A 55,470-nucleotide genomic window follows, 5' to 3' on the forward strand; every position below is an offset into this window, starting at 1 on the left:
ACTCGTCGCCGCTCAGCGCACGCGCCGGCTTCTCCTCGACGGGTTCCGGCGCCGGCTCGCGGGCCACCGCGCCCTCTTCTTCAGAAGTCTCCAGCTCCAGCGATTTTTCAGGCGGCGCAGGGGTCGCAGTCCAGCGCGCGCCGCAACTGGCGCACTTCACCAACCGGCCATCCGTGGGGATCTTGGAATCATCCACGAAATAGCTGGTGGCGCAGTCTGGACAGGTCAGTATCATGACAGCCGAATCGGACGCTCCAGCAACCTCCATCGAGGTCGCCGATTTCGGCCCCCATGTCCAGAAACCCGAACGCCACAGGCGCCGCCACCGACGCCGATCACGCCGTTGTCCGCTTCGATGATGTGTCGATGCGCTATGGTCGCGCCCCCGAGACCTTGAAGGACCTGACGTTCTCTCTGGAGCCGGGGTCGTTTCACTTCGTGACCGGCGCCTCGGGAGCGGGCAAGACCTCGCTGTTGAAGCTTCTGTTCCTGGCGGCGAAGCCGTCCAAGGGACTCATGCACCTGTTCGGCCAGGACGTCTCGTCCATCGCGCGCGAAGCTCAGCCTTTCCTGCGCCGCCGCATCGGGGTCGTGTACCAGGAGTTCAAGCTGCTCGATCACCTGTCGGTGTTCGACAACACCGCCCTGCCGCTGCGCATCGAAGGACGCAAGCCCGACACCTATCGCGACGACGTCGCCGAACTGCTGGCCTGGGTCGGCCTCAAGGACCGCATGCACGCCATGCCCGCCACCCTGGCCGGCGGCGAGCGCCAGCGCCTGGCCATCGCCCGCGCCGTGGTCAACCGCCCCGAGATCCTGCTGGCTGACGAGCCGACCGGAAATGTCGACCCCGAGATGGCGCTGCGCATCCTCAAGCTGTTCGTCGAGCTGAACCGCCTGGGCGCCACCGTGCTCTTCGCCACCCACGACCAGGACCTGGTCGCCCGCTCGGGCATGCCGGTCCTGCATCTGGAGCGCGGCCGCCTCGTCGCGCAGGGAGCCCGCCGATGAGCGACTTCGACGTCGCCCGCTGGCGGCCCGCCCCGTTCCTGCCGGAGTCCGACGCTCGCGACGGCTCGCTGACCTTCGTGGTCGCGGTGCTCTGCTTCCTGGCCTGCCTGACCTTGCTGGCCGTGCTCGCCGCCGACCGCGCCGCTCGCGACTGGACCGACCAGCTCGAAGGCCAGGCGACGATCATCGTGCGGCCCAAGGCCAACGAGACGCCGGACGGCGCGGCCGCCCGCGCCGCCGAGACCCTGGCCGGGGTCGACGGCGTCGCCGAGGCCCGCGCTATCGAGCGCGAAAAGGCCGAGGCGCTGATCGCCCCCTGGCTCGGCGACGCCGACCTTTCCGACCTGCCGGTGCCGCGGCTGGTCGCCGTGCAGCTCACCCGCGAGCGTCCGGCCAGTGCCGCAGCCCTCGACCAGGCGCTGAAGGCCCAGGGCCTCGACGCCGTCGTCGACGACCATTCGGTCTGGATGGCCGACATCCAGCGTTCGGCCCGCACCGCCCGCTGGGTCGGGCTGGCGGTGTTCGGCTTGATCGCCGTCGCCGCCGCCGCCGTCGTCGCCTTCGCGACCCGCGCCGGGCTCGCCGCCCGCCGCGAAGTGGTCGAGGTGCTGCATCTCTCCGGCGCCGAGGACAGCTTCATCGCCCGCCTGTTCCAGGCCCGTTTCGCCCGCATGGCCGCGCTGGCGGGCTTGTTCGGAGCTGGCGGGGCGGCGATCATGGGGGCGCTTTTGCGTTTGGCGGGGGGAGGCCAAGGTTTGACGCCCGTGCTGCCGATCGCCTGGATCGATCTTCTGTCCGTCCTGCCCGCCCCGCTGGTGGCCGGCGGCGTCGCCGCGCTCGCGGCCCGCTTCACCGCCCAGGCCATGGTCCGGGAGCTGGCGTGAAAGGCCTGACCGCCCTCCTCGTCGTGGCCGCCATCTGGGCGGCCGGCCTGCTGGCCTTCGCCGAGCGGGTCGAGCGCTCGACCCCAGCGCCGCAGCCGCGCCCGGCCGACGGCGTCGTCGCCCTGACCGGTGCCGGCTCCAACGAGCGCATCGGCGCGGCCATGGAACTGCTGGCCGACGGCAAGGCCCGCCGCATGCTGGTCTCCGGGGTCAGCCGCGAGGCCTCGCGGGAGGACATCCGCGTGGTCAGCCGCGCCGCGCGCCGGCTCTACGACTGCTGCGTCGACCTCGGCTTCGACGCCGCCAACACCCTTGGCAACGCCCGCGAGACCCAGGAGTGGGCCCGGGCCATGCGCTTCGACAGCCTCATCGTGGTCACCGCCGACTACCACATGCCACGCGCCATGCTCGAACTGCGCGGCGCGATGCCCGACAAGCGCCTCACCCCCTATCCGGTTGCGACTTCGGTGATGAACGCCGGGCGCTGGTGGCGCACCAGCGGCGCGGCGCGGCTGATGGTGACCGAGTACTGTAAGTATCTGGCGATCCTGGGCCGCGAAGCGGTGCTGGGACTGGGCCCTCGCAACGAACCGGCCCCGCCGAAGAAAGGCTGACCTGCTTGACCACCCTCCGCTCCCTGGCGTTCGCCGTCCTGTTCTATCTGTGGTCAGTCCTCGTCGCGGTCGGCTGCGCGATCATCGTCCTGCCCGCCCCGCGCAGCTGGTGCACCGAGATGATGCGCGGCTGGGCCAAGGGCATCATCTTCCTGCTGCGCGTGGTCTGCGACATCAAGGTCGAGGTCCGCGGCCGCGAACACATGCCGACCGGCGCGGCCCTGCTGGCCCCCAAGCACCAGTGCATGTTCGACGTCTTCGCCCAGTTCGCCTTCATGCCGGACGCCTGCTTCGTCATGAAGAAGGAGCTGATGTGGATCCCGTTCTTCAGCTGGTACGCGCTGAAGGCCAAGATGATCGTCGTCGACCGCGAGGGCCACTCGGCCGCCCTGCGCAAGCTGGTCAAGGACGCCCAGGAACGCTTCGCCGAACACCGCCAGGTGATCATCGCCCCGGAAGGCACCCGCACCGCCCCCGGCGCGGCCCCCGACTACAAGCCCGGCATCGCCGCGCTCTACCGCGAGATCGACGTGCCGGTGCACCCGATCGCCACCAACGCCGGCGTCCACTGGCCCAAGCACGGCTTCACCCGCAAGCCGGGCACGATCGTCTTCGAGTACCTGGAGCCGATCCAGCCGGGCCTGAAGCGCGCCGAGTTCATGCGCACCCTGCAGGACCGCACCGAAACCGCCTCGAACGCGCTGCTGACGCTGTGAGATGACTTTCCCTCCCCTCGTGGGGAGGGAGCTCACCGCGTCGCCAGCTCGCGCGCCTCGACCATGCCCAGCAGCTTCTCCATCGCCGCGTCGTGCACCCCCATCTCACAGAGATGGGCGACCAGGTCCCGCAGGTAATCGACATTCCGCCCCGACAGCCCATGGGCCCCGGCGATCAGTTCCGCCTGCCGCTCGAGCGACAGCGCCCCGGCCCACTGCGGATGGTGCACGTCGGACAGGAACACCAGCGTCTCGACCCGATGGCCGTTCGCCAGCCGGATGTTGGCCTTGGCCTCGACATAGGTCTCGGTCGGCTGCTCGCGCTCGCGCAGGTACTCGTAGGTCGCCGGCCAGTGCTCCTCGGCGACCCGATAGGCGGCGCCGCGCACCGCGCCGCCCGGCGCCAGGCCCAGCACCAGGCCCGGCCGCTGATAGGTGCCGCGATGGTGCACCGAATAGATGCAGAAGGCGCGCCGCCGCCCGTGTAGGGTGGCGCTCTGGCGCTCGACGAACTCGAACCCCGGACGCCACATCAGCGACCCGTAACCGAAGACCCAACGCTCAACCGACATGGCCCGCCGCGACAATCCCGCTCCGCCTTCCTCCCCTGTGCCCGATCCGGCGCACCACCGCAAACCCCGACGCGCGGCGCTCTACATCCCGTTCATCATCGCCGGGGTCGCGGCCATCGGCTGGAGCGGCCTGTGGGTCTATGCCCGCGGCGAGGCGGACAAGCGGCTCGAGGCCGGCGCCGAGCAGCTGCGCAAGGCCGGCTACGACGTCGCCTGGAGCAACAAGCGGATCTACGGCTACCCGTTCCGGCTCAACATCCAGCTCGACGACGCCAAGATCCGCGAGCCATCCGGTTGGGCGCTGGCCGCGCCGAAGCTCGAAGCCCAGGCGTTCATGCACGGTCTGTCGACCTGGGTGCTGGCCACGCCCCAGGGCCTGACCTTCACCCGCCCGGTCGGCGGGCCGGTCGACGTCAAGGGCGATGTGATCCACGCCAGCCTCGCCGGCCTCGACCAGCCGCTGCCGCGCTTCTCGTTCGAAGGAACCAAGCTGACCTTCGCGCCGACGCCCGGCGCCCAGCCGTTCGCGCTGTCAGCCGCCGACAAGGTCGAGTTCCACTTCCGCCCCGGCCCCGACGACCAGGCCGCGGTGTTCTTCAAGGTCGACGCCGGCACGGCGCGGCTGTCGGGCCTGTTCGCCCGCATCGCCGGCGACAAGCCGATCTCGATCTCCTGGGACTCGCTGCTCTCCAAGATCAGCGCTTTCCAGGGCGCCAACTGGCCCGAGGCGGTCCGCGCCTGGACCACGGCCGGCGGCCGCATGACCGTGCGCCAAGCCGGGCTCACGGCCGGCGAGGCGGTCGTCGGCGCCCAGTCCGGCGTGCTCAGCGTCGGCTATGACGGCCGCCTGAACGGCTCGCTCGACGTCACCCTACGCGAGGCGCCGAAAGCGTTGGGCGCCATGGCCGAGACCGGCGTCATTCGACCGGAGGCCGCCATGGCCGCCTCCGCGGTCGCCGCCGCCCGCCAGGGCAACGACGACGTCGCCCGCGCCAACGTCACCTTCCAGGCCGGCCAGACCACCCTCGGCCCGGTCGCCATCGGCCCCGCCCCGAAGGTCTACTAGGGCCGCTCCCCAGCGGGAAGCATCCGGCCCAAAAGCTCCCTCGCCCCCTTGGGGGAGTGGGTTGGGGTGAGGGGGCTGCTGACTCAGCTATGCGCCGCTCCGCGTCGCCGCCCCTCACCTAACCTCTCCCCGCAAGCGGGGAGAGGAATGAAGTGACACCAGACCGCCAAAGCTCGGCGATCAGGCCGCCAACTCCGCCGCGCACATCGCCCGGAACTGCGCCAGGCTCTCGGCCTGCTCGGGATGCAGCGCGCCCAGCACCTCGATCGTGAAGGTGACCGGCGCCGAGCCGGCCGCCGTCACCAGCGTCCCGTCGCGCACCGCCGCCGGGGTGTCGACATAGAGGTCCCAGGCCCGGTAGCTCGGCGTGTAGTGGCGCATGAAGTCGAGCGCGTTGGAGGTGTGGCGCCGGCTGTCCAGCAGGCCGGCGCGGGCGGCCGCCACCGTCCCGGCGCAGATCGCCCCCACCACCTTGCCCGCCTCGTCGGCGGCCCGCAGCACTGGGGCGATGTCGGGCGCGTCGTCGCCCGTCCAGCCGTCCGACCCGACCACGACCAGCGCGTCATAAGCGTCCGGCGTCAGGTCCTCGATGGCCGTGCCCGGGTCGATGGTCATGCCGCCCATCGAGGTGACCGGCCGGCCGCCCGGCGTGTGGAACGACGTCGCCCCGTCGAAGTAGGTGCGGGCCGCGGCGCTGAGCTGCGCGTGCTCCCAGTCGGCGAAATTGTCGATGACGATGAAGGCGATGTGCTTGCCCATGGCGATACTCCAGACCCGCGATGACGGAACGCATCATCGCCGCTTCCGGCGCCAAAACCTGTCAGCAGGCTGTCAGCCCATCGGCTGATCGATCGCGGTCGGCGGCTTGGAGAACCAGCGCGGTCCTTGCTCGGTCATGTAGAGGCAGTCTTCCAGCCGCACCCCGAACCGGCCCGGCAGATAGAGCCCGGGCTCGTTCGACAGGCACATGCCCGGCGCCAGCCTGGTCGCCTCGCCGCGGACGAAGTTGATCGGCTCGTGGCCCTCCATGCCGATCCCGTGTCCGGTCCGGTGCGACAGGCCCGGCAGCCCGTAGTCCGGCCCATAGCCCAGGCTCTCGTAATAGCGGCGCACAGCGTCGTCGACGGCGCCGGCGGCCACGCCGACCTGGGCGGTCTCGAAGGCGATCTGCTGGCCGCGCGCCACCTCGTTCCAGACCTTGCGCTGGGCCGCGGTCGGCTCGCCGAACACGAAGGTCCGCGAGATGTCCGACTGATAGCCCTCGACCGTGCAGCCGCAGTCCATCAGCACGACCTCGCCCTCGCGCACGACCTGCGGCTTCTCCGATCCGTGCGGCAGGGCCGCGTCCGCGCCGACCAGCACCATCTCGAATTCCGGCGATCCGCCCAGCGCGCGGGTGGCCTTGTTCATGATCGCCCCGACGTCGGCGTGGGTCATGCCGCGCTCGACCTTGCCGTGGGTGTAGCGATAGGCCGCCAGCGTCACGTCGGCGGCCAACTGCATCAGCGCCAGTTCGGCCGGCGACTTGATCATCCGGCAGCCGCGCACGACGTCGGCGCCGGAAACGAATTTCGCTTCGGGCAATCGTCGGGCGAGGCCGTCGTGGACGAAGAAGCGGACCGTCTCCTCGACCCCGATCTTGCCGGCCGCCAGCTTGCGGGCCTTCAGCCAGTCGGCGACGACCAGGGCCGGGTCCTCGTCCTCCTGCCAGACCCGCACCTGCGCCGGGACCGCCAGGGTCTCGCGCACCGACGGCTCCTCGAAGTGCGGGGTGACGATCAGCGCCTCGCCCTCGACCGGGATGATCGCCGCGGTCACCCGCTCGCTGCGCCACCAGCGCACGCCGGTGAAGTAGGTCAGCGACGCACCGGCCTCGACGACCAGCGCCGACAACCCCCGGGCCTTCATCAGCCGCTGGGCCTTGGCCATCCGCGCCAACCGCTCCTGCTCGGAAATCGGAACCGCCGCGCCGGTGATCTTGCGCAGGCCCTCGACCTGCGCGACGGCCGCGCCGCCGAGGCTCAGCGCCGCCCCGGCGCCTGCCGCTCCGGCCAAGAAGGTCCGTCGATCCATGGCGTATCCCCCCTTTGGGCGAAGCGCTCGCCCCGCCGCGCGCCTATCTGAGCCCGGCCGTCGACTCGCTCAAATCGATAACAACGATATTCCAGAAGCCCCCGGGCGCCGCTAGCCTGCCGCCAAAAGGAGAGGCGTCCCCCATGACCACGCGCATCAGCATTCTCGCCCTCGTGTTCGCCGCCGGCCTGACGACCCTGTCGGCTCCGGCCCAGGCCGCGCCCCCCGCCAACATCGCCGCGGCCCTGGCCGATCCGTCGCGCCCGGCCGCCGACGTCGCGCGCGACGCGGCCCGCAAGCCGGCTGAACTGCTGGCCCTGGCGGACATCAAGACCGGCGACAAGGTCGCCGACTTCGTGATCGGCGGCGGCTACGTCACCCGCATCCTGTCGGCTGCGGTCGGCCCGACCGGCCACGTCTACGCCTACCAGCCGGCCGAGTTCATCAAGTTCCAGGCCTCGTACGGCGAGAACCTCAAGAAGGTCGCCGACGCCTACAAGAACGTCACCCCGCTCGACGCCAGCTTCCAGCAGCTCGACCTGCCCGACGGCCTCGACGCCATCGTCACCGTCCAGAACTATCACGACCTCTATCTGAAGCCCTTCCCGGCCGGCACCGCCGCCAAGGTCGACGCCGAACTGTTCAAATCGCTGAAGCCCGGCGGCGTGCTGCTGGTGGTCGACCACGCCGCCCTGGCCGGCTCGGGCATCAGCGCCGCCGACAGCCTGCACCGCATCGATCCGGCCGCGGTGAAGAGCGACCTGAAGGCCGCCGGCTTCGTGCTGGAAAGCGAAAGCCCGCTGTTCCACGACGCCGCCGATCCGCACACCACCAACGTCTTCGACCCCTCCATCCGCGGCAAGACCGACCAGTTCACCCTGGTGTTCCGCAAACCGCGGTAGCCGCTGTCGCCGCCCAACGCGGCAACAGGTTTCCCGTGCAACTTTTTTGCGGCGAAGGGGCCTATTGCGCCATCGTCTGCGATGACCTATGCGCCGAAACTTCGTTTTCGGGGGAAAGTATGGCCAAGGCCGATCCCAAGTCCGCTCCGCCCACCCTCGAGGCTGTGCGCGCGCGCATCGACGCGATCGACGCCCAGCTGCTGGCCCTGGTCGACGAGCGCGCGGGCCTGGCCGTCCAGGTCGCCGCCGCCAAGGCCGCCGCCGGCGACTCGGGCAAGTTCGCCCTACGCCCCGGCCGCGAGGCCCAGCTGCTGCGCACCTTGCTCGACAAGCCGCGCAACGCCGCCCGTCCCAGCCTGGTCGTCCGTATCTGGCGCGAACTGATCGGCGACAGCCTCTCGCGTCAGGGCCCGTTCCACATCTCGGTCTTCGGTGGTCGCGATCCTGGCCGCGCGGTCGAGGGCGCGCGCCTGCGCTTCGGCGCGGCTCCCTCGCTGCGCCAGGTGGCCAAGCCCGAAGACGCCATCGCCGGCGCCAAGACCCTCGGCGGCGTCGCCGTGCTCGCCCTGTCATCCGACACCCCGTGGTGGGGCCGGCTGCTGGCCGAGCCCAAGCTCAAGGTGTTCGCCGCCCTGCCGTGCCTGTCGGCCTGGGGCCCGAACGTCGCCCTGGCCGTCGCCGAGGTCGAGGTCGAGCCCACCGGCGCGGACCTGACCTACTGGGTCACCGACGCCGGCGGCACGGCCCAGGCCATCGAAAACGCGCTCGGCCGCGACGGCGTCGCCGGCGACCTGATCGCCGAGGCCGGCGGCCTGAAGCTGTTCGCGCTGATGGGCTTCTACCAGGCCGGCGACGAGCGCCTGGCCCGCGCGCCCGGCCGGCTGACCGGAGTCATCGGGGCTGCGCCGGCGCCGATCGACGTGTAAGACGGCGCTCCCCTCCCATCGCCGCCGAGCCCCCGCCGCCGACCCCATGTCCGACACCGTTCTCGACCGCGCCTCCGCCCCGCGCCCGACGCCCAAGCCGGGCATTCTCGACATCGCCCCCTACGTGCCGGGCAAGTCGAAGGTCGACGGGGTCGAGCATCCGCTGAAGCTGTCGGCCAACGAGAACATTCTCGGCTCCAGCCCGGCGGCGCGCGAGGCGTTCTCGACCGCCTTCGACCAGCTGCAGATGTACCCGGACGGACGCTCGACCATCCTGCGCGAGGCGCTGGCGGCGACCTACGGCCTCGAACCCGAGCGCCTGCTGTTCGGCTGCGGCTCGGACGAGATCTTCCAGCTGCTCAACCAGACCTTCCTCGAGCCGGGCGACAACATCGTCCAGGGCGAGTTCGGCTTCGGCGCCTACGCCATCGGCGCGCGCGCCTGCCAGGCGGAGATCCGCATGGCCCCCGAGCCCGGTTACCGCATCAACGTCGACGAATTGCTGAGGCTGGTCGACGAGCGCACCCGTATCGTCTTCGTCGCCAACCCGGCCAACCCGACCGGCACCTGGAACTCCGGCGAAGAGATCCGCCGCCTGCACGCCGGCCTGCCGCCCAGCGTCGTCGTCTGCCTCGACGGCGCCTATGCCGAGTTCTGCGACGACCCGGCCTACGAGGACGGCATGTCGATGGTCCGCGAGTTCGACAACGTCGTCGTCACCCGCACCTTCTCCAAGCTGCACGGCCTGGCCGCGCTGCGCGTCGGGTGGGCCTACATGCCGCCGGAGATGGCCGCCGCCGTCGACCGCATCCGCCTGCCGTTCAACGTCAACATCCCGGCCCAGCTGGCCGCCGTCGCCGCGCTCGGCGACGAGGACTTCCAGCGCCGCTCGCTCGCGCTGGTGAACCAGTGGCGGCCGTGGCTGGCCCAACAGCTCGGCGGCCTTGGCCTCGAACCGCTGCCCTCGGCCGCCAACTTCGTGCTGGTCGGCTTTCCCACTACGCCGGGCAAGACCGCCAAGGAGGCCGACGCCTTCCTCAGCGCCCGCGGCCTGATCGTCCGCTATGTCGCCGGCTACGGCCTGCCCAACCACCTGCGCATCACCATCGGCCTGGAAGAGCACAACCGCGCCGTCGTCGAGGCCCTGGCCGAGTTCATGAAGGGAGCCGCGCAGTGAGCGTGATCTATCCGCGCATGGCGGTGATCGGCTGCGGCCTGATCGGCTCGTCGGTGATCCGAGCCGCCCGCGAGGCCGGCGCCGTCGGCCACGTCTTCGTCGCCGACGCCAGCGAGGCCCACCGCGCCCGCATCCTCGAACTCGGCTACGCCGACGAGGTCACCGGCGACATCGCGCAGGCGGTGAAGGACGCCGACCTTGTGGTTCTGGCCGTTCCCGTGCTGGCGATGGGCCAGGCCGCCGCCGCCGCCGCCTCGGCGTTGAAGCCCGGCGCCACGGTCACCGACGTCGGCTCGGTCAAGGGCAGCGTCGCCGACGCGATGGCCAAGGCCCTGCCCGAAAACGTCTTCGTCATTCCCGGCCACCCGATCGCCGGCACCGAGCACTCCGGCCCCGACGCCGGCCTGGCCGAGCTGTTCCAGAACCGCTGGGTGATCCTGACGCCGCAGCCGCGCGACGACGAGGCCTATGTCGCCGCGACCGGCCGCCTGGCCGAGTTCTGGCGCGCGCTCGGCGCCAATGTCGAGCAGATGGACGCCGGCCACCACGACCTGGTGCTGGCCGTCACCAGCCACCTGCCCCACCTGATCGCCTACAACATCGTCGGCACCGCCGCCGACATGGAGGAGGTCACCCAGGCCGAGGTGATGAAGTACTCGGCCGGCGGCTTCCGCGACTTCACCCGCATCGCCGCCTCCGACCCGACCATGTGGCGCGACGTCTTCGTCGCCAACAAGGACGCGGTGCTGGAGATCCTCGGCCGCTTCACCGAAGACCTGCAGGCGCTCTCGCGCGCCATCCGCTGGGGCGAGGCCGACAAGCTCTACGACCTCTTCAGCCGGACCCGCGAGATCCGCCGCGGCATCATCGCCGCCGGCCAGGAAAGCGCCGAACCCAACTTCGGCCGCGACCGCGGCAAGCACTGACGCAAGCTGTCATCCCGGTTTGCGCAGCAAGACCGGGACCCATGAACACCAGATGGCTGAGACACTGACTCAGCCGAGCCTCATTCCGCCGACTCGGCGCGAATGGGTCCCGGACAGGCGCTCCGCGCCTTCCGGGATGACATCATTGCTAAGCCACGTGCTGTTCGCCGCCCTTGGTCACCTGCTCGGCCAGCTTGCCGGGCAGTTCGGCCATGTGATCGAACTCGGCGGTGAACTCGCCCAACCCCTGGGTCAAGCCGCGTAGCTCCTGGATCAGATCCTGACGCTCAGCCCGCGGCAGGCACACCTCGATCTCGTCCCAGCCGCTCCAGCCCTCGCGCGGGGAGAAGCCCAGGATCTGGCCGCGCCGGGCGCTCACCGCCTGGGTGATTTTCGAGGTCGAGGCCTGCGGCGCGTGGATGATCAGCTTCTCGACCGGCTCCAACAGATAGGGCGCGGCGGCCCGCAGACCCTCGCTCATCGCCAGCCGCCCGGCCGCCCGGAAACTCATCTCCGAGGAGTCGACGCTGTGGTACGAGCCGTCGACCAGCACCACCTCGACATCGGTCACCGGGAACCCGAAGGCGCCGCGCTCCATGGCGTCGCGCACCCCCTGTTCGACCGAGGGGATCCACTGCTTGGGCACCACCCCGCCGGTGATCTTCTGCGAGAACGAGAACCCCTCGCCCCGCGCCCGCGGCTTGATCTCCAGCACCACGTCGCCGAACTGCCCGTGGCCGCCGGTCTGCTTCTTGTGCCGCCCGCGCTGGGTGACCGGTTTGCGCAAGCTCTCCTGGTACGAGACCTTCGGCCGCCCGGTCGCCGCCTCGACCCCGAACCGCCGCTTCAGCCGCTCCAGCAGCACCTGCAGGTGCGCCTCGCCGCGACCGGAGACGATCGTCTCCTGGGTGACCGGGTCCTGCGCGATGACGATCGCCGGATCCTCCTCGGCCAGCTTGTTCAGCGCCGCCGACAGCCGCACGTCGTCCTTGCGGTCCTTGGCCGAGATCGACATCGAATACAGCGTCGCAGGCGGGAACGCCGGCTCGGCCAGGCTGCGCGCCTTGCCGTCCATCGAGGCGACCATGCCCGGCATCGCCGCTTCCAGCTTGCCGATCGCCACCACCTCGCCTTCGCCCGCCCTGTCGGCCTTCTTGCCGTTCGGCGAGGAGAAGGTGGTCAGCCCGCCGGCCCGGGCCTTGTCGCCGCCGCTCAAGGTCAGCTCCTGCCCGTCGGCCAGCTCGCCCTGCATCACCCGGCCATAGGCGATCTTACCCGCCTGCCCGGCGTACGAGGTCTTGAAGATGTAGCTGCAGGGCCCGTCCAACCCCATGCGCGCGGCCGCCGCCACGACGTCCGGCGTCTCGTGCCGCAGCGCCTTCAGCAGCCGCCGGATCCCGAACCCGTTCAGCGCCGAGCCGAAGAACACCGGGGTGATCAGGCCCTGGGCCAGATCGGCCACCAGGTCGGCGAACACCGCGTCCTGGCTGGGGCTGAGGTCCGAGAGCAACTGCTCCATCAGCTCGTCGTCGAAGTCGGCCAACTGCTCCAGCATGTGGAACCGCGCGTCGGCCTCCAGCGCCAAGACGTCGTCGCTCAGGTCGACCTGTTGGCTCGGCTGGCCCGGCCGGTAGACGAACGCCCGCTCCAGCGCCAGGTCCACGAACCCTGTGACATGCTCTTTGTCGACCAGCGGGATCTGCCGGGCGACCAGCCGGTTGCCCGAGGCCGGCGCCAAGGCGGCCATCAACTCGTCCAGCCCGCCGCGCGCCTGGTCGATCTTGTTGACGAACACCGCGTGCGGCGTGCGCCGCGCCTCCAGCTCCTTGAAGATCGGCTGCAGCAGATGCGCCCGCGTCGGGTTCGGATCGGCGACGATGATCGCCAGATCCACCGCCGGCAGCACATAATCCTCGGTCCCGGCGAATTCGGGCGAGCCGGGACAGTCGATCACCGCATAGCGGTCGCCCATGAATTCAAAGCCCGCGACGTTGAACTCGATGGACTGGCCGCGCGATCGCGCTTCGGGGCTGGCGTCGCCGACGCTGGCCGCGCCCACCTCGCCCTGGCGCGGAATGGCGCCGGCCGCGAACAGCATGGCTTCCATGAGGGTTGTCTTACCGGCTCCCGCCGCGCCGACGAGGGCGATGGCGCGTGCGGCGCCGGAACCTGGTCTGCCCATCCTATGGGCCCTCCCAACTGGAGGCGCCCGCCTCTTGGGAGCGGGCGCTTGTGACCCCGACCGCCTATATGCTTCCACCCGCTAGGCGATCTGCACAAGCGCCGAGTTCGATGAGGAGCAGGGATGAACGGTTACGCTTGGCTAGGTCTGGCCATCGTCGCGGAGGTGATCGCCACCACCGCCCTCAAGGCCTCCGACAGCTTCTCGAAGCTTGGCCCGTCGCTGATCACGGCGGTCGGCTACGGGGTCGCCTTCTACTGCCTGTCGCACTCGATGAAGACGGTGCCGGTCGGGGTCGGCTACGCGATCTGGTCGGGCGTCGGCATCGTGCTGATCACCATCATCGCCTGGGTGCTGTTCAAGCAGCGGCTCGACCCGCCGGCCCTGGCCGGCATGGGCCTGATCGTGGCCGGCGTGCTGGTGATCAACGTCTTCTCCAAGAGCTCGGCCCACTGATCGGCTTCAGTGGGCGCCGGCCGCCTCGACCTCCAGCGCCAGCCGCTCGATCCCCTCGCGGGTGCCGTGGATGCGATCCTCCAGGTCGTCGTGGCCATCGAAATAGGCCAGCTGCTCGGTCATCCGCATGAAGGTCGCCGCGCCCTCGGCGCTGAACTCCACCGTCACCAGCGAGGCCGACAGCCGCTTGCCGCCGACCTCGACGTCGTAGGCGAAGACGATCCGCGCATCGGGTACGATGTCGAAGAACACCTTCTCCACCCGCTGGCTCACCCCGCCAGGCAGCTCGGCGCGATAGCTCTCCCGCCCGCCGACCCGGAAATCCATGGTCAGCGCGGTCTCGCCCTCCTCGACGTGGCAGTCGGACCAGCGCTTCTTGGCCTCCAGATCAGCCCAGGCCCCGAACACCGCCGCCGGCGGCGCGGCGAACCGGCGCTCGATCACGAAGCTGGTGTGGCTCGCCGACGTCATCGATCGTCTCCGCTCTTGGTCTGGGCCAGATAGGCGTCCAGCCGATCGAACTGCGCATTCCACGCCCGCTTGCGCTGGCTCACCCAGGCCTCCAGCCCGGCGAAGGCGTCGGGCGCCAGCCGGTAGGTCCGCACCCGCCCGGCCTTCTGCGAGGAGACCATGCCGCTGGCCTCCAAGATCGCCAGGTGCTTCATCACCGACGGCAGCGCCAGGGTGGTCGGCGCCGCCAGCTGGCTGGCCGAGGCCGGGCCGCTGGCTAGCCGGTCGATCATCGCCCGCCGGCCCGGATCGGCCAGGGCCGTGAACACCCGGTCCAGCCCCTCGCTCATGCCTCCTCCAGGAAGCGCGCCGGCATCAGCTCGCGATAGGGGAAGTAGTCGAAGAACGGCCGCGCCTCAGTCAGCGTCCGCGCCACCGACGGCCGCGCCAGCAGCCGCTCGAAATAGCCGCCCAGCTCGCCCCGTTCCGCGCCCCACGGCTCGACGATCCCGGCGTAGAACAGCGCCGGGGTCGCCGCGCAGTCAGCCAGGCTGAAGGCCTCGCCCGCCGCCCAAGTGCGCCCGGCCATGTGACCGTCGATCAGGCCATAGGCCATCTGCAGCATGTCGCGGGCGTTCTCGACCCCGCGCGGATCCTTCTCACCGTCGGCCCGCATCCGGTCGGCGACGATCTTCTGCATCGGCGTCATCACGTACTGGTCGAACAGGCGGTCCCACAGCCGCGCCTCCAGCCGCGCCTCGGCGTCCGCTGGCAGCATCGGCGGGCCGGGATAGTGCGTATCCAGATATTCGAGCTGGATGCTGGTCTCCGGCACCACCCGCTCCCCATCGACCAGCAGCGGGATCTTCGCGGTCGGCCACATCGCCGCGAACTCGTCCGCCGTCTGCGAAAGATCGAGCACCCGCGCCTCGAACGGCGTCCCGCGCTCATAGAGCCCGATCAGCACCTTATGGCAGTAGGACGACAGCGGGTGGAAGTGCAGCACCAGGCTCATCAGCTCGGCTCCAATTAGTTTCCGCAGGAGCTAACTATCCGACACCGCACGTGGCAAGGAAAACTTTTCCCAGAAGCTAAGTATCTCGCCGCCTCGCCGGAGGAGGAAAGCCCCACACCCCGAGCGTCATCCCGGTCTGCGAAGCAAGACCGGGCCCCATGAGCACCGGATGGATCATATCTCGGCTCGGCCGCGCCCCATCCAGCCCCTCGGGCGCGAATGGGTCCCGGACAAGCGCTGTCGCGCTTTCCGGGATGACACCTTGTGTGCGCCGCCTACTCCGCCGAGATCGGCGCCGCCGGCCCCAGGAACTCCGTCACCGCCTCGATGACCTCGACCAGGCACAGCCGGTCGACGCGCACGCCTTCGGGCAGGCCGGAGAACAGCCGCGTCGGGGCGGCGGCGTCCAGCATCACGAACACGCCCTTGTCGTCGGCCCGGCGGATCAGCCGGCCGAAGGCCTGCGAGATGCGGGCGCGGGCGACGTTGTCGTCATAGACCTTGCCGCCGAACCGGGCGCGTCGGGCCTTGTGCAGGATGTCAGGCCGCGGCCAGGGCACCCGGTCGAAGGCCAGCAGCCGCAGCGAACGGCCTGGCACGTCGACCCCGTCGCGGACCGCGTCGGTGCCCAGCAGGCAGGCGTCCTCTTCCGCGCGGAAGATATCGACCAGGGCGCCGACCTCCAGCGGGTCGACATGCTGGGCGTAGAGCGCCAGCCCCTTGTCGGCCAACGGCGCGGCGATCCGCTCGTGCACCGCGCGCAGCCGGCGAATGGCGGTGAACAGGCCCAAGCCCCCGCCGCCGGCCGCCAGGAACAACTCGCGCATGGCGGCCGCCACCTGGCGCGGATCGTCGCGGCCGATGTCGGTGACCACATAGGCCCGGGCGTTGGCCGCATAGTCGAACGGCGAGGCCAGCTTCAGGGTCTTGGGTCGGTCGGGCAGCCGCGCCGCCCCGGTGCGCATCTCGGCCAAGGCGAACGGATCGTCCAGGGTCGGGTCGGTCAGGGTGGCGCTGGTCACCAGCACACCATGCGCCGGGGCGATGACGGCGTTGGTCAGCGGCTCGGTCGGGTCGACCCAGTGCCGGCGGCAGGCGGCGTCCACCACCCGGCCATAGAGGAAGGTCGCGTCGAACCAGTCGACGAAGTCCGGATCGTCCTCGGCGTCCTCGTCGATGGCGCGCAGCATCGAGCGCCAGGCCGGCAGCAGCATCCGGCAGCGGCGGTCGAGACCGCGCAGCGCCCCCTCGATCCGGCCGCGGTCGCTGGTGACGATCTGGCTGGCCTCTTCGTCGAGCAGGTCCTCCAGGTGCCGCGCCAGGGCCAGCAGCGGGGCCTCGATCTTGGCCAGCGCCGCGGCGGCCTCGCGGGCGGTGGCCCGCACCCGGTCCAGGGCCGGGCGCGCCGCGCACTCCATGCCGACGTCGGACGGCGCGGCCCGCGCCCGCAGCTGTTCGATCACCGCCACCAGGAACAGCTCGATCGGCCCGATCGGATTGACCTCGCCGTTCGGCGGCGCGATGCGGCCGGACCAGCCCTCGCCCGGCAGGGCGGCGGCGGCCTGGATGGCCGCGATCAGCGCTTCGCGGGCGTCCTCGCGGTCGCCCAGCATGTCCATCAACCGCGCTTCCAGCCCGCGCCCGCGACGGCCGCGGCCTTCCGGACCGCGGATCCAGCGGCGCAGCTCGGCGGTCTCCTGCCCCGACAGCGCCGCGGCGAAGGCCGCGTCGGCGGCGTCGAACAGGTGGTGGCCCTCGTCGAAGACGATGCGCTTGAGTTGGGTGGTCTCGCCGTCGGCCTTGGAGCCGCGCGCCGCGCGGGCCCCGTCGAACGCCGCCTGGGTCAGCACCAGGGCGTGGTTGGCGATCACCAGGTCGGCCTTGCGTGAACCGCGGATCGCCTTCTCGACGAAGCAGGCGCGATAGTGCTGGCAGCCGGTGTGCACGCACTCGCCGCGCCGGTCGACCAGGTTGGCGGCGCTCGCCTGCCCCGCGGCCGGGACGGCGAACAGGGTCGGCAGCCAGGCCGGGAAGTCGCCGCCGGTCATGTCGCCGTCGCGGGTGGCCCGCGCCCAGCGCGCGGTCAGCGCCATGCCGATCAGATCGGCCCCGCCGAGCTGGGCGGTGTTGGCCAGGTCCTGGAAGTTCAGCAGGCAGAGATAGTTCTCGCGCCCCTTGCGCACGACCGCCTTCTTGGCGCGCACCTTGGGGTCGGGAAAGATCGAATGGCTCTCGCGTTCGATCTGCCGCTGCAGGGCCCGGGTATAGGTCGAGACCCAGACCGACGGGCCGTTGGCCTCGGCCCACAGCGAGGCCGGCGCCAGATAGCCGAGGGTCTTGCCGACCCCGGTCCCGGCCTCGGCCAGCATCATCCGCGGCTCGCCTTCGCGCTCGCGCGGGGCGAAGGCGAAGGCCGCCTCCTGGGCGTACTCGGCCTGGGCCGGGCGGGTCTCGTCCAGCCCCGAGCGTTGCAGCAGCTCGGCCAGCCGCTGGCCGGCCTCCTCCGGAACGACGGGCCGCGAGCTCGCCTCGCCGGGCGGTGCCTGATCCTCCCACTCGGCGATGCGGGTCCAGACGTCCATGCCCGAGGTGCGGAACTGGTTGCCGACCGGGGCCGAGCGCAGGGCCGCGACCACCGAGGGCCCCCACGCCCAGCCGGCGCGCATCATGGTCTCGGCCAGGGCCAGCGCCTCTTCCCGGCTAGGCTGCGGCGTCGCCGCGATCTCGTTCAGCAGCAGCGTGCAGGCCGCGCGCAGCGCCTCGGCCTGCGCCTGCGCGCCCTTCGGTTCGGGCTGGCCCAGCGCCAGGGCCAGACCCACCGACGACGGCGCGCAGAAGGTCGCCGGCCGGGCGAAGGCGTAGAGCTCGAGGGCGTCGAACAGCCCGGGCATCCGCGGCGGCGCATTGAGCCCCAGCCGCCGCGCGGTCATCGAGGCGTGGGCGACGAGCACAGGGCCGCGTTGCAGCAGATCACGGGCGTCCGGCGCGCGGATCGCCTGGCCGCCGGTCGCGTCGGCGACGCCGCCCCGCGGCCCCGGCAACACCACCAGGGCGGGCGCAAGATCCAGACTCGGTGCCGGGGCGTTCACACCGCCTTGCTAGCGGCTTTCGGCAGGAAACGGAAAGGGAACGTTGAAAACCTGCCGATAGGCCGCATTTACTCGCCGATCGCCTCGCCGGAGCCGCCGAATTCGGCCGGAAAGTCTTTCAGTTTCGGCAGGCCGTCCTTCATCCGCAGCACGGTCTCGGCATAGTTGACGTGGACGCCGGGCTCGAATTGAAGCGTCGGGATCGTCGCGGCGAACACGTCGACCAGCTTCAGCGGCGGATGATTGGCCATCAGATGGCCGCCGCATTTGCTGCAATACTTGCGCTCGCTCATCTCGGTCTTGGCGAAGGTCGCCACATATTCCTCGCCGGCCGTCACCTTGACCGCCGACGGCTCCCAGAGACTGAAGGCGTTGACCGGCCCGCCCGACCACGATCGGCAGGATCTACAATGGCAATAGCCCATGGCTGCCGGTTGGCCCGTGACCTCGATCTTAACTGAACCGCAAAAGCACTCACCCGGATACGTCTGAGACATGCTCGGCTCCTGTCAGCTTATGCGCGACGGGCGCAAGTCTACGCCCCCCGCGTGCGCCGACCACCGACTCAGGGGGCCCGCTGCGCAACCCAAACTTGACTCGAACAAATAAAGAACAAAGCTCTAGTCAATTCGTGGAGGTAGGAAATGGGTTTCGCGCTAGACATGGCTTCGGTCGACGGGCTCAACAAAGACGAAGCTCTGCGACGCCTGGGATACGTGGACACTGGCCGGAAAACCGACCGCATCGGGAGTGATGTGGCGTGGGCCGCCTCCAAGGGCCGAGTTGTTCTCGTCACGCGATACGGTTGGCTCGGGCCTGCCCGCCTCGCGGAGCTCTCCGGCGGAGCCTCGCTCGTCGCCGGGCGGTTCGAGACCCGCGTCGGCGAAAGCCACGCTTGGGGCTATCGCAACGGCGTCCGTATCTGGTCAGTCCTGCGCACCGAGGAAAGACTCTACGATGACCAGTATGGCCTGACGGTCGACGGCGCGCCGCCGCCGGAGTTCGCTGTGATCCGCGACCGCCTGTTGGCCGAACGCCGGGCCGAAATCCACGAAGGCGATGAGCCTGACGAAGACTTGTTCGATCTGCCCGAGGCCTTGGTCGACGCCCTCGGCGGCTGGACTCCAGAAGGCGAAGGCAGTGAGGATTTGCAGTTCTTCGTCGCGGCTGCGGACGGGACCGCCGAACCGCGCTACTCTGGCTTCATCAGTCGCTTACTCAAGGTCTTCGGCCGTTCCCGGTAGGCGACGCTTGCGCGAAACGTAACGCGAACATCATATGGGGCGATGGCTGACGCAGCAGCGCTCCCTACCGACCTCCTGCCCGATAAGTTCGCCGCCTGGTTCGAAGCCCGCGGCTGGAGCCCGCGCGCGCATCAGCTGGACATGGTGGCCAAGGCTCGCGAAGGCCGCGACGCCCTGCTCATCGCGCCGACCGGCGGCGGCAAGACCCTGGCCGGCTTCCTGCCCAGCCTGATCGAGCTCGCCGAACGCCCGCCGGCCAACGCGCCGCGCGGCATTCACACGCTTTACATCTCACCCCTGAAGGCGCTGGCCGTCGACGTTGAGCGCAACCTGATGGCCCCGATCCTCCAGATGAGCCTTCCGATCGTCGCCGAGAGCCGCACCGGCGACACCGGGATCTCGCGCCGCCAGCGCCAGCGGGTGAAGCCGCCGGACATCCTGCTGACCACGCCCGAACAGCTGGCGCTGTTCTGCGCCTGGGAAGGCGCGCGGCTCTATTTCGAGAGCCTGTCCTGCGTGATCCTCGACGAGATCCACACCCTGCACGGCTCCAAGCGCGGCGACCTGCTGGCGCTGGACCTGGCGCGGCTGCAGCAGTTCGCGCCGAACCTGCGGCGCGTGGGCCTCTCGGCGACGGTCGATGATCCCGACGTCATCCGCCGCTGGATGGGGTTTGGCCGCGCCGCCGACACCCACGAGCAGGTCGCCCTGGTCCGCGGCCCGGCCGGCGCGCCGCCGATCGTCGACATGCTGCTGTCGGAGGGCAAGGTCCCCTGGGCCGGCCACACCGCCAAGCACGCCATGGACGAGGTCTACGAGACCATCAAGCAGGCCCGGACCGCCCTCGTCTTCGTCAACACCCGCTTCCAGGCCGAGTTCGCCTTCCAGGAGCTCTGGCGGCTGAACGAGGACAATCTTCCCATCGCCCTGCACCACGGCAGCCTGGCCGCCGAGCAGCGGCGCAAGGTCGAGGCGGCGATGGCGCGCGGCGAGTTGCGCGCCGTGGTCTGCACTTCGACGCTCGACCTCGGCATCGACTGGGGCGACGTCGACCTGGTCATCCAGCTGGCCAGCCCCAAGGGCGCCAGCCGCATGGTCCAGCGGATCGGCCGCGCCAACCACCGCCTGGACGAGCCGAGCCGCGCCCTCTTCGTGCCGGCCAACCGCTTCGAGATGCTGGAGTGCCAGGCCGCCCGCGAGGCCATCGCCGAGAACCGCTTCGACGGCGAGCCGACCCGCATCGGCGCGCTCGACGTCCTGGCCCAGCACGTCATGGGCTGCGCCTGCTCCGAGCCGTTCGACCTGCTGGCCTTCTACGACGAGATCACCAGCGCCGGCCCCTATCGCGACCTTGCCTGGGAAGACTACGAACAGGTCGTCGATTTCGTCTCCACCGGCGGCTATGCGCTGAAGACCTACGATCGCTTCCGCCGGATCGTGAAGACCCTCGACGGTCGCTGGAGCGTGCGAAACGCCGAGACCGCCCAGCGCCACCGGCTGAACGTCGGGGCCATCGTCTCGCCGGCCATGCTGGCCGTCCGCATCTCGATGGGCCGCGGCCGCGCCGGCCGAAAGATCGGCGAGGTCGAGGAGGGCATGCTGGAGATGCTCGACCCCGGCGACACCTTCGTCTTCGCCGGCCAGGTCTGGGCGCTGGTCGCCGTCACCGGCACCGAGGTGCTAGTCAGTCCCGCTACAAATCGGGATCCCAAGATGCCGTCCTGGGGCGGCTCGAAGTTCGCGCTGTCGACCTTTCTGGCCAAACGCGTGCGCGAGCTGATGTACGACCAGGAACACTGGCAGGTACTGCCTGCCGACGTCCGCGAATGGCTTGAAATTCAACGGGATCATTCGCTGATCCCGCCGGCCGACGACCTGCTGCTGGAGACGTTTCCCCGCGGCAAGCGCCACTTCATGGTGGTCTATCCGTTCGAAGGTCGCCTCGCCCACACCACGCTGGCCATGCTGCTGACCCGCCGCCTTGAGCGGCTCGGCGGCGCCCCCCTGGGCTTCGTCTGCAACGACTACGCCCTGGCGATCTGGGCGCTGAAGCCCATGGACGGCCTCGATTTCGACGAGCTCTTCGCCCAGGACATGCTGGGCGACGATCTCGAGGCCTGGCTCGCCGAGAGCTTCATGATGAAGCGGGCCTTCAAGGGGTGCGCGATCATCTCGGGGCTCATCGAGCGGCGCTTTCCCGGGCATGAGAAGAGCGGCCGCCAAGTGACCTTTTCGACGGACCTGATCTACGACGTGCTGCGCCGCCACCAACCCGATCATCTGCTGCTGCGCTGCGCGCGGCAGGACGCGGCCACCGGCCTGATCGACGTGGCGCGACTGGGACAGTTGCTGGAGCGGATCTCCGGCCGTATCCGCCACTCGCCGCTTGAGCACCTGTCGCCGTTCTCGGTCCCGATCCTCTTGGAGATCGGCAAGGAGCGCTCGCCCGGCGACGCCGCCGAGATGATCCTGGCCGAGGCTGAGGAAGACCTGATCGCCGAGGCGATGTCGTGAGCGCGATCGCCGAACCCTACGCCTTCGCCGCCAGTCCTTGCGGCGGCCTGCGCACGCGGCTGAACGGCGCGGCCGTCACCTTGCGGCCAAGCGGCGCCTTATGGATCGAGGCCGCGCGCATGCTGGTGGTCGCCGACCTCCACCTGGAGAAGGGTTCGTCCTACGCCATGCGCGGCCAGATGCTGCCGCCCTACGACACCCGCGACACCCTGCGCCGACTGCAGGCCGAAGTCGTCGCCGCCGCCCCCGAGTCCGTCGTCCTGCTGGGCGACACCTTCCATGATCGTTCCTCGGAAGACCGCCTGGCCCGCGACGACGCCGAGGGGTTGCGCGCGCTCGGCGGCCTGACGCGCCTCGTCTGGGTGATCGGCAACCATGACGCCGACGGGCCGCGCCGCTTGCCGGGCGAAGTCGCAGACGAAATCGCGGTCGAGGGCCTGATCCTGCGCCACGAACCGACCCCCGGCCGCCAGGACGGCGAGGTCGCCGGCCACCTGCACCCCTGCGCCCGCGTGGTCGCCTCGCGCGGCAGCGTAAGGCGGCGCTGCTTCGTCACCGACGGGGCGCGCATGGTGGTCCCGGCCTTCGGGGCCTATGCCGGCGGGCTCAGCGTCCGCGACGCCGCGTTCCTAGGGCTGTTCGCGCGCCCGCCGCTGTGCGGGGCGCTGGGGGCCGGACGGGTGCATGCGGTCGGCTGGCGCTCCGTCGCCGGCGAGTAGCTACATCCGCATCGCCTGTTCGAGCGCCAAGGCCAGCGACAGGCAGGCGCCGAGGGTCAGGGTGGTCATCAGCCGCGGATAACGCGCCGGCACGTCGGGCGCGGCGTGGTCGTACAGCCACTGCAGGATGAAGGCGGCCAGAAAGCCGCACAGCAGCCAGGCGGTCTCCACCGAACCGCGAGCGAAGATCAGCGTCCAGGCCACAGTCGGCGACACCACCGACGTCGCCAGCCGGGTCCAGCGCGGGGTCGCCCGGCCGCTCTCCAGCCCCCAGCGGATCCCGCCCAGGAACCCCAGCATGATCGCCGACCAGGTCAACAGCACGGTCAGCGCCGGCCCGCTGAGGTCGGCGTCGCCATAGACATATGTCAGGGCGGAGATCGGGAACGGGACCAGCCCGAACAGCGCGATCACCCAGAGCGGGCGCGGCGCGGCGGTCTCGGCGTGCACATGGCCGTCAGTTTCCAAGCGGTCAGTTCCTCCGGAAGGCCACCGATGCGGCCCAGCCCGCGGCCAGGGCGATCGCCACCGAAGCCAGACCGTAAGACCATGGCCGCTGATGCGCGAAAAGGTAAAGCGCCCGCTCGACGCCGGCTTTCTCGACGGTCAGGCCGCGGGTGCGGCTCGACACCGGCTGGCCGTCCTGGAACAGGAAGATGTCGGCTGAATAGACTCCGATCGGCGCCCCGGTCGGCAGATCGATCTCGGCCTTGAACAGCCCCTTGTCGACGAAGCTGACCCCTCGGGAGTCGGCGGCGTAGAGGCCGCTGGCCTCCTTCAGCCGCACCACCGCGCGCCGCCAGTCGAGATAGTCGGCCCCCAGGCCGCTGACCACCACGTCACGCACGCCATAGCGGGACTCGATGCGCTGCTCCATCGGCGCGTTGATCCGCAGATGATCGATCCCAGCGCCCAGCCGTCGCAGGGTGCTGAAGCTGGCGATCTCGTCCAGCGGGCGGGTCGAGGCGGCCATGTAGAAGCCGGGCGCGCCCTCGAACACCACCGGCCGGGAATTGACCCAGACCCCGGCGATACGGGTCTTGCGCGCCATGCGGACCGGCGCATCCGGCCCGCGCACGATCACCACCACGTCGCTCGGCTTCTGGCTGGGATCGAGCACGGCGCCATAGAGCACAATGCGCGCGCCGCGGAAGCTGGAGGTCACCCTGACATTGGTGGTGGTCAGCGCGGCCGAAACGGCGGCCGGCGGCGTCTGCGGCGGGGCGGCGTCAAGCGGCATCAGCCGTTCCCCGCCATCAGCACGAAGGGCTCGGACGGCGTGAAGAACAGGCCCAGCCCCATCCGCAGCCCCACGGCCAGCACGATGACCGCTAGCAACGCCCGCAGTTCCTCGGCGCGGAACCGCGACGACGCGCGCGCGCCCACCTGCGCGCCCAGCACGCCGCCGATCAGCAGCAAGGTCGCCAACACCACGTCGACGGTCTGGTTGCGACCGGCCTGCAGCACGCTGGTCAGCGAGGTGGTGATGATGATCTGGAACAGGCTGGTGCCGACGACCACGCCGGCCGGCATGCGCAGGATGTAGACCATCGCCGGCACGAGCACGAAGCCGCCGCCGACCCCCATGATCGCCGACAGGATGCCGACGAACACCCCGAGCAAAATCGGCGGAATGACGCTGATGTAGAGCCGTGACCGGGGGAACCGCATCTTGAACGGCAGACCATAGAGCCACGGGGGGCGCCGGTCCTTGCGCGGCTTAGGCGCATCGCCGCGGCGGCGGCGCAGGATCGAGCCGAGCGACTCCCACAGCATCAGGGCGCCGATCACGCCCAAGAACACGAGATAGGACAGCGAGACGACCAGATCGGCCTGGCCCAGCAGCCGCAACCAACGGAAGACCTCGACCCCGAGCAGCGACCCCACCGCCCCGCCGGCGGCCAGCACCCCGCCCATGCGGAAGTCCACCGCCTTGCGCCGAGTGTAAGAGATGACACTGGAGGTCGAGGAGGCGGCGACGTGGTTGGCTTCGCTGGCCACAGCCACGGCCGGAGGAATCCCTAAGAACACCAACACGGGCGTCATCAGGAAGCCGCCGCCGATCCCGAACAGTCCCGAGATAAACCCCACCGCCGCGCCCAGCGCGATCAGCAGAGGCGCGTTCACCGAGACTTCCGCGATGGGCAGGTAGAAATCCAAGGGCGCCCCTTACCCGGCGCGCGTCACCGCGTGAAGACCTGTAGCCGCGAAAGCGTGACGGGATCGAGCGAACCGGTCGCCGCCATGCCCTGATGCCGTTGATAGGCGGCGATCGCCATGGTCAGCGCCGGCGACACACTGCCGTCCGTCGGGCCCTGGTAGTAGGCGAGGCGCGACAACGCTCTCTGCGCGGTGGCGACATCGTTGCTCGATGAGGTCGGCGTCGCGGCGGCCGAGGTGTTCGGCGACACCGGGCGGAAGCCCCGCGCCGAGCGCTCGGAGACCGAACGCGCCTCGGCTGACAGGCCCGCCCGCACCCGCGCGGCGTTGTCCAGCGCCAACTCGTCGCGGCTGCGGGCCGCGATCAGGTACCACTTGTAGGCCTCGGCGGCGTTCTGCGTGACGCCGCGTCCCTGCTCGTAAAGGACGCCGAGATTGTACTGGCTGTCGACCAAGCCAAGGTCCGCGGCCTTGCGGAACCACTCGGCGGCCAAGGTCAGGTTCTTGGGTCCGCCCTGGCCCTGGGCGAGCGCGATGCCCAGATTGTGCATGGCCGCGCGGTTGCCGCCCTCCGCGGCCCGTTCGGTCCAACGACGGGCCTCGACCGGGTCCTTCTTCAGGCCGGCGCCGCCGTCGGTGTAAAGCTTGGCGAGATAGAACTGCGCCGGCGAGTGACCGAGGTTCGCGGCCTTGCGCAATTTTTCCAAGCCGCCCGGCTCGGAGGTCTCCAGCGCGCGCAGCGCCTCGGCGTAGAGGCTGGCCACGGCGGCAGGGTCTTCCACCGACGCGGCGGCCGCCGGGGCCGGGGTTCCGGGCGCGGTGATCGGCTGGGGCGCGAGCGCCACCGCGGCGCGAACGGTCGACGGATTCGGCGCGGTATCGGCCTCGCCGCCAGCGATCTCGCCAGCCTGGTCGCTGGCGAACACGGCCAGGGCGTCAGCCACTCGCTTGGGCGGCGCGCCGCTAGGCTCGGCGTCGGTGATGAAGTAGCTGGTCGCGGCGAGGCTCAGGAAGGCCGCGCCGCCGGCCACCAGCAGGGCGGTCTGCAACGACGAGGACCCCACCGCGCGCTTGCGCAGGCTGAGACCGGAGAAGAGCGAGCGACCGCCTTCCTTTTCTCTGCGAGGCAGCTTCTCGATCTTGCCGCCCTTGCGCTTGGCGTCGCCGCCAGGGCCGGAGGCGGCGCGGGCCGCCGCGCGGGCCTGTTCGATGACCTCACGGGTCGACAGCGGCCGGGCCGGATCGCCGACTGCTTCAGCGGCGTCCGACGCCTCCTCGGCTTCGGGCGCGGAAGCCAGGTCGGCGGGCGAGGTCCAGGCGCTCTGCGCGAACGGATCGGCGCCCGCGCCCGGCTCAGACGCCGGCGGCTCGGGCAGTTCAACGTCCAGGGACTCTGATGCTGCGGCTTCGACGTCAGGCTCGACATCCGCCTCGATCAGTTCGGCCTCGGCAAGAAGCTCGGCCTCGGCAGAAGGTTCGGCCTCAGCAGAAGACTCGATCGGATCGAAACCATCGGCGGCTTCGAAGTCGACGGCGTCAAACACCGGCGCGTTCGCAGTCTCTGGGAAATCGGCGGCGACCGGCGGCTCGGCGGCTTCTTCAGACCACTCGGTACCGCTCGTCGCCTCGTTGAACGAATCGGCGGGCGGCTCCGCGGCGGCGAAGGCCTGCAGCACGAGGCTCTCGGGCCGGGTCTCTGCGACCGGACCAAGCTCACGGAACGGATCGTGGTCGAACGGGCTGGCCGTCGGCTCCTCGCGGGTCAGCCGCGGCGCGGCCGGCGCGGCTGCGGCGGCCAGCGACTGCTCGCTGGCGCGGCGATGCGACTCGGCCAGGCTGCGGTCAATCGTCCCGCGCGCTTCATCGAGCAGACGCGCAGTGCGCTCCTCGCTCTGCCGGATGCGCTCGGCGAGATCTTCAGACGAACGCTCCTGGCGCTGACTGATCCGCTCGCTGACACGCGCGACCTGCTCGCCGACGTCATCAATGGCCTGAGCGGAGCGGCGCTCGGAGCTGCCGATCCGCTCGGTCAGCCGGTCCGTGATGCGACCAATCTCCGCGCCCAACTTTTCCAGTGCTTCGGCATGCGCGCCCTCGGAGCGGCCCAGCCGCTGCTCCATCGCCTGAGCGATACGGGCGACTTCGCCGCCGACCTGCTCAATCGCGTCGGCGCTGCGATGTTCGGCGGCCTGAACCTGACGGTTCAGGGTGTCGGCCACGGTCAGGACCTCACGGCCCATCCGCTCGATCGCTTCACCCGAGGCCTGCTCGGACTTGCGCACAGCCTCGGCGATCTCGCCGCGCACGTCCTCGACCCGGCGCGACAGGGTCGCGGCCAACGTCTCGATGCGGCGTTCGACTTCGGGTACGACGGCCTTCTCGCCCGCGCCCATCCTGCTGTCGAGATTGGCGAAGGCCTGGCCCAGATTGACCAGCGCCTCGGAGGTCCGCGTTTCGGCGTCGGTCAGCCGCGCATCGACGCGATCGACGACTTCCTCAAGCAGACTGGCCGGATCGCCACCGCCGGAAGCGAAGATCTGATCGATCCTCTGCTCCATCGCGTGCAGGGTGTCGCGAGTCCGCCCCTCGCCTTCGTAGAGATGGTTGGCGACCTTGCCGAGCGCCGCTTCCAGCGAGCGCAGCGCCTCGGCCGAACGCGGCCCGGCGGCTTCCGCTTCAACCCGGCGCAGCCGTTCGGCCAGGCGGGTGTTCTCGGCGCGCGCTTCCTGGACGGCGCCTTCGAAGCGGGCCGCGACCGCGATCGCATCGCGCTCGGCCGCCTCGATGCGGGCCATGGCTTCGCGCATCACGCTCTCTGCGGCGAGGGATGCTGGGTTCAAGCGCGGCTCGGCGCGATCGAACCGGCCGCTCAGCCGGTCAAGCGCCAGCGCCACACGCCCCATTTCGTCGCCGGACTGCTGGACCGGCTCATAGCGGCCGGCCGACGGTTCCGTCACCGCCGCGGGCGCCGCTTCAGGCGCTCGCGCGGTCTCAAATTGGGCGCGATCGCTGCGCGCTGGGCGTTCGTCGAAATAGGACTGTGAAGTGATCTCATCGGGCGCGTCGTCCTCGAGGATCATGCGGTTCAACCATTCGCCGAGGGTCATGCCTGACCGGCGCGCGAGGTCTTTCGCGACCTCCCTCGCCTTAGGGTCGATCCCCTTGACGCTCCAGGGCGCACCCGACGTCATATCGAATCGTTCTCCCAGCCCATCCTGGACGCTACCACCGATCCCTGGTGTGTAAACGAAAGGTTAACACTAGATGTTGGGCCGACAGCGAAAGTCTGTGGATGGCGCCCCGTCCCCTAGAGAAAACAAGCTCCAACATGGTTAATGGCCAGTTAAGCCTTAGTGGCGGGTTCACCTTTGCACCCGCTCTACGCCTGCTGTAGGCGCTGGCGCATGGATCTGAACCTCACCCTGGCGCTATGCGGCGTCCTGCTCGCGCTCGCCGCCTTCGCCGGTTGGAGGGGCGCCAAGCCCTCCGACCCGCTCAAGGGGCCGCGACTGATGCCCTGGCGCTTCATCATGGTGACGGCCAGCGCGTTCGCACTGTTCATGATTGTCCACGCCGCGAATTTGCTCGGGGTGAAGACGGGCCGCTAAGCGGCCGCGCGTCACGCCGCGGTTGGCAGTCCCGCGGCCTCCTCGGCCTTCTTCGGCCGCTTGGCGAGACCCGCCACGCCACCCGAGGTCAGCAGCCCCATATCGGCCAGCAGCATCGGGATCGCCCACTTGTTCGGGGCCGCCATGTAGCGCGGACGCCAGACAGGATCGTACTTGCCCTTGTAGGCCCGCACGCCCTGGAAGTTGTAGATTTCCTCGCCCCGCTCGAAGATCAGCGCCCCGACCCGCGACAGCACCGGCGCCAACGGCCGATCATCCAGCCCCGACAACGGCGCCATACCGAACTCGATCGCTTGGTAACCCTCGCGCCGCCCCCACTCGATCAGCTCGACGAACAGATAATCCATGATCCGTCGCGGCCCCTCCTCGATGTAGCGCATCAGATCCATGGAGAAGGCGGTCTTGTTGGCGGTGATCCAGAGTGTGGCGAAAGCGATGATCTTGCCTTCGAAGCGCACGACCCCGACCGGGAATTCCGAGACGTAGGCCGGATAGAATCCACCCATCGAGAAGCTCTTGTCGCCGCCAGCATGATGCACGAGCCAGGCGTCCGAGATCGCCTGCAGCTGCGGCATGATCTCGCTTACGCGCTCGGGAGGCACGACCTCGAAGGTGGCCCCGGCCTCACCGGCCTGACGCCAGGCCCGACGCAGATTGCCGCGCTTGGTGCCCTCGATCGTGAAGGTGTCGAGCGCGACGGCCGCGCTCTCGCCCACCTTGGCGATCGCAAAGCCCAACTCGACGACGTCCGGCAGGTCTTCGGCGTCGAGGCCGTAGAAGCCCGGGCGCGCAGCGTGAGCGTCGGCCAGCTCGCGGAAGCGCCAGAGCAGGTCCATTCGCTCGTCGTGGCGACCAACCGGCGCACCCAACGAGATCCACGAGCGGCCGCGGACGCCGAACATCAGGAAACTCTCGCCGGACGGCGAGAACAGGAACCGCTTATCGCCTAGCAGAGCCAGGTTCGAGCCGGGCTCGGCCTCCTCGGCCTTGGCCAGAATGGCGCGCACGCGCCCGAGCTCGGGGTCGTCCTCACCGACCACCTTGGGCGTCGCAGCGGAAGCGAACAGTCGCCAAATCCCAAAGGCCAGCAGCAGGATCGCCGCCCCGACCCAACCACGGATGGCCCGCGCGGCATCGGCGTCGGCCATCACCACCCAGAATGGCTTGTCGCCGTAGTCGGCGTGCTGGAACGACCAGAGGCCGAGCAGCCCGGCCCCGACCATCACGGCGAACGCCGAAATCAGCCAGCCGGGGGTGACCTCCATGCTCAGCAAGCGCGCTTTGCGCGGGAAAGCGCCGTGGAACGGCAGCAGCAGGGCGGCGAACAGCGCCAGCGCCAGCGCCTCCTCCCAGGCGAAGGCCTTGAGCAGGGCCAGCGGACTGGCGATGATCAGGGTCACGAGCGTCGCCCACCAGGCGCCGTCGAGCCGGGCGCGGAGCCCGAAGGCCAGCAGCACCAACACCAGCCCCAGGATGCTGGACAGGAAGTGGCTGACCTCGATCAGCACCACAGGGCTGATCTCGTAGATCTGGAAGAAGCGGTCGGGGATGGTGGGCGTCGCGCCCGAGGCGAGGAGCATGATCCCGGCCAGCAGGGCCAGGATCGCTGCTGTTGACGGCGCCGCGGCGAAGGCCGCCGGCTTCAGTTCGCGCCAAAACCTCATCCGCCCTCCAATGGTCGCCCCTGGCGCCCGTATATATCGTGATTTGCCGCCTGGGCAGGGGCGACCCGTTCAGTCAAACAAGCGTTTCGTTCCGCTTGCTCTTGCAACGCCCGGCGCTAATGTGCCCGCGCGTAAAGCGTTTCCGATCACGGGAGGAAATACATGGCCGACTTTGGCGGCGGCGATCTCGACGCGTTCCGCGGCGAGGTGAAAGCCTGGCTCGAAGCCAACTATCCTCCCGAACTGCGCGATCCGAACGCCAAGACCGACTACGAGGCGGTCTGGGGCGGCCGCGCCTTCGCCGGCTCCAGCGACCCGCAGATCGTCTGGATGCAGCGCATGGCGCAACAGGGCTGGACCGCGCCGACATGGCCCAAGGCCTACGGCGGCGGCGGCCTCTCGCCGCAGGAGGCCCGCATCCTCGACCAAGAGCTCAGCGCCGGCCGCTACCGCCAGCCGCTGGCCTCGTTCGGCGTCTGGATGCTGGGCCCGGTGCTGCTCGAATACGGCACCGAGGAGCAGAAGCAGGAATACCTGCCCAAGATCGTCCGCGGCGAAATCCGCTGGTGCCAGGGCTATTCCGAACCGGGCGCCGGCTCGGACCTTGCCGGCCTGCAGACCCGCTGCGAAGACAAGGGCGACCACTGGCTGATCAACGGCCAAAAGGTGTGGACGTCGTACGCCAACAAGGCCGACTGGTGCTTCTGCCTGGTGCGGACCGATACGTCGAAGAAGCACGAGGGCATCTCGTTCGTGCTGATCGACATGACCACTCCGGGCGTCGAGACCCGGCCGATCCAGCTGATCTCGGGCGAGAGCCCGTTTTGCGAGACCTTCTTCACCGACGTGAAGATCCCCAAGCCGGCCCTGGTCGGCAAGGTCAACGGCGGCTGGGAGATCGCCAAGCGGCTGCTGCAGTACGAACGCCAGAACATCTCCGGCGGCTTTGGCGGCGGCGGCGGCGCGGGCGGCGCGGCCGGCGACCTGGGCCAGATCGCCAAGTCCTATGTCGGGACCGACGCCTCCGGCGCCCTGGCCGACAGCGACCTGCGCACACGCATCACCAAGAACAAGATGGACTTCGACTGCTTCTACAAGACCATCGCCCGCGTGGCGGCGGAGTCGAAGGCCTCCAACGGCCCTAGCGCCGCCACCTCGATCATCAAGTACGCCGCGGCGACCTTCGCCCAAGAGCGTTCGGAGCTGATGGTCGAGGCCATGGGCGCGCAAGGACTCGGCTGGGAAGGCGAGGCCTACACCCCGCTGGAACTGACCGCCACCCACGGCTGGCTGCGCTCGAAGGGCAACTCCATCGAGGGCGGCACATCCGAGGTGAACCTCAATGTGGTCTCCAAGCGGGTTCTCGGACTGCCCGACCCCAAGTAAGTGTGAACGGCGGCGCCCTGTTCTTCGGACGCCGTCCTTGATTTGATCGACCTGATTTCGAGAGGCGAGATTTCCTATGGCTGACTTTGGCGGCGACGACCTGCAGGCCTTCCGCGGCGAGGCGGCGGCTTGGCTCGAGGCGAACTTCCCCAAGGCCCTGGCCGCCGACCCGGCCGCCCAGGTCGCCAAGGCGAGCGGCGGCGAAGAGACGCCGGACGCGCTGGCCTGGCGCAAGGCCATGGGCGCCAAGGGCTGGGGCGTCCCGACCTGGCCGGCGCAGTACGGCGGCGGCGGCCTCAGCCGTCAGCAGGCCCGCGTGCTGCACGAAGAAATGGCCAAGATCGGCGCCCGCAACCCGATCGGCGGCATGGGCGTGATGATGTTCGGCCCGACCCTGATCGAGTACGGCACCGAGGAGCTGAAGCGCCAGCACCTGCCGGGCATCATCAACGGCGACGTCCGCTGGTGCCAGGGCTACTCCGAGCCGGGTTCCGGCTCCGACCTCGCCTCGCTGCAGACCCGCGCCGAGGACAAGGGCGAGACCTATCTGGTCAACGGCTCGAAAATTTGGACAAGCGGCGCAAATCTCGCCGACTGGTGCTTCTGCCTGGTGCGGACGGACACGTCGAAAAAGCATGAGGGCATCTCGTTCCTGCTGATCGACATGACCACGCCCGGCGTCGAGGTCCGCCCGATCCTGCTGATCAACGGCACTTCGCCGTTCTGCGAGACCTTCTTCACCGACGTCGTCGTCCCCAAGAACCAGCTGTTCGGCCCGCTGAACGGCGGCTGGACTGTGGCCAAGCGCCTGCTGCAGTTCGAGCGCGACAACATTTCGGCCGGCCTCGGCGGCGGCTCGATCGGTGCGCCCGTCAACGCCCTGACCGTCAAGAGCGCGGCGACCAAGTATGTCGGCCTGGACGAGACCGGCCGGCTGGCCGACAGCGACCTGCGCCGCCGCATCACCGAGCACCTGATGGAGGTGCAGAGCTTCCAGCAGACGGTCCGCCGCGCCGCCGACGAAGCCAAGGCCGGCAACGGTCCGTCGGCCGCCACCTCGATCATGAAGTACATGGGCGCCAAGGTGGCCATGGACCGCAACGAACTGATCGTCGAAGCCCTGGGCACGGCCGGCGCCGGCTGGGGCGGCGAAGGCTACGAAGACCCCGAATTGGCGGCCGTTCGCACCTGGCTGCGCTCGAAAGGCAACTCAATCGAAGGCGGCACGTCGGAGATCAATCTGAACGTCGTTTCGAAACGAGTGCTGGGCCTTCCCGATCCCAAGTGATTTCATAGACCTGCCCGGAAACGGGAGCGCGAACCATAATCGTCGCTAAGATAATGATTATTAGGGAGAATTTTCATGGCTGACTTTGGCAGCCCCGATTTGGAAGCCTTCCGCGCCGAAGCCAAGGAGTGGCTCGAGGCGAATTTTCCGAAGTCCCTGGGCAAGGACGTGGCCGGTCAAACCGCCGCGCTGATGAGCCCGGAGAAGCCCACCGGCGACCTCGCCGTGTGGAAAGAGCGCATGGGCGCCAAGGGCTGGGGCGTTCCGACCTGGCCCAAGGCCTATGGCGGCGGCGGACTGAGCGCGGCCGAGGCCCGCGTTCTGGCCCAGGAGATGGGCAAGATCGGCGCGGTGAACCCGATCGGCGGCATGGGCGTGGGCATGTTCGGCCCGACCCTGCTGGAGTACGGCACCGAAGAGCAGAAGCAGAAGTATATCCCGGACATCGCCACAGCAAAGATCCGCTGGTGCCAAGGTTTCAGCGAACCGGGCGCCGGTTCAGACCTTGCCGCCCTGCAGACTAAAGCGGAAGACAAGGGCGATCATTGGCTCGTTAACGGCTCGAAGATCTGGACCAGCGGCGGCCAGTACGCCGACATGATCTTCTGCCTGGTGCGCACTGACCAGACCCGCAAGCATGAAGGCATCTCGTTTGTTGTCTTCGACATGCACCAGCCGGGCGTCGAAGTCCGCCCGATCCGCCTGATCGCCGGCAACTCGCCCTTCTGCGAGACCTTCTTCACCGACGTGAAGGTGCCGAAGGAGAACCTGGTCGGGCCGCTGCACGGCGGCTGGACGGTGGCCAAGCGCCTGCTGCAGCACGAGCGCAGCGGCATGAACGGCGGCCGCGCCGGCGGCGGGTCGAACGTCTCGCTGGGCGTGCTGGCCAAGAAGTACGTCGGCGAGGACGAACAGGGCCGCCTGGACGATCCGGATCTGCGCACACGCATCATCCTCAACGAGATCGACCAGCGCGCCGTCGCCCAGACCGTGGTCCGCGCAGCGCTGGAATCGAAGGGCAACGCCGGCCCCTCGGCCGCCACCTCGATCATGAAGAACGCCTTCATGAAGGCGACCCAGGACCGCGCCGAACTGACCCTCGAGGTCATGGGCCACCAGGGCCTGGGCTGGGAAGGCGACGCGTTCAGCGAGGAGGAGCGCACCGCGGTCCGCACCTGGCTGTCGGGCAAGGCCGGCTCGATCTACGGCGGCTCGAACGAAGTGCAGAGCAACATCATTTCCAAGCGTATCCTGGGACTCCCCGACCTGACGCAGAACCACTAGGGTGATCCCGAACCAGGCCGTTTGCGCCATGTCATTTCGCATGGTGCGGACGGCCGCGAGTTTTCAAACGACCTGATTTTTCTAGGAGACTATTTCAATGGCAGATTTTGGCGGCGGCGATCTCGACGCCTTCCGGACGGAAGTGCGCGGCTGGGTCGAGGCCAACTTTCCGGCGGGCCTGAAGGGCAAGCCGAACCCGATGATGCGCGAAGAGCGCAGCAACCCGAGCCCCGACCAGGAAGCCTGGCGCAAGGCGGTGGGTTCGAAGGGCTGGGGCACCCCGACCTGGCCGGCCGAATACGGCGGCGGCGGACTGTCGGCGGCCGAAGGCCGCGTGATCATGCAGGAATTCCAGCGCGCCGGGGCCTACAACCCGATCGGTGGCATGGGCGTGATGATGTTCGGCCCGACTCTGCTTGAGTACGGCACCGACGCCCAGAAGAAAGAGCACATTCCGCCGATCTGCCGTGGCGATCTGCAGTGGTGCCAAGGTTTCTCCGAGCCGGGCGCCGGCTCTGACCTTGCTTCTCTTCAGTGCAAAGCTGAAGATAAGGGCGATCAATTCATTATTAACGGCCAAAAGATCTGGACCAGCGGCGCCCAATACGCTGACTGGTGCTTCTGCCTGGTGCGTACGGATACCTCGAAGAAGCATGAAGGCATCTCCTTCGTGCTGTTCACCATGCACCAGCCGGGCGTCGAAGTTCGCCCGATCCCGCTGATCGCCGGCAACTCGCCCTTCTGCGAAACCTTCTTCACCGACGCCGTGGCGGACAAGAAGAACCTGGTCGGCCCGCTGAACGGCGGCTGGACCATCGCCAAGCGCCTGCTGCAGCACGAGCGTTCGGGCCTGTCGGGCGCCGGCGGCGGCGGCTATGCCGGCGGCCGCGGCCTGCCGAAGCTGGCCAAGGACTATGTGGGCGTCGACGAACAAGGCCGCCTGGCCGACAGCGACCTGCGCACCCGCATCATCCTGAACGAGATCGACGGCCGCGCCTTCCAGCAGACCGCCGTGCGCGCGATGATGGAAGCCAAGGGCAATTCCGGCCCGTCGGCGGCGACCTCGATCATGAAGAACGCCGGCACCCGCTGGATGCAGGACAAGGCCGAACTGACCCTCGAGATCATGGGTCACCAGGGCCTGGGCTGGGAAGGCGACGCCTTCACCGGCGAAGAACTGGGCGCCGTGCGCTCGTGGCTCGGCGGCAAGGCCACCACGATCTATGGCGGTTCGCAGGAGGTGCAGAACAACATCATCTCCAAGCGCATCCTCGGCCTGCCGGACCTGACGCAAAACAACTAACCCTCAGAACAACCACAGATATTTTCGAGAATAGGATTTAAGACATGGCCGTTCTGAACGAAGAACAGAGCATGCTCCGCGACGCGGCGAAGAGCTGGGTCCAGGAAAAGAGCCCGGTCACCGCCTTCCGCAAGATGCGCGACTCGGGCGTCGAGCTCGGCTACGACGCCGCCGCCTGGAACGAGCAGGCCGAAATGGGCTGGGCCGGGGTCATCATCCCGGAAGACTTCGGTGGTTCGAACTTCGGCTACCTGTCGATGGGCCTGATCCTTGAGGAGATGGGCCGCACGCTCACCGCCTCGCCGCTGCTGGCCTCCGGCCTGGCCGCCGCCAGCGCCCTGATCCTCGGCGGCGACGACGCCCAGAAGGGCGAGTACCTGCCGAAGATCGCCGACGGCTCGCTGGTCGCCACGCTCGCCGTTGACGAAGGCGCTCACCACGCCCCGGAAAAGGTCGCGCTGGAAGCCAAGAAGTCGGGCGCCGGCTACGCCCTGAACGGCAAGAAGACCTTCGTGCTCGAAGGTCCGGCCGCCGGCCTGCTGGTCGTCTCGGCCCGCACCAGCGGCAAGCCGGGCGACAAGGACGGCATCAGCCTGTTCCTGGTCCCCGCCGACGCCAAGGGCGTGACCAAGCAGAACCTGAAGCAAGCTGACAGCCGCGGCGTCTCGAACATCACGTTCGACAACGTCGAAGTGGCGGCCGGCGCGCTGCTCGGCGCCGAAGGCAAGGGCTGGGACGTGCTGGAAGCGACCCTCGACCGCGCCCGCGCTGGCGTCAGCGCTGAAATGCTCGGCGCCGCGGTCCAGGCCTTCGAAACCACCCTCGACTACCTGAAGGTCCGCGTTCAGTTCGGCCAGGTCATCGGTTCGTTCCAGGCCCTGCAACACCGCGCGGCCAAGATGTTCACCGACCTGGAACTGGCCCGCTCGGCCGTCGAAGCCGCCCTGGCGGCGATCGACGCCGGCAGCCCGGACGTGCCGGAGCTGGTCTCGCTGGCCAAGGCCAAGATGGGCGACGTCTTCCACCTGGTGTCCAACGAGATGGTCCAGATGCACGGCGGCATCGGCATGACCGACGCCCACGACGCGGGCTTCTACATGAAGCGCGCCCGTGCAGCCGAGGCGGCCTATGGCAGCCAGTCGTATCACCGCGACCGCTACGCCAAGATCCAGGGCTACTAAGACCTTGAGCTTCGCGCCCCGGCTCGCCGGGGCGCGGGGTCATGGAGAGCAAACGAAACCCCGCCAGCGCAAGCCGGCGGGGTTTTTGTTTCGGGGGGGATGGCCGTTAGCGCCGACCTCGAAGGGCGCGCGCAACATACATCAACACTCCCTTAGGTAGATTTCACCACACTCCCGGACATGACCAGGTCCGCGCTTCTGATCACGTTGATGCTTCTGGCGGCGTGCTCCCGCGCCCCATCGGATGGGGACACGATGAACATGCCCCCTGAGAGCGCCTCGCGCCGCGAGCCCCATAGCCTTGCCGGCCATCAGATTCGCGACCTGCCAGCTTCGACGGGGTGGAACGTCTCAAAAGCCGGCCCCATGTTCACCGCTATTCCCGTCCGGAACTTTGAAAAGCTCACGAAGCTTCCGGTCGAAGCGCGGGCTGACGACCAACGCGGCGACGTCTTGATTCATATCGCGGATGCGTCGCGGCCCGATCTCGACTTCGGTCGCCCGTACGAGCGCCGCCGCGAGCACGAGGGCCTTCAACTGTACGTTTCCACAAACCCGGATGTGCGCGGTGACCGCCTGCTGCTGCCTCAGCCGTATCAAGGCCGAATTGACTGCGTCGCCGGCGCGCTGGAGCGCGGCACGCCATCGTGCATGCTCGTGGTGACCTCGAATGGCATCCGCCACACCTTGACCATCGCTCCAGATCAAATCGCGCACTGGCGCGACTTTGTGGACGGCTATCTCCGGTTCATGGACGAGTTAGGCGCCTAACGCTTGGGCGCGTGCGACGCACCCAAGGTTTCGTCGAGGTGTGGGGTCATGGAGAGCAAACAAAACCCCGCCGGCGCGAGCCCGCGGGGTTTTTGTTTGGGGGCAGCTTTGCGCCAGAAGCGGATATTGCCTCTCGGCCCAGTGGACAAGAGGCGCACGCATCACCCTCACTGCAACCAACCTGCTCGACGCCCAGCAACGGGTGAGGAACGCCGACGGCGTTACGCCCCTCCGCTATCAGTCGGCTTACGTCGACGCCATTGGCCGCACCCTAGAACTCGAGATCCGCAAGGCACTCTGATTGACCGCAAACCTGCGCGCTCGAATTTGGCGGTCCCCGAGGAGCGCCAAGCGCCACATGCAGGCATTTGGGCAAGGCCGGGTGCGTACTCCCGACTGCCGTTTCGAGGTCAGATCAGGCCCTGCTCGCGGTAGACACGGCGCAGCACATCGAGCGAAGTTGAGCCGGCGTCTAAGCCCACGGCGTGGAACTGCCGAATATCGAAGGCCGAGCCCTGCCGCGCCTTCATCGCCGCGCGAAGATCCAGCCATTGGACCTTGCCGATCATGTAGCCCAGCGCTTGACCTGGCCACACGCAATAGCGGTCGATCTCAGTCTCCGCTTCGCTGCGCTTTCCGGTCACGCCGGTCATGTAGTCGACCGCCTGAGCCCGCGACCACCGCAGGTGATGTAGCCCCGTATCGACCACCAGGCGCGCGGCGCGGAACATCTGGTCATTGAGGTATCCGATGCGGCCGAGGGGATCGTCGGCGTACATTCCCAGTTCGTCGGCCAGTTGCTCGGCGTAGAGCGCCCATCCCTCGTCATAGGCGTTGAAGTCCGAGTTGGGCCTGCAAAGGTTGAGCTTGCGCACGAGCGGGATGGCGCGGTTCTCGATCAGCAGCGAGTTCTGCAGATGGTGCCCCGGATACGCCTCATGGAACGTGGTCGTCGGCAAGGTCCACGACGGCGTCGAGGCGGTGTCCGCAAGTTGCAGATAGTAGGCGCCAGGCCGCGAGCCATCCACCGTGCCCGCCAGATAGTAGGGCGCGCTCGCGCCTTCGTTGATCGGCGGCGGACGACGGACGATCACCTGCGCCTTGGGCAGGGTCGAAAACGCCTCCGGCAGTCGCTTCTGGATACCGGCCATGAGGCTGCGCGCGGACGCCATGACGGACTCCCGTCCGGCGTCGGTGTTAGGCGCGATGAACCGCGGGTCGGTGAAGAGCGACGCCAGGCGGTCGCCGACCGAGCCCTGCGAAAGACCCTGCGCGCGCAGCAGCGCGTCGGCGCGCCCGCGGAGGTCGGCGACCATCTCCAGGCCCATCTTGTGGATCTCTGCCGGCGTCAGGTTCGTCGACGTGCCGTTGCGCACCTGATGGGCGTAATAGGCGTCGCCCTCGGGAAGCCGCCAGACGCCGGCGTCGTCCGTCGCCTTCGGGAGCTCGGCTTCGAGCGCCGCGATCTGCGCCTCTAGCGCGGGGCGGATCTTCGTCGCGAGAATGGACTTGGCCTGGGCTCCCCAGGTTCCGTCGATGCCCTTCTCGTTGGTTCGCCGCACCAGCGAGGCGACGATCAGCGTCGCGTCGTCCGACTGTCCGCGCCACGCCTTCAGCGTGGCGATGCCGCGCTTGAGGATGAAGGCGGGCGGCCGGGCGCCGGCGCGCACGTCGTCATGAAAATGAGCGACCTCGTCACCAAGCACGGGGCCGAAACGCTCCAGCCGCGCGAGGTAGGCTTCGGCGTCCGCCGAGGTCGCGATCCGGTGGTTGCTGTCGAAGAAATCGGGCAAGGCCTGCGCCATGCCGCTGAGATGGCTGAGCACCCACGGCGACTGCGGCTGGGACGGCGATTTCACCCCGTAACTGAAGTCTCGCACGCCGCTTAGCAGCGTCGACCATTGCCAGGCCAGGGTGTCGTAATTGATCCGATCGGTGGCCGAGAGCCGGCCGCGATCCAGCCGCCCCAGCCCCTTCAGCGCCGTTTCCAGGAGGCCGCGATAGGCCTCGCGGTCGGCCGGCGTGTCGCCGTCGAGCTGCGACTTCAGCGCCGCATACGGCCCGTTGTCGACGCCGAACGAAGAGCACAGGATCGGCGAGCGCCTGAGGAAGGCGTCATAAGTGCTGTCGCAGAGCGCCTGCAGCTCGGCGCTCTGCGCCTCGGCGGCATAGCCCGGCCCGCCGACGCCAAGCGCCACAGCCCCAGCGCCGGCCAACAGAAATTTGCGGCGATCCATTTGAACGCACCCTCCCCGACTTGAAGCTTCACTTTAGGGGCTGGCGAAAAGCCTGCGCAACAGACCACGGTCGCCACCAGCGCTTAGTCCGATTGGCCGTGATCGCCGCCAAGCAGGCCTTCGGTCTGTCAGCGACGAGCCCGACGCAGACGCACCGGATTTAGGTTCCATCGCTGTCCGAAGAGCGGACGTCGTCACGGACCGCTGAGAGCCTAGCAGCTTCCGTGCGGGCTCCACGTCCGCTTCCGACGCCCCGCCGCGCGATGATCCGCGCCATGGCCCGTCCGCCCTCCCCGCCCCTGCCCGTCATCGACCACAAGGGCGGCGCCAAGGCGAGCCAGTACCATCCCAATATCGGCTGGGAGATCTGCCAGCGGATCTGCGACGGGCTGACGATCGCGCAGATCGCGGCCGATCCGGCCATGCCGTCCTACGCGACCATCTTTCACTGGCGGAAGATGCATCCGGACTTCGCGGCGATGTACGACGCCTGCCGGGGTCAGCTGGCCCGCAAGCGCCAGCTGGAGGACGCCTCGTGGGCGCAGGCGACGGCGGTGCTGCGCGAGCGGGAGGTGGCGCGCGGCCTGCGTCGGGGGCGGCCGGCCGGGTCCGGACGCAAGAGCACCTTTACGATGGAGGCGGCGCTGGCGGTGTGCGTGCGGCTGGCGGCCGGGCAGGCGCTGAGCGCCATCTGCGCGCGCCCGGACATGCCCTCGCTGAAGGCGGTCTACACCTGGCTCAAGCGGTTCCCGGTGTTCGAGGCCATGTACCTGGCCGCGCGCGAGGAACAGCGCATGTGGCTGGAGCTGAAGATCGAGCATGTGGCCGCCTCGTGCCACTGGACGCAGTTGGGGTCGGCCATGGCCCAGGTGGCGCAGCTTCAGGGACGGCTGGGGCGGCTGACGCCCAAGCACTATCGACCGGGCGGGCGGACCGCGTCGGTGAAGCTGGAGGGCGAGGGCGAGGCGTTCTGCGGCCCGCTGTTCGGCGACCACGGCGGGCGGGTGGCGCGGGGGCATTGGCTGAACGGGCTGCTGGACGAGGACGGCTAGCCGGCCTCACTGACGGGCCATGTCCGGCCGCGGCGCCAGGGCGCGGACCTGGCCGGCGATCCGCACCTGCATCGGCTCGCCCGCCAGCAGCGTCGCCTGGACCTGATCGCCGGCGATACGGACGGCCAGGGTGCGGCCGCGCCAGAACAGCTGGAACGACAGGCTGCGCCATTTGGGCGGCAGCTGCGGGTCGAGCGCCGGCATGTCGCCGGTCAGGTCGAGGCCGCCGAAGCCCATGACCACCGCCTGCCAGATGCCGCCGAGCCCGGCGATGCGCACGCCGCCGGCGGCGCCGGGATCGGGGTCGAACTGGGCGATGCGGTGCAGGTACTTCAGGGCCAGCTCCGGGTCGCCGACCCGGGCGGCGACCAGGGCGTGCATCGCCGGGCTGAGCGAGCTGCCGTGACCGCAGCGCGGCTCGTAGTGGCGGAAGTTGAGCCGCGCGGCGTCGCCGGGGAATTCCTCGGGCAGCAGGGCCGCCAGGGCGACGACGTCGGCCTGCTTGACCACCTGCGAGCGTTGGATGCGCTCGCGGCCGAGCACGACGTCCATCGGCGCGGCGCGGCCGGCATAGGCGGACAGGTCGATGTCCTCCAGCCCGTGATAGCCGGCGAACTGCTCGTAGAGGCCGCTGGCCGGGTCCAGGCCGGTGACGAGGCGCTGGACCGCATCGCGCCAGTCGGCGAGCTCGGCGTCGGTGAGGGCGAGCTGGCCCAGCAGGCGCTCGGCGTGCGCGGGCCAGCGTGAGCGCAGCAGGTCTGCGACCTCCAGCCCGCGGGCGATGTTCCAGCGCGCCATGACGTTGGTGAAGGCGTTGTCGTCGATATCCTCGTGATACTCGTCCGGACCGATGACGCCTCGGATGTGGCGCCGGCCGTCGGCCTCGGGCGTGGCGCGCGAGGCCCAGAAGCGGGCCGTCTCCAGCAGGATCTCGGCCCCGGCCGCCTGTAGGAAGTCGTCGTCGCCGGTGGCGCGCCAGTACTGCCAGACGGCGTAGGCGACATCGGCGCTGATGTGCTGCTCCAGCTTGCCGCAGAGGATGTCGACAAAGCCGCCGTCGGCGGCGACCACGCGCTCGGGCGTGGTCTCGACGCCGGTGTCGGCCGACTCCCAGGCATAGAGCGCGCCGCGATAGCCGAGCGCCGCGGCCTTGTCCCGCGCCGCCGGCAGGGTGCGAAAGCGGTACATCAACATCGCCCGCGCCGCCTGCGGCCAGACGGCGGTGTAGAACGGCAGCAGGTAGATCTCGGTGTCCCAGAAGACGTGACCGAAATAGCCGTCGCCGGTCAGGGCCCGCGCCCCGACCGAGACCGCCTCGTCGTCCGGGTTGGCGGCGCTGAGCAGGTGATAGGCGGCGAAGCGCACCACGCGTTGGACGTCGTTGTCGCCCTCGATCGCCACGTCGGCGCAGCCCCAGCGGTGCTCCCAGGCGCGCTCGTGGTCGGCGAGCACGCCGCGCCAGCCGGCTGAGCGGGCGCGGGCGAGCGCGGCCTCCGCGGCCGGGGCCGGATCCTCGCCCGGCGCATCGCCACGGGCCACCGAGACCAGGCGGGCGAACTCGACGGGCTGGCCGGCGACCGAGCGCCAGCGCCAGATCCAGCGCAGCGGGAACGGCTGGTCCGCGGCGAGCAGATCCTCGCCGAGCCGCAGCTCAGCGGCGCCGGCCATCGCCACGCCCTTGTTCGCGCCTTCCGTCCGCCAGGAGCCGAGGTGCGGTTCCAGCCGATCGGGCTCCATGCCCAGGCCCGAGAGGTCGAAGCTGGCCTCGAGCTGCATGTCGACGCCGTCCTGGTCGACGGCGAACTGCAGCAGCTGCAGGCCGAGCGCGCGATCGGCCTGGGACAGCAGGCGCAGCTCGCGGCCGCTGCCGGTCACCCCGGCCGGGTTGCGATGGGTCCAGCCCGACAGCAGCGCGGCGCGGCGCATGTCCAGCTGGCGGACGCTGCGCAGCACCTCGCCCTCGCGGCCCAGCAGCACCTCGCCGTTCAGCAGCAGCCGCACCCGCGACCAGTCGGCGACCGGGACCAGGGCCGGCACCGGCGGCTCGACATTGGGCGTGTCGAACAGCCCGGCGACGTAGCAGCGCGGCCAGGAGGCCCAGCGCAGATAGCCGAGCCAGCTGACCCAGATCGGGCCGCGGCTGACCGAACGCGCCGCCCGCATGCCGAGGAAGCCGTTGGAGATCGCGAACCGGGACTCCACGCCGCTCTCGGTCAGCACCTGGTAGCCACGATGACTGAGCACCCAGCCGCGGTGCGTGGTCGGGTCCAGCGCCTGCTCCATCGGCCGGGACGGCGCCGCCGCGCAGGGCCGCAGCGCGCCGGCCGCCAGCGCCGCGACGTCGACCTGGTCGAGACTGGAGACCACCAGCTGGGCGCCGGCCGCGTGCAGCAGGGCTTCGTCGCCGAGCCGCGCCACGCCGAGCGCGGCCATGCCGCCGGCCAGCGCCGCCAGCACCCCGGCGGGGGCGTCCTCGACCACCACGCATTCGGCCGGCGGGACGTCCAGCGCCTGGGCGGCGGCCAGGAAGATCCCCGGGTCCGGCTTGCCGGCCAGCCCCTCGCGGCCACTGACATCGGCCTTGAACATCGACAGCACCGGGCGTCCGTCCGGCAGCCACAGCTGCTGCAGCATGGCCGCGGCGTTCTTCGAGGACGAGGCTATGGCCAGCCGCACGCCGGCCGCCTCGAGCGCCGCGGCGAACCGCACCGCATCGGCGAAGGCGTCGAACTCGCCGCTGTCGATATAGCGGGCGACCAGCGCCTGCTTGGCGGCGGCGTAGGCCTGGACCCGCGCCTCGGCGGCCGATGGGGCGAGCAGCTCCAGGGCCCGGCGCGCGCCGTCGAGCCGCGGGCGACCGGCGACGTTGGCCTGGTAGAACTCGGTCGTGAAGGCGGCGGGGTCGGCGAACGGGGCCAGCGCCTCGCGCCAGGCCCGCTCATGCGGTGAGGCCACCAGCACGCCGTCCACATCGAAGATCGCGGCCCGCAAGGTCTTGCCCATGCTCACCACCACTGCAGCGCGGCCCGATATTAGGAAGGGCCGCGCCAGTGAGACACTCAGGTGGAACCCTGCGCGCCGCCGCCGCGGCTCAGTAGTAGTCCTTCAGGGTCAGCGGGGCCTGGGCGCCGTCCTGTAGGGTGAGGGTCATCACGCTCCCGGCCTTGGCGGTGCGCAGGGCGCTGTAGCCGGCGACGCCGAGTTCTACGGCCGGGCGGCCGTCGACGGCGGTGATCAGTTGGCCGGGCTTCAGGCCCGCGGCCTCGGCGGGGGAGCCGGGCGCGACCAGGGCGATGGTGAGGCCGCCGTCGGCCGGACGGACCAGGGCGCCGGCGCGATCCTTGACGAACGGGGCGGCCAGGGCGTCGGCGCGCGGGGTCAGCAGCAGCCGATTGCGGGCATAGTCGGTGGTCAGGCCAAAACGGCTGAGCACCGGCATGCCGACGTTGCCTGAGGTGTGGCCGATGTTGAAGACGCTGTTGTCCTCGTCGCCGAACACGGCCGGGACGTCGCGCACCTCGATGCCGCCAAGGCTGATGGTCCTGACCGTGGCGATGGAGCGCGTGCGCGGGCCGCCGGCCCCGACGCCGCCGGACAGGATCTTGGAGACCGGGCGACCGGTCAGCATCGCCTGCGGCTTCCAGTAGTTGGGATAGACCAGCATCGGCGAGCCATTGCCGAGGTCGAAGTGCATGAGCACCGGGGCCGCGCCTTCGATCGAGACGGGAATCGCGTGCAGGCCGCCGACATTGCTGACCGGAACGGCGACGGCGCCGGCCGGCGGCTGGTAGCTGGCCGGGTCGTGGAAGGTGATGGTCTTGCCGGCGAAGTCGAGCTGGACGGTCAGGACGTTGAGCACCTCCTTGCCGAGGATAGCCGGCAGCGGGCGGCCGATGCCGGCAGCGATCGGCGAGAGGTCCATGATCGCGACGGTGACGCCCTTCAGCTCCACTTCGCCGAGCTGCAGGGTGACGCCGCTGGCCAGCTCGGCGACGTCGCGCCCGCCGGTGCCGAGCGCGGCGACCAGGCCGTCGGGCTTGATGCCGAGCTTTTCGGCATAGGCCTTGTCGAGGACGGTGACCTCGGCCCCGCTGTCGAGCATGACCGGGGTGGCGACGCCGTTGACCTGGGCCGGGATGACGATGCGGTTGCCGAGGAAGAGCTCGAAGCCCAGCGGCGCGGTCGCTGCGCGGCCCTGCGGGAAGCTGTAGATCCGCCGCGAGTCCGGACGGGCGAAGGCGCTCGCGTCGGCGGCCGGGTCGATTTCGACCGAGGTCAGGGTGGTGGTCAGGGTCAGCGGCTCGCCCTCGGTGGTCTGGACTTGGCGGAAGGCCATGCGCACGCCTTCGACCATGCGCCAGTCGGCGTAGCGGGTGGTGGTGGGCACGCCCTCCTCGGTGCTGCGGTCGGCGAGCAGCGCGCCGCTGGCGCGGTCGAGCAGCAGCTCGTAGGCGCCGCCCGTGGTGAAGGCCACGCGCAGCACCTGCACGCGCTTGCCGTCGAAGGTCTCGTCCGGCGCGAGGGTGACCGCGCCGTGGGCGCCGTCGAAGGCGTCGTCGAAGGCGGCGAGCCGGCGGCGGGCGGCCTCTTGCGCGGCGACCTCGCCGGCGTCCTCGACCTGGCCGCTGAAGGTGACGGTCCAGCCGCCCTCGCCGATCAGGGCGCGGCGCATGTCGGCCGAGCCGACGGCGATGTGCTCTGCGAGCCGCCCCGGTTCGATGCGGCGCTCGAGCGTCCCCTGGTAGCGACCGTTGTCCATGGTCCCGCGCACGGCCAGCCCTTGAGCACTGGCGAACGGCGCGCCGCCGCGCCAGGCGACGTAGCGAGCCAGCGCGTCGGCGGCGGGATCGGCGTGAGCAACGGCCGGCGCGAGCAGGGCGATGACGGCGGCGGCGGCGAGCAGGGACTTCATGGTTGGGGCTCCTGAAACAGCACGGACATTTGCGCCGCCGAAACCACCCGCGTCCAATTAAGCTGCTGTAAGAGTTGGCATTTTCGTCCGCTTTCGTCGTACGAGCGGCCGGTTTCGTCGATCAGGCGCCGCGCGGGACGGTAGAGCCGGCGGCGCAGGGGGTGCTAAGGCGTCCGTTCCGACCACGGAGAGTTCGCATGCACGGGCCGACGTCGCACTTCTACTTCTCGCAGCGCCTGCGCCTGCACTATGTCGACTGGGGCAACGAGGGGGCGCCGCCGCTGCTGCTGGTGCACGGCGGGCGCGACCATTGCCGCAACTGGGACTGGGTCGCCGAGCGGCTGCGCGACCGCTATCACATCATCGCTCCTGACCTGCGCGGGCACGGCGACAGCGCCTGGGCGATCGGCGGCGGCTACGACATGAGCGCCTACCTCTACGACATCGCCCAGCTGGTGCATCAGAAGGCGATGGCGCCGGTGACGATCATTTCGCACTCGATGGGCGCGGGCATCTCTCTCAACTACTGCGGCGCCTTCCCCGACCAGGTGAAGAAGATCATCGCCATCGAGGGGCTGGGCCCCTCGCCCAAGGTGATGGCGCAGCAGGCCAAGAAGAGCGTCGATGCGCGGCTGCGCGGCTGGATCACCGAGCGGCGCGAGAACTCCGGCCGCGCGCCGCGCCGCTACGCCAGCCTGGACGAGGCGACGGCGCGGATGGCCGAGGAGAACCCGCACCTGTCGGCGCAGCAGGCCCGCCACCTGACCGTCTATGGCGCGCACCAGAACGAGGACGGCACCTTTTCCTGGAAGTTCGACAACCACGCCCGCTGGGGCGGGGTCGGCGGGCTGTCGCACGCCGACCAGCATCAGCTGTGGCGCAACATCACCTGCCCGGTGCTGTTGATGCGCGGTCTGGAGTCGTGGGCCTCGGACCCGGTCGAGGACGGGCGGATCGAGAACTTCGCCAACGCCCGGTTGGTCAATTTCGAGGGCGCCGGCCACTGGGTGCATCACGACAAGCTGGACGAATTCATGCGCGAGACCGAAGCTTTCCTCGCCGAGTGAGAGCCCGCCGATGCGCAAAGCCCCGCCTGCCGCCGACCCCGACGCCTATGTCGCCGCGCTGGAGGGCTGGCAGGGGCCGCTGGTCAGCGCTCTGCGCGCGGCGGTGCGCAGCGCGGCGGTCTTCGACGAGAGGGTCAAGTGGGGCCACCTGGTCTATTTCGCCAACGGCCCGGCGCTGCTGATCCGGGCCGAGGAGAGCCGGGTGATCCTCGGCTTCTGGCGCGGCAAGCGGCTGACCGGCCTGGAGCCGCGGCTCGAGACCGGCGGCAAGTACGAGATGGGCCGCATCGTGCTGCGGCAGGGCGAGACCCTCGCGCCGGAGACCGTCGCCGCCCTGGCCCGCGAGGCCCATCGGCTGAACCACGACGTCGGCGATCCGACCGCCCGCACGTGACCACTCTGGCGGGTTTGATGTAAGGGCTGCGCACCGCTGCGAGTGTCGGGCGGAGCTCGAGGCGTCGCATGCAGTCAGGTTCGCTGGGGAGTTGGTTCGGAGACGCCGGCGATCCCCAGGCGTCCTACGACGTGGCGGTGGTGACGCCGAGCGTGCTGCGCCCCGCGCTGCTGGTCAGCCTGGAGTCAGTGTTCCGCCAGGATCTGGACGGCCGCATCCAGGTGCTGATCGGGGTGGATGCGCCCAAACCCACGCCGCCGGCGCTGCTGGAGCTGCTCGCGCGGCGGCCGGCCAACATCTCCGTGCTGCTGCTCACCCTGCCCTACTCGACCTCGATCCGGCACGGCGGCGTGCACCGGGCGACGGACGGCGGGGCGCTGCGCTCGATCCTGACCTTCATGGCCGGCAGCCGGCACGTGGCCTATCTCGACGACGACAACAGCTGGGAGCCCGACCACCTGTCGAGCCTGCGCGGAGCGGTCGAGGGCAAGGCCTGGGCCTATTCGCTGCGCATGCTGGTCGACGAGGCCAGCGGCCGCGAGCTGGGGATCGACCGCTGGGACTCGGTGGGGCCCGACCGCGGCCGCTTCGCCGAACGCGGCGGCTTCGTCGATCCCAACTGCCTGATGATCGACAAGCTGTTCGCCCTGCCCACCCTGGCCCGGTGGTCGCAGGGACCGGGCATGCAGTCGGACCGGACGTTTTTCGACGGTATCCGCCGGGCCACGCACGGCCACGTGCCACGGCCGACCGCGCGCTATTCGGTGCGCCCGGACAATGACGTCTTCACCGCGTTCATGGCCCAGGGCGTCGAGTTCTAGCGCCGCAACGTCTTGCCATGGGTGACGGCCGAGCGGGCGTGGATCAGGTCGCTCCAGGTCCAGTCGCCGTCGCCGAGCGCGATGTGGGCGCCGCCCCCGCCGTCGCGCAGCGAGATCAGCACCAGGCCGCGCACCCGTTCAGCGCGGCAGGCCTCGGGCGCATAGGCGATCTCCCAGGTCATGATTTCGCGCACGGCGGCCAGACCACCGCCCTCCTCGCCCGGATGCACCACCCAGTCGCCGTTCCAGACCATCACCGGACGCCCGCGATGGGCGCTGGCCATCGCCGCCTGCACCCGACGGTCGCTGCGCAGCTTGGCCTGCAGCCAGCGGAGCATGTCGCACTCGCCGCCGCCGGCTCCGTCGCCCGATCCGGAGCCGGAACCGGCGCGGGCCGCGCCGGCGATCTGGGCGTCGGTCAGCTCGACCCCGGAGCCGACGCTGGCGGCCTCCACCCGGCTGGCCGGAACAGTCACCACCTCGGGCGGCGGCGGACGCGGGGTCGGCCGGCGCTTGGGCGGCGGCTTGGCGGGGGTGGGCTTGGGGGTCTCGACCGGCGCAGCGGCCGGGGCCGGCGAGGGTTCGGGATCGGGGGCCGGCGGCGAGAGCACCGGGATCGGCTTAGGGATCTCGACCAGCTGCACGACCATCGGCGGCGGTTCTGGCTCGATCGGTTCAGACGGGGCCAGGATCATCGGCAGCACGATCAGGCCATGCAGGACGACGCTGAGCGCCAGCACCACCGGCCGGCGGCGACGCATCAGCCAGCTGCGCAAGGCGAGCTCGGCCCGACCGATCGGGGGCAGGTCGTCGGTGATCTTCGCGCCCTCCCCTGGCGACTACCTCGTCCGAGCGGCGCAGCCGCGGCGAGCGCCCTGAATTGGGGGCGAAAGGGGCGGATTGTGGGCGGCCGCGAGGCGCCGAAAGGTCGCAGCTTGACCGTCAGAGCCGTCGACCGCGCGCCAGGCCGCCGACCACGCCCACGCAGATCAGGAACTGGCCGAAGTAATACAGGCCCCAGATCGCCAGCCCGACCCAGGCCGCGCCGGCCAACGGTCCGGCCCGCCCGAAGATCAGCAGGTCGGAGACCACGAACATCAGCGCGCCGAGACCGACCAGGGCGCGCGGGAAGCGGCTGGCCCAGGCGCAGGCCGCCATGATCGCCAGGCCCAGTGAGTAAAGCGCCGCCCCGCCGCCGAGCGCGCGGTCGCTCGGCAGAAAGTAGGCGGCGATCGCCGTGCCCGGCACCAGAACGGCGATCAGCAGCTTGTCGGCGAGCGTCAACCCGCGGCGGCGATTACGCAGATAGAGCCCGATGGCGACCAGGTGGCCGACCAGGAAGGCGATCGCCCCGACATTGAGGCCGTGGGTCTCGAGCAGCACGTCGCCGAGCGCCCCGAACGCCATCACCGCGCAGATCAGCCAGCCGTCCAGGCTGCGCGCACGCAGGCCGGCATAGACCGCCAGCAGCGCCACCCCGGCCCCCTTCCAGGTGGTCGCCGCCCATTCGGGGAAGCCGGCCAGGTTCCAGGAGGCGACATAGCTGACGCCCGCGATCACCGATGCGGCCAGCACCAGCCAGGCCAGCGGACTGTTCCGCTCCATGGTTTTGTCTCCCCCGTCTTGTTGACCGCAAGTCTAGCTTCGCCTTGGGCGCGTCGTCACCACCGGCGCGGTCCTCGCATGCGCAAAGTTCGTAAAGCCGCAGGCCGCCTGGGCTAGCCGTCGCCGACAAGCTCGACCTCGTCCCCCGCCCGCACGATCGCCTCGCCGTCGCGCAGGGTGCGGTGGGCGATGCCCTGGTCAGCCAGCCAGGCGGCGCTGACCTTCGCGGCGTCGGCTTCCGGGTGCTCGGAGGCGAAGTGCGGAACGATCACGAAGTCGACCAAGCCTAGGCCCACATAGATCGGGGCCGGGTCGTAGCCCTCGGCGATCGCGTCCGGCTCGTCCATCAGGTCAATGCCGCGCAGCGAGGCGCCGGCCACGCAGGCCCCGGCGCTCCAGCCCCCATAGGCGATGTCGTCGCGGGCCAGGCGCTCGGCGAGGATACGGTCGAGGCCGCTCTGGGCCATCGCCCGGCGCAGGAGGAAGCTGTTGCCCCCGACCGCCCAGACCAGGCCGACGCCGCCCAGCGCGCGGGCCAGCCCCGCCGGGTCGCCGAAATGGTCGCGCAGATCGAGCTCGAACGGGTCGAAGCCGTCGTCGGCGAGGTCGGCCAGCGGATCGTGGACGTTGCGCGCATAGGCCCGGCGCGACTCGTCGGGGATCAGGTCGAGGGCGTTGGACACCACCGCTACACGGGCGCCGCGTCCGGCCAGATCGACCAGCCGCCCGCGCGCGTTCCCGAACCGGTAGGAGGAGAGATAAAGGCGCATCGCCTCAGCGGGCCTTCATCGTTGCGAACTCGAACGGCACCAGGAAGCGGGCCTGGGCACCCTCCTTCGCCCCGGCCGCGAGGTCGGCCCCGATCCACCGCCGCTCGGCCATCCGCAGGGCCGCCGCGCCGAAGAAGACGCCCTTGGGGTTCTCTTCGACGACCGCGCAGCGATCCAGCGCGCCAAGCCGGCCGACGTCGCAGTCGATCACCGCCGAACCGGTCGTGCGTCGGGCGACGGCGATTTCGGGATAGTAGGGGCCGACGGGTCCCAGGCGTTGATAGGCCTTTGGGCTTTCAGTGAAGCGAACGGCCAGCGGGGCCGGCGTCTCGTCGGCGCGCGCTGCGACCGGCGCCATTGCGGCCAGCGCCGCCAAGACCGTCAACGTCTTCTGCATGAGGTTCCCGCCCTGTCGTTGCGGCCAAGCTAGACAACTGTCGGATGGACGTCGATCTGCGCTTTCACCGGCCGGCCGTCGCGCTAGGGTGCGCCGCATAAGGGCCTAGAGCCCACCGATTCATTAGGAACGAAACACCCCATGATGATCATCGATTTCGAATGCGACACCCCGACCAAGGAAGCGGTCGAGGACACGGTCCGGCTCATCAAGTCCGGACGCGGGTTCGACAAGGAAGGCTACGCCCAGCACATGGCGCCCGGCTGGGCCGCCCAGATCGGCATGAGCGTCGAGCAGTTCAACGAAGCCAAGGAGCGCGACGGGCTGACCAGCCTGGCGCTGAAGCTCTGCGAGGTCGACATGACCCGCGTCATGAGCCACGCCGACGTCATCGGCATGCTGGACACCGCCCAGGTCCGCTACGCCTGCATCGGCAACGCCGGCCGCCGGGCCAGCAACGAGGACGTCGCCAAGTTCGCGGCCGAATATCCCGACCGGCTGATCCCCTGGTTCCGCATCTGGGGCGATGAAGGCGAGGACGGCGTGGCGGCGCTGGAACGCGGCGTGCGCGAGTGGGGCTGCAAGGGCTTCGAGATCTCGTCCTATCGCGAGGAGCGCTACATCAACGATCCGGCCTACTGGCCCTTCCTGGCCAAGTGCGTCGAGCTGGACATCCCGGTGCGGATCACGGTCGGCCTGCACCTGCTGTCGGACCGGCCCTACGACTATGCCCACCCGAAGTACCTGGACGAGGTGGCGGTGCGGTTCCCGGAGCTGAAGATCGTCGCCGGGCTGACCGGCTGGCCGTGGGTGGACGAGGCCTGCGCCATCGCCTCGCGGCACAAGAACATCTACATCGACTTCGCCTGCAAGCGGGTGAAGCACCTGCTGGCGCCCGGCGCCGGCTATGAGGCGCTGATCTACTACGGAGCGCGCAACCTGCAGGACAAGATCATCTTCGCCACCGGCTGGGGCACCCAGATGGTGCCGCTGCACCAACTGGTCGCCGAAACCGACGAGCTGCCGCTGAAGCAGTCCGTCCGCGAGAAGTGGATGGGCGGCAACGCGGCCCGCGTGCTGGGTCTGGACCGCTGAGGCTGGTCCCTCTCCTGCTGGCGGCGGCGCTGATCGCGCCGTCCGCCGAGGCTGCGCCCCGGCTAACCGAGGCGCAGGCGCGGGCCTTCGCCCAGAAGCAGGAGGCGGCCTGGAACGCGCGCGACCTGGACAGCTATTTCGCCCTCTTTACCAAGGACGCGGTGTTCATCGACCAGACCCGCGACATCAAGAACGGCGGCATGATCCCGTATGGCCGCAGCGGCGTCGCCCAGGCCCGCGCCCAGGCGGCCAAGTTCCTGGCCGGAGCGACCTCGAGCGAACGGGGCGTGATCGACAAGGTCGAGATTGCGCGCGACGGCGCCAGCGCCAGGCTGATCGGGCGTGAGGTGACCACCATCCAGAGCAAGGGGCGCACGCGCCGGGCCTGCGCCGACACCGAGCAAACCCTGGTTCTGGTCGGCGGGCAGATCCGCTCCAAGGGCCAGACCGACACCATCACCCGCTGCCGCTAGCGACTAGCGGCCGGCCGTGCGTCCTCGATGCGGAAGCGGTCGTAGGCGGACGCCGGCGTGGTCTTGAGCGACTCCACCAGCCGCTCCATCGGACCCTGGCCCTCTCGGACGCCGCCGCGGGTCGGACGGTCGATGTCCACGATCAGCAGCAGCGACATCGACAGCAGCAGCAGCATGAAGGCCGCGGCCGCACGGCCACGGACGCCGACCAGCACGTAGCCGAGCACGCCGGCGGTGACGACCATGTAGATCACCAGGATGACGAACACCTCGGTCGGCACATGGACCGTACGCGCGGCCTTGCGCGAGGCGTCGAGGTCGATGAGGGCGTTCATGCTGTCGAGATAGGCCGACGAGAAGTCCAACCCCTTGATGCTCTGGAAGGCCGAGGAGGTGGCGGCCCAGAGCTCGACCACCAGCTGGTCGTTGCGGGCCAGCCGCTCGGGTTCGCGCTGGGCGTCGGTCTTGCCCAGGGCCAGGCGGTTCTCAGCGTACTCGACCAGCAGACCGCTGATCCGACTGCGGTGCGGCTCTTCCAGCAACTGGGTCCGCAGATAGGTCGTGCCGATGGTGTTGGCCTCGTCCAGCACCAGGCTTCGGCGGGTCTCGAAGCGGTCGACGGCCAGCGCGAAGGTGAAGCCCATCAAGAGCGCCAGCAGGCCCAGCACGCCTGAGACGACGTAGCCCTCGCCTTCGGCCTCTTCCTTGTCGTCCTTGCGGAACTCACGCCGGCGCTTCAGGACGACGCCGATCGCGACCGCCGCGATCATCAACAAGATCACGGCGCCGCCGAGGATCAGGATCGGCGCGCCGTCCACCCAAGCCTTGAGAACTTCCATGACCGCCTCCTGAAGCGGAGGCAGGATCGTGCGGCCAAGCCTGAGGGCCTATCGGGCGAAACCCGGAGACTGCGTGTCAGGCGACCGGGCCGTAACGAAATGCGGCGCCTCCGGGGGGAGGCGCCGCGGCCGGATCAACCGTAGACGAGGGCTGGTTCGTCGAGGTCCACCTTCGGCAGTTCGTCTTTTTCGCTCCAGTAGTCCTGGGTGTGACGCCACTCCGGCTTGTCGAGGCTCTTCGGCAGCAAGTGCATGCCGCGCATCAGGTAGCCGGGGTTGAAGTTCTCCGCGTCGATCCAGGGCTGCAGCTCGTCGGACTGATCCTCAGGCCGTAGGGCCGGCACGACCTTCTTGAAGCCCTTGTCCTGCATGTGGGCCAGCAGGCGGGCCACGAAGTCGCCCATCAGGTCGGCGCGCAGAGTCCAGGAAGCGCGGAAGTAACCGAACACCCAGGCCAGGTTCGGCACGCCGGTGAACATCATGCCGCGATAGGTGACGGTCTTGGACCAGTCGACCGGCTTGCCGTCGACCGCGAACGGGATGTCGCCCATGACGCTGAGGTCGAAGCCGGTGGCGCTGATGACGATGTCGGCCTTCAGCTCCTCGCCGGACTTCAGCAGGATGCCGTTCTCGGTGAAGCGCTCGATCTCGTCGGTGACGACCGAGGCCTTGCCCGACGCGATGCCGCGGAACAGGTCGCCGTCCGGGATGAAGGCGATGCGCTGGCGCCAGGGGCGGTAGCTGGGGGTGAAGTGCTTGTCGACGTCGAACTGGTCGCCCAGGAACATGCGCACGCCGGCCAGCAGCTCGGCCTTGACCGTCTCGCTCTCCTCGACCGCCCGCTTAGTGAAGGCGTCGCCGTCGAACAGGCGCTTGCGACGCACGATCTCGTGGACCCAGGTCTCGTCGATCTGCAGCTGGCGCAGGGTGTCGGCCAGTTCGTCGACGTTGCGGCCCGGCACGAAGTAGGTCGGCGAGCGCTGCAGCAGGGTGACGTGCGCGGTCTGGTCGGCGATGTTCGGCACCAGGGTCGCGGCGGTGGCGCCCGAACCGATGACGATGACGTTCTTGCCCTTCAAGTCGATGTCGTCGGGCCAGGTCTGGGGATGGACGATGCGGCCCTTGAAGTCCGACATGCCGTCCCACTGGGGCGTGTAGCCCTGGTCGTGCTTGTAGTAGCCCTGGCACATGAAGAGGAAGTTGGTGGTGAACTGCGCCGTGGTCCCGTCGGTGCGCGCCACGTCGACGGTCCACAGGTTGTCGGTGCTGGACCAGTTCGCGTCGACGATCTTATGGCCGTAGCGGATGTGGCGGCCGAGGTCGTTCTCGTCGATCACCTCGTTCATGTAGTTCAGGATTTCCTGGGCGGTGGCGATCGGCGCGCCGACCCAGGGCTTGAAGCGGTAGCCGAAGGTGTAGAGGTCGCTGTCCGAGCGGATGCCCGGATACTTGTGGGTCACCCAGGTGCCGCCGAAGGTGTCCTTGCTCTCCAGCACCACGAAGCTGGTCCCCGGACGCTGGGTCTGCAGGTGATAGGCCGCGCCGACGCCGGAAATCCCGGCCCCGACGATGAGCACGTCGAAGTGTTGGACGGCGGCGGAAGCCGGACGCTCGGCGATCATGTCGGTGGCGGTCATCTGTTTCCTTGCCCTGAGTGCGGACCGCTCGAAGGCGGCCTCTAACTTATCGCTGATAATGAACAAGCCACCGACACGGCGTCAAGCGCCTGCGTGACGCACGCCAAACCCATCTTTCGAAAACGAGGCTCCGTGGGGTCAGGCTTTCGCCGTCGTCAGCGCCAGGGCTAAGCTCATCGCCAATCAAGGGATCGAAAAAGGAAGAGCACCATGACCCAGGAACTGGCGGGCAAGACGGCGTTTGTGGCCGGGGGATCGAGCGGCATCAACCTGGGCATCGCCAAGCGGTTCGCCGCGGCCGGCGCCAAGGTGGCCATCATCAGCCGCAGCCCCGAAAAGATCGAGGCGGCCGCAAAGGAGGTCTCCGCTTTCGGCCCCTGCATCGGCATGGCCGCCGACGTGCGCGACTACGCGGCCATCGAGGCGGCGCTGAAGCGCACCCATGACGAGCTGGGCCCCATCGACATCGTGCTGTCGGGCGCAGCCGGCAACTTCGTGGCCCCGGCCCTGGGCATGAGCGCCAACGGCTTCAAGACCGTGGTCGACATCGACCTGATCGGCACCTTCAACGTGCTGCGCGCCTCGTTCGAGTTCCTGAACCGGCCGGGCGCGTCGCTGATCTCGATCACGGCGGGCCAGGCCGAGCGCGCCTCGATGTTCCAGGCGCACGTCTGCGCGGCGAAGGCCGGGATCAACATGCTGACCAAGTGCCTGGCCCTGGAGTGGGGGCCGGCCGGGGTGCGGGTCAACGCCATCTCGCCCGGTCCGATCGCCGACACCGAGGGCATGGCGCGCCTGGCCCCGACCCCGGAAGCTGAGGCCCGGGTCAACAGCCGCAACCCGATGCGGCGCTATGGCCAGAAGGACGAGATCGCCGACATGGCCATCTTCCTGTCCTCCGAGAAGGCCGCCTATGTGAACGGCGCGATCATCCCGGTCGACGGCGGCAGCGGGGCCGGCGACGCCAGC

General features: G+C 69.5%; 51 protein-coding genes (2 of these 51 running past the window's edge). 27 read left to right on the top strand and 24 right to left on the bottom strand.

All coding sequences use genetic code 11. The annotated features are described in order from the left end of the window. Window positions 1–235, bottom strand: partial view of a DUF3426 domain-containing protein gene (locus tag C0481_RS01915; protein ID WP_293400140.1) — the beginning only. 638 nt of this gene lie to the left of the window's left edge; 235 of the gene's 873 nt are visible here — the first part of the coding sequence; its start codon is at window positions 233–235; its stop codon lies beyond the left edge, outside the window. Window positions 236–291: 56 nt separating this feature from the next. Between C0481_RS01915 and ftsE the strand changes: the two genes are divergently transcribed. From ftsE to C0481_RS01935, 4 genes are read left to right on the top strand one after another with little or no spacing between them, the layout of a single operon-like run. Beyond that, window positions 292–1,011, top strand: coding sequence for a cell division ATP-binding protein FtsE (gene ftsE / locus C0481_RS01920; protein WP_293400142.1), 720 nt, complete (start codon window positions 292–294; stop codon window positions 1,009–1,011). Beyond that, window positions 1,008–1,895 carry an ABC transporter permease gene (locus C0481_RS01925; protein ID WP_293400144.1) on the top strand — a complete coding sequence of 296 codons (888 nt, stop codon included), beginning with the start codon at window positions 1,008–1,010 and terminating at the stop codon, window positions 1,893–1,895. The genes ftsE and C0481_RS01925 overlap by 4 nt, the downstream gene beginning before the upstream one ends. After that, complete coding sequence (locus C0481_RS01930; protein ID WP_293400146.1) at window positions 1,892–2,509, top strand: YdcF family protein; 618 nt, start codon at window positions 1,892–1,894, stop codon at window positions 2,507–2,509. Before C0481_RS01925 ends, C0481_RS01930 begins: the two co-directional genes overlap by 4 nt. A 5-nt stretch (window positions 2,510–2,514) precedes the next feature. Beyond that, window positions 2,515–3,225, top strand: coding sequence for a lysophospholipid acyltransferase family protein (locus tag C0481_RS01935; RefSeq protein ID WP_293400148.1), 711 nt, complete (start codon window positions 2,515–2,517; stop codon window positions 3,223–3,225). A 32-nt stretch (window positions 3,226–3,257) separates the two neighbouring features. On the opposite strand, the gene C0481_RS01940 is transcribed toward C0481_RS01935, so the two are convergent. Next, entirely contained in the window at window positions 3,258–3,797 is a 540-nt protein-coding gene (locus tag C0481_RS01940; protein ID WP_293400150.1) for a gamma-glutamylcyclotransferase, read from the bottom strand. Between C0481_RS01940 and C0481_RS01945 the strand changes: the two genes are divergently transcribed. Continuing rightward, the gene (locus tag C0481_RS01945) at window positions 3,796–4,863 is read left to right on the top strand and encodes a DUF2125 domain-containing protein (protein ID WP_293400153.1); all 1,068 of its coding nucleotides are present in this window, start codon (window positions 3,796–3,798) and stop codon (window positions 4,861–4,863) included. The genes C0481_RS01940 and C0481_RS01945 overlap by 2 nt on opposite strands. 180 nt (window positions 4,864–5,043) lie before the next feature. Here the strand turns inward: C0481_RS01945 and C0481_RS01950 are convergent, their stop codons facing one another. Further along, window positions 5,044–5,622, bottom strand: a complete 579-nt coding sequence (locus C0481_RS01950; RefSeq protein WP_293400156.1) for a DJ-1/PfpI family protein — start codon at window positions 5,620–5,622, stop codon at window positions 5,044–5,046. A gap of 72 nt (window positions 5,623–5,694) precedes the next feature. Beyond that, complete coding sequence (locus C0481_RS01955; protein ID WP_293400159.1) at window positions 5,695–6,936, bottom strand: Xaa-Pro peptidase family protein; 1,242 nt, start codon at window positions 6,934–6,936, stop codon at window positions 5,695–5,697. A 143-nt stretch (window positions 6,937–7,079) separates the two neighbouring features. Here C0481_RS01955 and C0481_RS01960 point away from each other — a divergent pair, with 143 nt between their 5' ends. From C0481_RS01960 to C0481_RS01975, 4 genes are all read left to right on the top strand, one after another. After that, a complete protein-coding gene (locus C0481_RS01960; protein ID WP_293400162.1) occupies window positions 7,080–7,838 on the top strand; it encodes a methyltransferase in 759 nt (252 codons plus the stop codon). A 119-nt stretch (window positions 7,839–7,957) separates the two neighbouring features. Next, the gene (locus C0481_RS01965; protein WP_293400164.1) at window positions 7,958–8,764 is read left to right on the top strand and encodes a chorismate mutase; all 807 of its coding nucleotides are present in this window, start codon (window positions 7,958–7,960) and stop codon (window positions 8,762–8,764) included. A gap of 46 nt (window positions 8,765–8,810) precedes the next feature. Beyond that, a complete protein-coding gene (gene hisC / locus C0481_RS01970; protein WP_293400166.1) occupies window positions 8,811–9,941 on the top strand; it encodes a histidinol-phosphate transaminase in 1,131 nt (376 codons plus the stop codon). Further along, complete coding sequence (locus C0481_RS01975) at window positions 9,938–10,867, top strand: prephenate/arogenate dehydrogenase family protein (RefSeq protein ID WP_293400168.1); 930 nt, start codon at window positions 9,938–9,940, stop codon at window positions 10,865–10,867. The genes hisC and C0481_RS01975 overlap by 4 nt, the downstream gene beginning before the upstream one ends. Before the next feature lie 148 nt (window positions 10,868–11,015). Here the strand turns inward: C0481_RS01975 and C0481_RS01980 are convergent, their stop codons facing one another. Next, window positions 11,016–13,049 carry an elongation factor G gene (locus C0481_RS01980; protein WP_293400170.1) on the bottom strand — a complete coding sequence of 678 codons (2,034 nt, stop codon included), beginning with the start codon at window positions 13,047–13,049 and terminating at the stop codon, window positions 11,016–11,018. A gap of 123 nt (window positions 13,050–13,172) precedes the next feature. On the opposite strand from C0481_RS01980, the gene C0481_RS01985 reads away from it, so the two are divergent. Beyond that, on the top strand, window positions 13,173–13,505 hold the full coding sequence (locus C0481_RS01985; protein WP_293400173.1) for an SMR family transporter: 333 nt from the start codon (window positions 13,173–13,175) through the stop codon (window positions 13,503–13,505). Window positions 13,506–13,511: 6 nt separating this feature from the next. Here C0481_RS01985 and C0481_RS01990 read toward each other — a convergent pair whose 3' ends face one another. The 5 genes from C0481_RS01990 to C0481_RS02010 all read right to left on the bottom strand — a co-directional run bounded on the left by C0481_RS01990 (window position 13,512) and on the right by C0481_RS02010 (window position 18,556). Beyond that, a complete protein-coding gene (locus tag C0481_RS01990) occupies window positions 13,512–13,976 on the bottom strand; it encodes an SRPBCC family protein (protein WP_293400176.1) in 465 nt (154 codons plus the stop codon). After that, window positions 13,973–14,305, bottom strand: a complete 333-nt coding sequence (locus tag C0481_RS01995; RefSeq protein WP_293400178.1) for a metalloregulator ArsR/SmtB family transcription factor — start codon at window positions 14,303–14,305, stop codon at window positions 13,973–13,975. The genes C0481_RS01990 and C0481_RS01995 overlap by 4 nt, the downstream gene beginning before the upstream one ends. After that, window positions 14,302–14,970 (bottom strand): glutathione S-transferase family protein, encoded by a 669-nt coding sequence (locus C0481_RS02000; protein WP_293400180.1) that lies wholly within the window; start codon window positions 14,968–14,970, stop codon window positions 14,302–14,304. The genes C0481_RS01995 and C0481_RS02000 overlap by 4 nt, the downstream gene beginning before the upstream one ends. A 275-nt stretch (window positions 14,971–15,245) precedes the next feature. After that, window positions 15,246–18,059 (bottom strand): ATP-dependent DNA helicase, encoded by a 2,814-nt coding sequence (locus C0481_RS02005; protein WP_293400182.1) that lies wholly within the window; start codon window positions 18,057–18,059, stop codon window positions 15,246–15,248. Between the two features lie 68 nt (window positions 18,060–18,127). Next, entirely contained in the window at window positions 18,128–18,556 is a 429-nt protein-coding gene (locus tag C0481_RS02010) for a GFA family protein (RefSeq protein ID WP_293400185.1), read from the bottom strand. 147 nt (window positions 18,557–18,703) lie between these two features. Between C0481_RS02010 and C0481_RS02015 the strand changes: the two genes are divergently transcribed. Genes C0481_RS02015 through pdeM form a run of 3 tightly spaced genes read left to right on the top strand, consistent with a single transcriptional unit; the run spans window position 18,704 to window position 22,536 of the window. Continuing rightward, the gene (locus C0481_RS02015; protein WP_293400187.1) at window positions 18,704–19,303 is read left to right on the top strand and encodes a hypothetical protein; all 600 of its coding nucleotides are present in this window, start codon (window positions 18,704–18,706) and stop codon (window positions 19,301–19,303) included. A gap of 42 nt (window positions 19,304–19,345) precedes the next feature. Continuing rightward, the gene (locus C0481_RS02020) at window positions 19,346–21,817 is read left to right on the top strand and encodes a ligase-associated DNA damage response DEXH box helicase (RefSeq protein ID WP_293400189.1); all 2,472 of its coding nucleotides are present in this window, start codon (window positions 19,346–19,348) and stop codon (window positions 21,815–21,817) included. Next, a complete protein-coding gene (gene pdeM, locus C0481_RS02025) occupies window positions 21,814–22,536 on the top strand; it encodes a ligase-associated DNA damage response endonuclease PdeM (protein WP_293400191.1) in 723 nt (240 codons plus the stop codon). The genes C0481_RS02020 and pdeM overlap by 4 nt, the downstream gene beginning before the upstream one ends. Here pdeM and C0481_RS02030 read toward each other — a convergent pair whose 3' ends face one another. Genes C0481_RS02030 through C0481_RS02045 form a run of 4 tightly spaced genes read right to left on the bottom strand, consistent with a single transcriptional unit; the run spans window position 22,537 to window position 27,803 of the window. Next, entirely contained in the window at window positions 22,537–23,004 is a 468-nt protein-coding gene (locus tag C0481_RS02030) for a DUF3429 domain-containing protein (RefSeq protein WP_293400194.1), read from the bottom strand. Between the two features lie 4 nt (window positions 23,005–23,008). Further along, complete coding sequence (locus C0481_RS02035; RefSeq protein ID WP_293400197.1) at window positions 23,009–23,776, bottom strand: TIGR02186 family protein; 768 nt, start codon at window positions 23,774–23,776, stop codon at window positions 23,009–23,011. Next, window positions 23,776–24,696: a sulfite exporter TauE/SafE family protein gene (locus C0481_RS02040; protein ID WP_293400200.1), complete on the bottom strand. Its 921-nt coding sequence runs from the start codon at window positions 24,694–24,696 to the stop codon at window positions 23,776–23,778. The genes C0481_RS02035 and C0481_RS02040 overlap by 1 nt, the downstream gene beginning before the upstream one ends. Window positions 24,697–24,719: 23 nt before the next feature. Continuing rightward, window positions 24,720–27,803: a peptidoglycan-binding protein gene (locus C0481_RS02045; RefSeq protein WP_293400203.1), complete on the bottom strand. Its 3,084-nt coding sequence runs from the start codon at window positions 27,801–27,803 to the stop codon at window positions 24,720–24,722. 297 nt (window positions 27,804–28,100) lie between these two features. Between C0481_RS02045 and C0481_RS02050 the strand changes: the two genes are divergently transcribed. Continuing rightward, entirely contained in the window at window positions 28,101–28,304 is a 204-nt protein-coding gene (locus C0481_RS02050) for a hypothetical protein (protein ID WP_293400206.1), read from the top strand. Window positions 28,305–28,315: 11 nt separating this feature from the next. On the opposite strand, the gene C0481_RS02055 is transcribed toward C0481_RS02050, so the two are convergent. Further along, entirely contained in the window at window positions 28,316–29,989 is a 1,674-nt protein-coding gene (locus C0481_RS02055; RefSeq protein ID WP_293400209.1) for a bifunctional lysylphosphatidylglycerol flippase/synthetase MprF, read from the bottom strand. A gap of 162 nt (window positions 29,990–30,151) precedes the next feature. On the opposite strand from C0481_RS02055, the gene C0481_RS02060 reads away from it, so the two are divergent. The 6 genes from C0481_RS02060 to C0481_RS02085 all read left to right on the top strand — a co-directional run bounded on the left by C0481_RS02060 (window position 30,152) and on the right by C0481_RS02085 (window position 37,202). Next, window positions 30,152–31,375: an acyl-CoA dehydrogenase family protein gene (locus C0481_RS02060; protein ID WP_293400212.1), complete on the top strand. Its 1,224-nt coding sequence runs from the start codon at window positions 30,152–30,154 to the stop codon at window positions 31,373–31,375. A gap of 76 nt (window positions 31,376–31,451) precedes the next feature. Beyond that, the gene (locus C0481_RS02065) at window positions 31,452–32,663 is read left to right on the top strand and encodes an acyl-CoA dehydrogenase family protein (protein ID WP_293400215.1); all 1,212 of its coding nucleotides are present in this window, start codon (window positions 31,452–31,454) and stop codon (window positions 32,661–32,663) included. A gap of 75 nt (window positions 32,664–32,738) precedes the next feature. Then, window positions 32,739–33,947: an acyl-CoA dehydrogenase family protein gene (locus C0481_RS02070; protein ID WP_293400218.1), complete on the top strand. Its 1,209-nt coding sequence runs from the start codon at window positions 32,739–32,741 to the stop codon at window positions 33,945–33,947. A 97-nt stretch (window positions 33,948–34,044) separates the two neighbouring features. Continuing rightward, a complete protein-coding gene (locus tag C0481_RS02075; RefSeq protein WP_293400221.1) occupies window positions 34,045–35,250 on the top strand; it encodes an acyl-CoA dehydrogenase family protein in 1,206 nt (401 codons plus the stop codon). 44 nt (window positions 35,251–35,294) lie between these two features. Then, window positions 35,295–36,431, top strand: coding sequence for an acyl-CoA dehydrogenase family protein (locus C0481_RS02080; protein WP_293400224.1), 1,137 nt, complete (start codon window positions 35,295–35,297; stop codon window positions 36,429–36,431). A 255-nt stretch (window positions 36,432–36,686) separates the two neighbouring features. Then, the gene (locus C0481_RS02085; protein ID WP_293400227.1) at window positions 36,687–37,202 is read left to right on the top strand and encodes a hypothetical protein; all 516 of its coding nucleotides are present in this window, start codon (window positions 36,687–36,689) and stop codon (window positions 37,200–37,202) included. A gap of 410 nt (window positions 37,203–37,612) precedes the next feature. Here the strand turns inward: C0481_RS02085 and C0481_RS02090 are convergent, their stop codons facing one another. Next, complete coding sequence (locus C0481_RS02090; RefSeq protein ID WP_293400229.1) at window positions 37,613–39,439, bottom strand: DUF885 domain-containing protein; 1,827 nt, start codon at window positions 39,437–39,439, stop codon at window positions 37,613–37,615. 275 nt (window positions 39,440–39,714) lie between these two features. Between C0481_RS02090 and C0481_RS02095 the strand changes: the two genes are divergently transcribed. Further along, window positions 39,715–40,491: a hypothetical protein gene (locus C0481_RS02095; protein ID WP_293400231.1), complete on the top strand. Its 777-nt coding sequence runs from the start codon at window positions 39,715–39,717 to the stop codon at window positions 40,489–40,491. Window positions 40,492–40,497: 6 nt separating this feature from the next. On the opposite strand, the gene C0481_RS02100 is transcribed toward C0481_RS02095, so the two are convergent. Further along, on the bottom strand, window positions 40,498–43,494 hold the full coding sequence (locus C0481_RS02100) for an HAD-IA family hydrolase (RefSeq protein WP_293400233.1): 2,997 nt from the start codon (window positions 43,492–43,494) through the stop codon (window positions 40,498–40,500). Window positions 43,495–43,582: 88 nt separating this feature from the next. Next, window positions 43,583–45,403 (bottom strand): aspartyl protease family protein, encoded by a 1,821-nt coding sequence (locus tag C0481_RS02105; RefSeq protein WP_293400235.1) that lies wholly within the window; start codon window positions 45,401–45,403, stop codon window positions 43,583–43,585. A gap of 197 nt (window positions 45,404–45,600) precedes the next feature. Here C0481_RS02105 and C0481_RS02110 point away from each other — a divergent pair, with 197 nt between their 5' ends. The 3 genes from C0481_RS02110 (at window position 45,601) to C0481_RS02120 (ending at window position 47,685) form a co-directional block, all read left to right on the top strand. After that, the gene (locus C0481_RS02110; protein WP_293400237.1) at window positions 45,601–46,470 is read left to right on the top strand and encodes an alpha/beta hydrolase; all 870 of its coding nucleotides are present in this window, start codon (window positions 45,601–45,603) and stop codon (window positions 46,468–46,470) included. Window positions 46,471–46,480: 10 nt separating this feature from the next. Beyond that, complete coding sequence (locus C0481_RS02115) at window positions 46,481–46,864, top strand: DUF1801 domain-containing protein (RefSeq protein WP_293400239.1); 384 nt, start codon at window positions 46,481–46,483, stop codon at window positions 46,862–46,864. Between the two features lie 68 nt (window positions 46,865–46,932). After that, the gene (locus tag C0481_RS02120) at window positions 46,933–47,685 is read left to right on the top strand and encodes a hypothetical protein (protein WP_293400241.1); all 753 of its coding nucleotides are present in this window, start codon (window positions 46,933–46,935) and stop codon (window positions 47,683–47,685) included. Here C0481_RS02120 and C0481_RS02125 read toward each other — a convergent pair. The 4 genes from C0481_RS02125 to C0481_RS02140 form a co-directional block, all read right to left on the bottom strand. Continuing rightward, on the bottom strand, window positions 47,682–48,461 hold the full coding sequence (locus C0481_RS02125) for a hypothetical protein (protein WP_293400243.1): 780 nt from the start codon (window positions 48,459–48,461) through the stop codon (window positions 47,682–47,684). The two genes, C0481_RS02120 and C0481_RS02125, sit on opposite strands and share 4 nt — an antisense overlap. Window positions 48,462–48,627: 166 nt before the next feature. Further along, entirely contained in the window at window positions 48,628–49,290 is a 663-nt protein-coding gene (locus tag C0481_RS02130; protein WP_293400245.1) for a lysoplasmalogenase family protein, read from the bottom strand. A gap of 113 nt (window positions 49,291–49,403) precedes the next feature. Continuing rightward, a complete protein-coding gene (locus tag C0481_RS02135) occupies window positions 49,404–50,060 on the bottom strand; it encodes a Type 1 glutamine amidotransferase-like domain-containing protein (RefSeq protein ID WP_293400247.1) in 657 nt (218 codons plus the stop codon). A 4-nt stretch (window positions 50,061–50,064) separates the two neighbouring features. Then, window positions 50,065–50,457, bottom strand: coding sequence for an energy transducer TonB (locus C0481_RS02140; RefSeq protein ID WP_293400249.1), 393 nt, complete (start codon window positions 50,455–50,457; stop codon window positions 50,065–50,067). Between the two features lie 141 nt (window positions 50,458–50,598). Between C0481_RS02140 and C0481_RS02145 the strand changes: the two genes are divergently transcribed. Further along, window positions 50,599–51,552 (top strand): amidohydrolase family protein, encoded by a 954-nt coding sequence (locus C0481_RS02145; protein ID WP_293400251.1) that lies wholly within the window; start codon window positions 50,599–50,601, stop codon window positions 51,550–51,552. Next, a complete protein-coding gene (locus C0481_RS02150) occupies window positions 51,507–52,025 on the top strand; it encodes a DUF4440 domain-containing protein (protein WP_293400253.1) in 519 nt (172 codons plus the stop codon). Before C0481_RS02145 ends, C0481_RS02150 begins: the two co-directional genes overlap by 46 nt. On the opposite strand, the gene C0481_RS02155 is transcribed toward C0481_RS02150, so the two are convergent. Next, a complete protein-coding gene (locus C0481_RS02155; RefSeq protein ID WP_293400255.1) occupies window positions 52,022–52,864 on the bottom strand; it encodes a hypothetical protein in 843 nt (280 codons plus the stop codon). The two genes, C0481_RS02150 and C0481_RS02155, sit on opposite strands and share 4 nt — an antisense overlap. A 134-nt stretch (window positions 52,865–52,998) precedes the next feature. Continuing rightward, on the bottom strand, window positions 52,999–54,501 hold the full coding sequence (locus C0481_RS02160; RefSeq protein ID WP_293400257.1) for an NAD(P)/FAD-dependent oxidoreductase: 1,503 nt from the start codon (window positions 54,499–54,501) through the stop codon (window positions 52,999–53,001). Between the two features lie 210 nt (window positions 54,502–54,711). On the opposite strand from C0481_RS02160, the gene C0481_RS02165 reads away from it, so the two are divergent. Then, on the top strand, window positions 54,712–55,470 hold the 5' portion of the coding sequence (locus C0481_RS02165) for an SDR family oxidoreductase (protein ID WP_293400259.1). Its footprint extends 36 nt past the window's final position; 759 of the gene's 795 nt are visible here — the first part of the coding sequence; the start codon lies at window positions 54,712–54,714; the stop codon falls past the right edge of the window.

The organism is Phenylobacterium sp., assembly GCF_013822795.1.
In the GTDB taxonomy this organism is placed as follows: Bacteria; Pseudomonadota; Alphaproteobacteria; order Caulobacterales; family Caulobacteraceae; genus Phenylobacterium.

What these genes read in the sequence shown, in the direction of transcription:
- C0481_RS02070 (WP_293400218.1), top strand. Translation starts at nt 32,739, where the DNA reads ATGGCTGACTTTGGCAGCCCCGATTTGGAAGCCTTCCGCGCCGAAGCC.
- hisC (WP_293400166.1), top strand. Translation starts at nt 8,811, where the DNA reads ATGTCCGACACCGTTCTCGACCGCGCCTCCGCCCCGCGCCCGACGCCC.
- C0481_RS02135 (WP_293400247.1), bottom strand. Translation starts at nt 50,060, where the DNA reads ATGCGCCTTTATCTCTCCTCCTACCGGTTCGGGAACGCGCGCGGGCGG.
- C0481_RS02015 (WP_293400187.1), top strand. Translation starts at nt 18,704, where the DNA reads ATGGGTTTCGCGCTAGACATGGCTTCGGTCGACGGGCTCAACAAAGAC.
- C0481_RS01960 (WP_293400162.1), top strand. Translation starts at nt 7,080, where the DNA reads ATGACCACGCGCATCAGCATTCTCGCCCTCGTGTTCGCCGCCGGCCTG.
- C0481_RS02090 (WP_293400229.1), bottom strand. Translation starts at nt 39,439, where the DNA reads ATGGATCGCCGCAAATTTCTGTTGGCCGGCGCTGGGGCTGTGGCGCTT.
- C0481_RS02010 (WP_293400185.1), bottom strand. Translation starts at nt 18,556, where the DNA reads ATGTCTCAGACGTATCCGGGTGAGTGCTTTTGCGGTTCAGTTAAGATC.
- ftsE (WP_293400142.1), top strand. Translation starts at nt 292, where the DNA reads ATGTCCAGAAACCCGAACGCCACAGGCGCCGCCACCGACGCCGATCAC.
- C0481_RS02145 (WP_293400251.1), top strand. Translation starts at nt 50,599, where the DNA reads ATGATGATCATCGATTTCGAATGCGACACCCCGACCAAGGAAGCGGTC.
- C0481_RS02155 (WP_293400255.1), bottom strand. Translation starts at nt 52,864, where the DNA reads ATGGAAGTTCTCAAGGCTTGGGTGGACGGCGCGCCGATCCTGATCCTC.
- C0481_RS02065 (WP_293400215.1), top strand. Translation starts at nt 31,452, where the DNA reads ATGGCTGACTTTGGCGGCGACGACCTGCAGGCCTTCCGCGGCGAGGCG.
- C0481_RS02020 (WP_293400189.1), top strand. Translation starts at nt 19,346, where the DNA reads ATGGCTGACGCAGCAGCGCTCCCTACCGACCTCCTGCCCGATAAGTTC.
- C0481_RS01990 (WP_293400176.1), bottom strand. Translation starts at nt 13,976, where the DNA reads ATGACGTCGGCGAGCCACACCAGCTTCGTGATCGAGCGCCGGTTCGCC.
- C0481_RS02045 (WP_293400203.1), bottom strand. Translation starts at nt 27,803, where the DNA reads ATGACCCTCGGCGAATGGTTGAACCGCATGATCCTCGAGGACGACGCG.
- C0481_RS02000 (WP_293400180.1), bottom strand. Translation starts at nt 14,970, where the DNA reads ATGAGCCTGGTGCTGCACTTCCACCCGCTGTCGTCCTACTGCCATAAG.
- C0481_RS02055 (WP_293400209.1), bottom strand. Translation starts at nt 29,989, where the DNA reads ATGAGGTTTTGGCGCGAACTGAAGCCGGCGGCCTTCGCCGCGGCGCCG.
- C0481_RS01955 (WP_293400159.1), bottom strand. Translation starts at nt 6,936, where the DNA reads ATGGATCGACGGACCTTCTTGGCCGGAGCGGCAGGCGCCGGGGCGGCG.
- C0481_RS01925 (WP_293400144.1), top strand. Translation starts at nt 1,008, where the DNA reads ATGAGCGACTTCGACGTCGCCCGCTGGCGGCCCGCCCCGTTCCTGCCG.
- C0481_RS02085 (WP_293400227.1), top strand. Translation starts at nt 36,687, where the DNA reads ATGAACATGCCCCCTGAGAGCGCCTCGCGCCGCGAGCCCCATAGCCTT.
- C0481_RS01950 (WP_293400156.1), bottom strand. Translation starts at nt 5,622, where the DNA reads ATGGGCAAGCACATCGCCTTCATCGTCATCGACAATTTCGCCGACTGG.
- C0481_RS01995 (WP_293400178.1), bottom strand. Translation starts at nt 14,305, where the DNA reads ATGAGCGAGGGGCTGGACCGGGTGTTCACGGCCCTGGCCGATCCGGGC.
- C0481_RS02100 (WP_293400233.1), bottom strand. Translation starts at nt 43,494, where the DNA reads ATGGGCAAGACCTTGCGGGCCGCGATCTTCGATGTGGACGGCGTGCTG.
- C0481_RS02075 (WP_293400221.1), top strand. Translation starts at nt 34,045, where the DNA reads ATGGCAGATTTTGGCGGCGGCGATCTCGACGCCTTCCGGACGGAAGTG.
- C0481_RS02050 (WP_293400206.1), top strand. Translation starts at nt 28,101, where the DNA reads ATGGATCTGAACCTCACCCTGGCGCTATGCGGCGTCCTGCTCGCGCTC.
- C0481_RS02080 (WP_293400224.1), top strand. Translation starts at nt 35,295, where the DNA reads ATGGCCGTTCTGAACGAAGAACAGAGCATGCTCCGCGACGCGGCGAAG.
- C0481_RS02160 (WP_293400257.1), bottom strand. Translation starts at nt 54,501, where the DNA reads ATGACCGCCACCGACATGATCGCCGAGCGTCCGGCTTCCGCCGCCGTC.
- C0481_RS02140 (WP_293400249.1), bottom strand. Translation starts at nt 50,457, where the DNA reads ATGCAGAAGACGTTGACGGTCTTGGCGGCGCTGGCCGCAATGGCGCCG.
- C0481_RS02115 (WP_293400239.1), top strand. Translation starts at nt 46,481, where the DNA reads ATGCGCAAAGCCCCGCCTGCCGCCGACCCCGACGCCTATGTCGCCGCG.
- C0481_RS02060 (WP_293400212.1), top strand. Translation starts at nt 30,152, where the DNA reads ATGGCCGACTTTGGCGGCGGCGATCTCGACGCGTTCCGCGGCGAGGTG.
- C0481_RS02110 (WP_293400237.1), top strand. Translation starts at nt 45,601, where the DNA reads ATGCACGGGCCGACGTCGCACTTCTACTTCTCGCAGCGCCTGCGCCTG.
- C0481_RS01985 (WP_293400173.1), top strand. Translation starts at nt 13,173, where the DNA reads ATGAACGGTTACGCTTGGCTAGGTCTGGCCATCGTCGCGGAGGTGATC.
- C0481_RS01945 (WP_293400153.1), top strand. Translation starts at nt 3,796, where the DNA reads ATGGCCCGCCGCGACAATCCCGCTCCGCCTTCCTCCCCTGTGCCCGAT.
- C0481_RS02120 (WP_293400241.1), top strand. Translation starts at nt 46,933, where the DNA reads ATGCAGTCAGGTTCGCTGGGGAGTTGGTTCGGAGACGCCGGCGATCCC.
- C0481_RS01965 (WP_293400164.1), top strand. Translation starts at nt 7,958, where the DNA reads ATGGCCAAGGCCGATCCCAAGTCCGCTCCGCCCACCCTCGAGGCTGTG.
- C0481_RS02105 (WP_293400235.1), bottom strand. Translation starts at nt 45,403, where the DNA reads ATGAAGTCCCTGCTCGCCGCCGCCGCCGTCATCGCCCTGCTCGCGCCG.
- C0481_RS01980 (WP_293400170.1), bottom strand. Translation starts at nt 13,049, where the DNA reads ATGGGCAGACCAGGTTCCGGCGCCGCACGCGCCATCGCCCTCGTCGGC.
- C0481_RS02035 (WP_293400197.1), bottom strand. Translation starts at nt 23,776, where the DNA reads ATGCCGCTTGACGCCGCCCCGCCGCAGACGCCGCCGGCCGCCGTTTCG.
- C0481_RS02130 (WP_293400245.1), bottom strand. Translation starts at nt 49,290, where the DNA reads ATGGAGCGGAACAGTCCGCTGGCCTGGCTGGTGCTGGCCGCATCGGTG.
- C0481_RS02095 (WP_293400231.1), top strand. Translation starts at nt 39,715, where the DNA reads ATGGCCCGTCCGCCCTCCCCGCCCCTGCCCGTCATCGACCACAAGGGC.
- C0481_RS01940 (WP_293400150.1), bottom strand. Translation starts at nt 3,797, where the DNA reads ATGTCGGTTGAGCGTTGGGTCTTCGGTTACGGGTCGCTGATGTGGCGT.